The 57,021-nt window shown below is 70.3% G+C and carries 47 protein-coding genes, 1 tRNA gene and 1 pseudogene (1 of these 49 only partly in view); 25 read left to right on the top strand and 24 right to left on the bottom strand.

All coding sequences use genetic code 11. From position 1 onward, the window contains the following. The first annotated feature begins 149 nt into the window (after window positions 1–149). From POF73_RS13035 to POF73_RS13050, 4 genes are all read left to right on the top strand, one after another. Window positions 150–1,958 (top strand): ABC-F family ATP-binding cassette domain-containing protein, encoded by a 1,809-nt coding sequence (locus POF73_RS13035; RefSeq protein ID WP_272114842.1) that lies wholly within the window; start codon window positions 150–152, stop codon window positions 1,956–1,958. Window positions 1,959–2,274: 316 nt separating this feature from the next. Continuing rightward, a complete protein-coding gene (locus POF73_RS13040; protein WP_272114843.1) occupies window positions 2,275–4,080 on the top strand; it encodes an outer membrane protein assembly factor BamB family protein in 1,806 nt (601 codons plus the stop codon). An 84-nt stretch (window positions 4,081–4,164) separates the two neighbouring features. Further along, the gene (locus tag POF73_RS13045; RefSeq protein ID WP_272114844.1) at window positions 4,165–5,970 is read left to right on the top strand and encodes an outer membrane protein assembly factor BamB family protein; all 1,806 of its coding nucleotides are present in this window, start codon (window positions 4,165–4,167) and stop codon (window positions 5,968–5,970) included. Window positions 5,971–6,286: 316 nt separating this feature from the next. Then, window positions 6,287–6,970, top strand: coding sequence for a helix-turn-helix transcriptional regulator (locus POF73_RS13050; protein ID WP_272114845.1), 684 nt, complete (start codon window positions 6,287–6,289; stop codon window positions 6,968–6,970). A gap of 97 nt (window positions 6,971–7,067) precedes the next feature. Here the strand turns inward: POF73_RS13050 and POF73_RS13055 are convergent, their stop codons facing one another. Together POF73_RS13055 and POF73_RS13060 are read right to left on the bottom strand one after the other, a co-directional pair. Beyond that, a complete protein-coding gene (locus tag POF73_RS13055; RefSeq protein ID WP_272114846.1) occupies window positions 7,068–7,400 on the bottom strand; it encodes a hypothetical protein in 333 nt (110 codons plus the stop codon). Window positions 7,401–7,416: 16 nt separating this feature from the next. Beyond that, the gene (locus POF73_RS13060) at window positions 7,417–9,120 is read right to left on the bottom strand and encodes a sodium:solute symporter family protein (RefSeq protein ID WP_272114847.1); all 1,704 of its coding nucleotides are present in this window, start codon (window positions 9,118–9,120) and stop codon (window positions 7,417–7,419) included. Window positions 9,121–9,279: 159 nt separating this feature from the next. Between POF73_RS13060 and galT the strand changes: the two genes are divergently transcribed. The 3 genes from galT to galK all read left to right on the top strand — a co-directional run bounded on the left by galT (window position 9,280) and on the right by galK (window position 12,588). After that, the gene (galT, locus tag POF73_RS13065; RefSeq protein ID WP_272114848.1) at window positions 9,280–10,365 is read left to right on the top strand and encodes a galactose-1-phosphate uridylyltransferase; all 1,086 of its coding nucleotides are present in this window, start codon (window positions 9,280–9,282) and stop codon (window positions 10,363–10,365) included. Further along, on the top strand, window positions 10,362–11,324 hold the full coding sequence (galE, locus tag POF73_RS13070) for a UDP-glucose 4-epimerase GalE (RefSeq protein ID WP_272114849.1): 963 nt from the start codon (window positions 10,362–10,364) through the stop codon (window positions 11,322–11,324). Before galT ends, galE begins: the two co-directional genes overlap by 4 nt. Window positions 11,325–11,424: 100 nt before the next feature. Continuing rightward, window positions 11,425–12,588 (top strand): galactokinase, encoded by a 1,164-nt coding sequence (gene galK / locus POF73_RS13075; protein ID WP_272114850.1) that lies wholly within the window; start codon window positions 11,425–11,427, stop codon window positions 12,586–12,588. 118 nt (window positions 12,589–12,706) lie between these two features. On the opposite strand, the gene POF73_RS13080 is transcribed toward galK, so the two are convergent. After that, window positions 12,707–13,159, bottom strand: coding sequence for a GNAT family N-acetyltransferase (locus POF73_RS13080; protein WP_272115028.1), 453 nt, complete (start codon window positions 13,157–13,159; stop codon window positions 12,707–12,709). Between the two features lie 271 nt (window positions 13,160–13,430). Between POF73_RS13080 and POF73_RS13085 the strand changes: the two genes are divergently transcribed. Beyond that, on the top strand, window positions 13,431–14,204 hold the full coding sequence (locus tag POF73_RS13085) for a LuxR C-terminal-related transcriptional regulator (protein ID WP_272114851.1): 774 nt from the start codon (window positions 13,431–13,433) through the stop codon (window positions 14,202–14,204). Window positions 14,205–14,382: 178 nt separating this feature from the next. Here the strand turns inward: POF73_RS13085 and tamR are convergent, their stop codons facing one another. Further along, window positions 14,383–14,880 carry a MarR family transcriptional regulator TamR gene (gene tamR, locus POF73_RS13090; RefSeq protein ID WP_059196100.1) on the bottom strand — a complete coding sequence of 166 codons (498 nt, stop codon included), beginning with the start codon at window positions 14,878–14,880 and terminating at the stop codon, window positions 14,383–14,385. Window positions 14,881–14,978: 98 nt separating this feature from the next. Here tamR and POF73_RS13095 point away from each other — a divergent pair, with 98 nt between their 5' ends. The 3 genes and pseudogenes from POF73_RS13095 to POF73_RS13105 all read left to right on the top strand — a co-directional run bounded on the left by POF73_RS13095 (window position 14,979) and on the right by POF73_RS13105 (window position 16,148). After that, on the top strand, window positions 14,979–15,788 hold the full coding sequence (locus tag POF73_RS13095) for a trans-aconitate 2-methyltransferase (protein WP_272114853.1): 810 nt from the start codon (window positions 14,979–14,981) through the stop codon (window positions 15,786–15,788). Between the two features lie 29 nt (window positions 15,789–15,817). Beyond that, window positions 15,818–15,910 (top strand): annotated as a pseudogene (locus POF73_RS13100) (glyoxalase); the annotation flags it as partial. 64 nt (window positions 15,911–15,974) lie between these two features. After that, on the top strand, window positions 15,975–16,148 hold the full coding sequence (locus tag POF73_RS13105) for a CsbD family protein (RefSeq protein ID WP_272114854.1): 174 nt from the start codon (window positions 15,975–15,977) through the stop codon (window positions 16,146–16,148). Between the two features lie 82 nt (window positions 16,149–16,230). On the opposite strand, the gene POF73_RS13110 is transcribed toward POF73_RS13105, so the two are convergent. Both POF73_RS13110 and POF73_RS13115 read right to left on the bottom strand, forming a co-directional pair. Then, entirely contained in the window at window positions 16,231–16,908 is a 678-nt protein-coding gene (locus POF73_RS13110) for a TetR/AcrR family transcriptional regulator (RefSeq protein WP_272114855.1), read from the bottom strand. Then, window positions 16,905–17,915, bottom strand: coding sequence for an acyl-CoA desaturase (locus tag POF73_RS13115; protein ID WP_272114856.1), 1,011 nt, complete (start codon window positions 17,913–17,915; stop codon window positions 16,905–16,907). Before POF73_RS13115 ends, POF73_RS13110 begins: the two co-directional genes overlap by 4 nt. A gap of 306 nt (window positions 17,916–18,221) precedes the next feature. Between POF73_RS13115 and ppc the strand changes: the two genes are divergently transcribed. Then, entirely contained in the window at window positions 18,222–20,963 is a 2,742-nt protein-coding gene (ppc, locus tag POF73_RS13120; protein WP_272114857.1) for a phosphoenolpyruvate carboxylase, read from the top strand. Between the two features lie 89 nt (window positions 20,964–21,052). On the opposite strand, the gene POF73_RS13125 is transcribed toward ppc, so the two are convergent. The 7 genes from POF73_RS13125 to POF73_RS13155 all read right to left on the bottom strand — a co-directional run bounded on the left by POF73_RS13125 (window position 21,053) and on the right by POF73_RS13155 (window position 26,697). After that, complete coding sequence (locus POF73_RS13125; RefSeq protein WP_272114858.1) at window positions 21,053–21,727, bottom strand: LPXTG cell wall anchor domain-containing protein; 675 nt, start codon at window positions 21,725–21,727, stop codon at window positions 21,053–21,055. A 148-nt stretch (window positions 21,728–21,875) separates the two neighbouring features. Then, window positions 21,876–22,364, bottom strand: a complete 489-nt coding sequence (locus POF73_RS13130; RefSeq protein WP_272114859.1) for a hypothetical protein — start codon at window positions 22,362–22,364, stop codon at window positions 21,876–21,878. A gap of 64 nt (window positions 22,365–22,428) precedes the next feature. Further along, window positions 22,429–23,031, bottom strand: a complete 603-nt coding sequence (gene pth, locus POF73_RS13135; protein ID WP_272114860.1) for an aminoacyl-tRNA hydrolase — start codon at window positions 23,029–23,031, stop codon at window positions 22,429–22,431. A gap of 192 nt (window positions 23,032–23,223) precedes the next feature. Beyond that, on the bottom strand, window positions 23,224–23,820 hold the full coding sequence (locus POF73_RS13140) for a 50S ribosomal protein L25/general stress protein Ctc (RefSeq protein ID WP_272114861.1): 597 nt from the start codon (window positions 23,818–23,820) through the stop codon (window positions 23,224–23,226). A 173-nt stretch (window positions 23,821–23,993) separates the two neighbouring features. Further along, a complete protein-coding gene (locus tag POF73_RS13145; protein WP_272114862.1) occupies window positions 23,994–24,974 on the bottom strand; it encodes a ribose-phosphate diphosphokinase in 981 nt (326 codons plus the stop codon). 77 nt (window positions 24,975–25,051) lie between these two features. Further along, on the bottom strand, window positions 25,052–26,500 hold the full coding sequence (gene glmU, locus POF73_RS13150) for a bifunctional UDP-N-acetylglucosamine diphosphorylase/glucosamine-1-phosphate N-acetyltransferase GlmU (RefSeq protein ID WP_272114863.1): 1,449 nt from the start codon (window positions 26,498–26,500) through the stop codon (window positions 25,052–25,054). Window positions 26,501–26,625: 125 nt separating this feature from the next. Beyond that, window positions 26,626–26,697, bottom strand: a tRNA-Gln gene (locus POF73_RS13155). A gap of 299 nt (window positions 26,698–26,996) precedes the next feature. On the opposite strand from POF73_RS13155, the gene POF73_RS13160 reads away from it, so the two are divergent. Further along, window positions 26,997–28,331, top strand: coding sequence for a sensor histidine kinase (locus POF73_RS13160; RefSeq protein WP_272114864.1), 1,335 nt, complete (start codon window positions 26,997–26,999; stop codon window positions 28,329–28,331). A gap of 129 nt (window positions 28,332–28,460) precedes the next feature. Here POF73_RS13160 and POF73_RS13165 read toward each other — a convergent pair whose 3' ends face one another. Together POF73_RS13165 and POF73_RS13170 are read right to left on the bottom strand one after the other, a co-directional pair. Beyond that, entirely contained in the window at window positions 28,461–28,955 is a 495-nt protein-coding gene (locus POF73_RS13165; protein ID WP_272114865.1) for an SUKH-3 domain-containing protein, read from the bottom strand. An 86-nt stretch (window positions 28,956–29,041) separates the two neighbouring features. Continuing rightward, window positions 29,042–29,566 carry a YwqJ-related putative deaminase gene (locus POF73_RS13170; protein ID WP_443049507.1) on the bottom strand — a complete coding sequence of 175 codons (525 nt, stop codon included), beginning with the start codon at window positions 29,564–29,566 and terminating at the stop codon, window positions 29,042–29,044. Window positions 29,567–29,874: 308 nt separating this feature from the next. Here POF73_RS13170 and POF73_RS13175 point away from each other — a divergent pair, with 308 nt between their 5' ends. The 3 genes from POF73_RS13175 (at window position 29,875) to POF73_RS13185 (ending at window position 35,248) form a co-directional block, all read left to right on the top strand. After that, window positions 29,875–30,894 carry an SMI1/KNR4 family protein gene (locus POF73_RS13175; protein WP_272114867.1) on the top strand — a complete coding sequence of 340 codons (1,020 nt, stop codon included), beginning with the start codon at window positions 29,875–29,877 and terminating at the stop codon, window positions 30,892–30,894. Between the two features lie 8 nt (window positions 30,895–30,902). After that, window positions 30,903–33,986 (top strand): SUKH-4 family immunity protein, encoded by a 3,084-nt coding sequence (locus tag POF73_RS13180; RefSeq protein ID WP_272114868.1) that lies wholly within the window; start codon window positions 30,903–30,905, stop codon window positions 33,984–33,986. A gap of 263 nt (window positions 33,987–34,249) precedes the next feature. Next, window positions 34,250–35,248 (top strand): DivIVA domain-containing protein, encoded by a 999-nt coding sequence (locus POF73_RS13185; RefSeq protein ID WP_272114869.1) that lies wholly within the window; start codon window positions 34,250–34,252, stop codon window positions 35,246–35,248. Window positions 35,249–35,305: 57 nt separating this feature from the next. Here the strand turns inward: POF73_RS13185 and POF73_RS13190 are convergent, their stop codons facing one another. From POF73_RS13190 to POF73_RS13205, 4 genes are all read right to left on the bottom strand, one after another. Further along, window positions 35,306–36,916: a sodium/solute symporter gene (locus tag POF73_RS13190; protein WP_272114870.1), complete on the bottom strand. Its 1,611-nt coding sequence runs from the start codon at window positions 36,914–36,916 to the stop codon at window positions 35,306–35,308. Next, a complete protein-coding gene (locus POF73_RS13195) occupies window positions 36,913–37,425 on the bottom strand; it encodes a DUF485 domain-containing protein (protein ID WP_272114871.1) in 513 nt (170 codons plus the stop codon). Before POF73_RS13195 ends, POF73_RS13190 begins: the two co-directional genes overlap by 4 nt. Window positions 37,426–37,650: 225 nt before the next feature. Beyond that, a complete protein-coding gene (locus POF73_RS13200; protein ID WP_272114872.1) occupies window positions 37,651–37,911 on the bottom strand; it encodes a hypothetical protein in 261 nt (86 codons plus the stop codon). A 207-nt stretch (window positions 37,912–38,118) separates the two neighbouring features. Continuing rightward, window positions 38,119–38,613, bottom strand: a complete 495-nt coding sequence (locus POF73_RS13205; protein WP_272114873.1) for a GNAT family N-acetyltransferase — start codon at window positions 38,611–38,613, stop codon at window positions 38,119–38,121. A gap of 103 nt (window positions 38,614–38,716) precedes the next feature. Between POF73_RS13205 and POF73_RS13210 the strand changes: the two genes are divergently transcribed. Then, complete coding sequence (locus tag POF73_RS13210; RefSeq protein WP_272114875.1) at window positions 38,717–39,889, top strand: alpha/beta hydrolase family protein; 1,173 nt, start codon at window positions 38,717–38,719, stop codon at window positions 39,887–39,889. On the opposite strand, the gene POF73_RS13215 is transcribed toward POF73_RS13210, so the two are convergent. Further along, entirely contained in the window at window positions 39,870–41,528 is a 1,659-nt protein-coding gene (locus tag POF73_RS13215) for an MFS transporter (RefSeq protein ID WP_272114876.1), read from the bottom strand. The genes POF73_RS13210 and POF73_RS13215 overlap by 20 nt on opposite strands. A 470-nt stretch (window positions 41,529–41,998) precedes the next feature. On the opposite strand from POF73_RS13215, the gene POF73_RS13220 reads away from it, so the two are divergent. Both POF73_RS13220 and POF73_RS13225 read left to right on the top strand, forming a co-directional pair. Further along, entirely contained in the window at window positions 41,999–42,787 is a 789-nt protein-coding gene (locus POF73_RS13220) for an ABC transporter ATP-binding protein (protein ID WP_272114877.1), read from the top strand. Further along, window positions 42,784–45,378 (top strand): ABC transporter permease, encoded by a 2,595-nt coding sequence (locus POF73_RS13225; protein ID WP_272114878.1) that lies wholly within the window; start codon window positions 42,784–42,786, stop codon window positions 45,376–45,378. The genes POF73_RS13220 and POF73_RS13225 overlap by 4 nt, the downstream gene beginning before the upstream one ends. 72 nt (window positions 45,379–45,450) lie before the next feature. On the opposite strand, the gene POF73_RS13230 is transcribed toward POF73_RS13225, so the two are convergent. Beyond that, window positions 45,451–46,899, bottom strand: coding sequence for a DUF2079 domain-containing protein (locus tag POF73_RS13230; RefSeq protein ID WP_272114879.1), 1,449 nt, complete (start codon window positions 46,897–46,899; stop codon window positions 45,451–45,453). Between the two features lie 217 nt (window positions 46,900–47,116). Here POF73_RS13230 and mfd point away from each other — a divergent pair, with 217 nt between their 5' ends. Beyond that, window positions 47,117–50,647, top strand: a complete 3,531-nt coding sequence (mfd, locus tag POF73_RS13235) for a transcription-repair coupling factor (RefSeq protein ID WP_272114880.1) — start codon at window positions 47,117–47,119, stop codon at window positions 50,645–50,647. A gap of 123 nt (window positions 50,648–50,770) precedes the next feature. On the opposite strand, the gene POF73_RS13240 is transcribed toward mfd, so the two are convergent. Beyond that, a complete protein-coding gene (locus tag POF73_RS13240) occupies window positions 50,771–51,181 on the bottom strand; it encodes an SgcJ/EcaC family oxidoreductase (protein WP_272114881.1) in 411 nt (136 codons plus the stop codon). A gap of 52 nt (window positions 51,182–51,233) precedes the next feature. Continuing rightward, window positions 51,234–51,866, bottom strand: a complete 633-nt coding sequence (locus tag POF73_RS13245) for a TetR/AcrR family transcriptional regulator (protein WP_272114883.1) — start codon at window positions 51,864–51,866, stop codon at window positions 51,234–51,236. 137 nt (window positions 51,867–52,003) lie between these two features. Here POF73_RS13245 and POF73_RS13250 point away from each other — a divergent pair, with 137 nt between their 5' ends. Continuing rightward, window positions 52,004–52,888 carry an SCO6745 family protein gene (locus POF73_RS13250; protein WP_272114884.1) on the top strand — a complete coding sequence of 295 codons (885 nt, stop codon included), beginning with the start codon at window positions 52,004–52,006 and terminating at the stop codon, window positions 52,886–52,888. A gap of 262 nt (window positions 52,889–53,150) precedes the next feature. Here the strand turns inward: POF73_RS13250 and POF73_RS13255 are convergent, their stop codons facing one another. Continuing rightward, a complete protein-coding gene (locus tag POF73_RS13255) occupies window positions 53,151–53,333 on the bottom strand; it encodes an Rv0909 family putative TA system antitoxin (protein WP_272114885.1) in 183 nt (60 codons plus the stop codon). 223 nt (window positions 53,334–53,556) lie between these two features. Between POF73_RS13255 and POF73_RS13260 the strand changes: the two genes are divergently transcribed. From POF73_RS13260 to POF73_RS13275, 4 genes are all read left to right on the top strand, one after another. Continuing rightward, entirely contained in the window at window positions 53,557–54,330 is a 774-nt protein-coding gene (locus POF73_RS13260; protein ID WP_272114887.1) for an HNH endonuclease family protein, read from the top strand. Window positions 54,331–54,425: 95 nt separating this feature from the next. After that, window positions 54,426–55,169, top strand: a complete 744-nt coding sequence (locus POF73_RS13265; protein WP_272114888.1) for an N-acetyltransferase — start codon at window positions 54,426–54,428, stop codon at window positions 55,167–55,169. 242 nt (window positions 55,170–55,411) lie between these two features. Then, window positions 55,412–56,095 carry a hypothetical protein gene (locus tag POF73_RS13270; RefSeq protein ID WP_272114889.1) on the top strand — a complete coding sequence of 228 codons (684 nt, stop codon included), beginning with the start codon at window positions 55,412–55,414 and terminating at the stop codon, window positions 56,093–56,095. 38 nt (window positions 56,096–56,133) lie between these two features. Next, window positions 56,134–57,021, top strand: the 5' portion of a protein-coding gene (locus tag POF73_RS13275) for a serine/threonine-protein kinase (RefSeq protein WP_272115029.1). The gene runs 606 nt beyond the window's last position; the window shows 888 of its 1,494 coding nt (coding positions 1–888); it begins with the start codon at window positions 56,134–56,136; the stop codon falls past the right edge of the window.

Below are 57,021 nucleotides of genomic sequence, written 5' to 3' on the forward strand. Positions count from 1 at the left end.
GTGGTGTATTTGAAGAGGCCACGTCAGCCAGGGGATTCCCTGCGCGCGGGTGGGCGCGGGCGAGGGGCCGGGTACGGACGCGGATGGAGGAGGTGTCGGTGCGCCGGACTACCCTGGAGGGTCGATCGATCCCCCTGGGCAGGAGAGAAATGGCCGTCAACCTGGTCAATGTCGAGAACGTCAGCAAGGTGTACGGCACCCGTGCCCTGCTCGACGGTGTCTCGCTCGGCGTCTCCGAGGGCGATCGCATCGGCGTCGTGGGCCGCAACGGCGACGGCAAGACGACCATGATCCGCATGCTGGCCAAGCTGGAGGAGGCCGACACCGGCCGGGTCACCCACTCCGGCGGACTGCGGCTGGGCGTCCTCACCCAGCACGACTCGCTCGACCCCGAGGCGACCGTCCGCCACGAGGTCATCCGGGACCTGGCCGACCACGAGTGGGCCGGCAACGCCAAGATCCGGGACGTGCTGACCGGACTCTTCGGCGGGCTCGACCTGCCGGGGTTCCCGCAGGGCCTCGACACCGTCATCGGCCCGCTCTCCGGCGGCGAGCGGCGCCGTATCGCGCTCGCCAAGCTGCTCATCGACGACCAGGACCTCATCGTCCTCGACGAGCCCACCAACCACCTCGACGTCGAGGGCATCTCCTGGCTCGCCCAGCACCTGCGCGAGCGGCGCTCGGCGCTCGTGTGCGTCACCCACGACCGCTGGTTCCTCGACCAGGTCTGCACGCGCATGTGGGACGTGCAGCGCGGCGCCGTCTACGAGTACGAGGGCGGCTACTCCGACTACGTGTTCGCGCGTGCCGAGCGCGAGCGCATCGCCGCCACCGAAGAGGTCAAGCGGCAGAACCTGGTCCGCAAGGAGCTGGCCTGGCTGCGCCGCGGCGCGCCCGCGCGGACGTCCAAGCCGCGCTTCCGGGTCGAGGCGGCCAACGAGCTCATCAAGGACGTACCGCCGCCCCGGGACACCAGCGAGCTGATGAAGTTCGCCTCGTCCAGGCTCGGCAAGACGGTGTTCGACCTGGAGGACGTCACCGTCCAGGCCGGCCCCAAGGTGCTGCTCAAGCATGTGACCTGGCAGCTCGGGCCGGGCGACCGGATCGGTCTCGTCGGTGTCAACGGCGCGGGCAAGACCTCGCTGCTGCGTGCCATGGCCGAGGCCGCGCGGACCGAGGGCGAGGCGCAGCCGGCCGGTGGGCGGATCGCCGTCGGAAAGACGGTCAAGCTCGCCTACCTGTCGCAGGAGGTCGCCGAGCTCGACCCGAACACGCGGGTCCTGGAAGCCGTCCAGCAGGTGCGCGAGCGCGTCGACCTCGGCAAGGGGCGCGAGATGACGGCCGGGCAGCTGTGCGAGACGTTCGGCTTCAGCAAGGAGAAGCAGTGGACGCCGGTCGGCGACCTGTCCGGCGGTGAGCGCCGCCGCCTCCAGCTCCTGCGCCTCCTGATGGACGAGCCCAACGTCCTCTTCCTCGACGAGCCCACCAACGACCTCGACATCGAGACCCTCACCCAGCTGGAGGACGTCCTCGACGGCTGGCCCGGCTCGATGATCGTCATCTCCCACGACCGGTTCTTCGTCGAGCGCACCACGGACCGCGTCTTCGCCCTGCTCGGCGACGCCGCCCTGCGGATGCTGCCGCGCGGCATCGACGAGTACCTGGAGCGCCGCCACCGCATGGAGGCCCAGGTCGCCGCCACGGCCGCCACCCCGGCCGCCGAGAAGGCCGTACCGGAGCGGAGCGCCGCCGATCTGCGCGCCGCCAAGAAGGAGTTGCAGAAGATCGAGCGACAGCTCGACAAGATTTCCGAACGGGAGACCAAGCTGCACGCCCAGATCGCCGAGCACGCCACCGACTTCGCGAAGGTCGCCGAACTCGACGCCGAACTGCGCGACTTGGCCGGTCAGCGGGACGAAATGGAGCTGCGCTGGCTGGAACTGGCCGAAGACGCGTAGGCGCTCCGCCTGGAGGGCCGCGATGGGAAGTGCCGCGAGGGGGCGTCGGTTGTCTGCGGCGCCGTTGTGGCTGGTCGCGCAGTTCCCCGCGCCCCGGGGGCGCTGTCGAACCGCCCTCGTGAAGGGGGCGTGAAGGCGCATAACGGCGGTATCACGGGCCGGTTCTCCCTTGGGAACAGGGGTGGATGCGGCCCGGTGCGCTGTCGGTGGCGGGTGATAGAAAGGTCCGCCTGAGAACAGTCTGAGAAACGCCGGTGTGGCGGAATCGCGACGGCACAGAACGTGGCACCACACCGGTCTCAAGGGGGAACCGCTCATGAGCCAGCCGCCCAACCAGCCGCCGCAGGGCGGTTTCGGCGCACCGCAGGACCCGCGGCAGGGTGGCTTCGGCGCCCCCCAGCCCGCGCAGCCTCCGCAGCAAGGTGCTCCGCAGACCCCGCCCCCGCCTCAGGGCGCCCCTCAGACACCCCCGCCGCCGCAGGGCCCGCCCCAGGCGCCGCCGCCCCCGCAGGGCCCGCCGGCCGGCGCCCCCCAGCCCGGCTACGGCTACCCGCAACAGCCCGCCCAGCAGGTCCCGTACGCCTCCGGTCCCTACGGCCAGCCGCAGCAGCAGCCCGGGCCGTACGGCTATCCGCAGCAGCCCGGCCAGGGGTACGGCTACCCGGCCCAGCCGCAGTACCCGGGCGCGCCCGGCGCCGGCTCGGGCAACCCGTTCAAGGGCAAGCCCGCCCTCATCATCGGCGCGGCGGTCGCGGCGCTGCTCGTCATCGGCGGCACCGTGTTCGCGGTGACCCGCGGCGGCGACGACGACCCCAAGAACCCGGTCTCCCAGGGCAGCGACGGTCCGAAGGGCTCCGAGTCGCCGAGCGCGTCCGAGGAGAGCGAGGGCGGCGCCGACCCGGAGAACCTCAACGGAGGCCGCCAGCCCGGCGAGGCGAAGATCCTCTGGTACAAGCAGGCGCCCGACGCGCCCAAGTCCGGCGCCGACGCCCCCGGCCTGTGGATCACCGACAAGGCCGCGGTGAAGGCGGCGTACAAGCAGATCTTCGCCTACAACATCACCGACGGCGAAGAGGCCTGGGCGCCCATCAGCTTCCCGCAGAAGATCTGCTCGGTCACCCCGCAGAAGTCGTCCGACAACAAGGTCGTCGTGGCGTACGAGAGCGGCAGCAGCGACCGCGCCAAGTGCAACAAGCTCCAGCAGGTGGACCTCACTACCGGCGCCAAGGGCTGGAGCGGCTCGGTCTCCAACGGCGGGCTGTTCGACAACACCATCAAGATCGAGCTGTCCATCACCGGCAACACACTGATGGTGGGCCGCGCCCAGTCCGGTACCGCGTACGACGTCAACAGCGGCAAGAAGCTGTACGACAAGGAGCGGTACGGCGACAAGTGCTTCCCGGCCGCGTTCGCGGGCGGCGAGAAGCTGATCGCGGTGTCCTCCTGCGACGCCACCGGCACCGACGAGCACGACGAGATCCAGCAGCTCGACCCGGCCACCGGCAAGGCCAAGTGGACCCAGAGGTACGACAAGGGCTGGCAGATCGCCCGCGTCTTCTCCATCGACCCGCTGGTCGTCTACAGCACCAACGAGGACAAGAAGGCCTGGAACATCTCCACCCTCGGCAACGACGGCAAGTTCCGCTCGGAGGTCGGCGTCGACCTGAAGATCGGCACCGAGTGCGGCTGGGCCATCCTCGAACGCAACCTGCGCGGCTGCGCCGGAGTCGCCGCCGACGCCAACACGCTCTACCTGCCCACCGAGGCGACCACCACCGCCAACGAGATCGTCGCGATCGACCTCGCCAACGGCAAGGAGAAGTGGCGGGTGAAGTCCCCGGCGGACGAGCCGATGCTGCCGATCAAGGTCGAGGACGGCAAGCTCATCGCCTACGTCAAGCCCTCCTACGACGCGGGCGGCCAGGTCGTGGCGATCCCGGTGACCGGCAGCAGCCACCAGCCGGCGAAGCTCCTGCAGAACCCGGCGAGCGCCGCGAGCGTCGAGAACGGCTTCTTCTCCCGGACGTACGACTGGGTGGACGGGCGTTTCTACCTCGCCAGCACCCGGCTGACCGGCAACGACGAGTCGAAGGAGAAGCTGATGCTCGCCTTCGGCAAGTAAGGCGGCCTGTTCTCTCCGCTCCTCCCTCCGCTCCTCACCGCCCCCGGCGCGTCCGTCGCTCCCGTCCCCCGAGGTACCCACGCCATGACCCAGCCGCCGCCTCCGCCGCACCAGCCCCCGCCCGGGGGAGGGTTCGGCCCGCCGCAGGACCAGCCGCCCCAGCAGCAGCCGGGCGGCGGCTTCGGCCCTCCCCAGCCGCAGCAGCCGCCCGCGCAGCCACCGGGGCAGCCTCCGCAGCCGCCCGCGTACGGCTACCCGCAGGCGCCCCAGGGAGCCCCGCAGACACCGCCGCCCACACCGCCTGCTTCGCCCGGATACGGCTATCCCGGGCCGCAGCCCGGTGCGTACGGGCAGCCGCAGAACCCATACGGGCAGCCCGGGTACGGCTATCCGCAGCAGACCGTGCCGCTGCACGCCCAGTCCGGCGGGCCGGGCGGGGGCGGGGGCGGGGGAAAGTCCTACACGTGGCTCGTCGTCGTGGCGGCGGCCGTCGTGGCGATCGCGTTGGTCATCGGCGGTGTCGTGATCGCGCGGTCCGGTGACGACGGCGGCAAGGACGACACCGCCGGCTCCAGCGGCGGCACCGGCGGCGGGGGCGACGACAGCGGCGGCGGCAGCACCACGCCCGGCAAGGAGAAGGTCCCCGCCGACCCCAACTCCCGGGTCCTCTTCCAGGTCCCGGCGCCCAAGGTCGCCGACGACACCACCATCAGCGTGTCCGGCTCGTGGCTGACCGACAAGGCGTACGTCAAGAGCGGCGTCTCCGAGATCGTCGGCTACGACCCCGACAAGGGCACCGAGCTGTGGACGATCCCGCTGCCCGGCCCCGTCTGCCGGGCCGCCAAGCACGTCACCGAGGACAACCTGACGGCCGTCGCCTTCGAGCCCGCCAAGCCGACCAAGGCCAAGCCCTCGCACGGCTGCACGCAGGTCGCGGCGATCGACCTCGACGCCGGCAAGAAGCTGTGGACCAAGTCCGCCGAGGTCGACGGCCGGCTGATCCCGTACGACAACATCACCCTCAGCGGCGGCACCGTCGCCGCGGGCGGCACCAGCGGCGGCGCCGCCTTCGACCTGGAGTCCGGCAAGCCGCTCTGGGTACCGAAGGCCAACGACAGCTGCTACGACCTCGGATACGCGGGCGGCCCCAAGATGGTCGCGGTCCGCAAGTGCGGCTCCTACGACCAGCCGCAGCTGAACATCCAGACCATCGACCCGAAGACCGGGAAGGTGATCTCCGAGTACAAGATGGCCGAGGGCGTCGAGTACGCCAGCGTCATCTCCACCGAGCCGCTCGTCGTGGCCGCCGAGGCCGGCCAGTCCGACTCCATCGGTATCTCGGACGTCTTCTCCATCGACAACAAGACCGGCAAGCTGCGCATCCGCATCTCCGTGCCGGGCGACCAGTACGCGGCCCGCTGTTCCGGTGTCACCACCATCGAGGCCTGCACGGGAGTCGTCGTCGGCAACGACCGGCTCTATGTGGAGACCGAGGAGCACCAGGGCGGCGGCGAGTACGGCCGGACCAACGAGATCGTTGCGTTCGACCTGGCCACCGGCAAGCAGACCGGTCAGCGTGCCGACGCGGGCGACCGGTACACGATCACGCCGCTGCGCATGGACGGCGGCAATGTGATCGCGTACAAGCGGCCGCCGTACAACAAGGGCGGGCAGATCGTCAGCATCGACGGTGGCAGCTTCAAGGAGACGAAACTGTTGGAGAACCCGGCGGCGAAAACCGTGCGGGATGTCGAGACGCGGATGCTTCCTGAGTATGCCGAACTCCTGTATTCACAGGGGCGGCTGTACATGTCGGCCCGGTACGCGAGTGAGCTGGGCACGACGTATCAGAAGAAGTACCACGTGATCGCGTTCGGTCGGACGGACTGACGACACCGTCGGTGAGACGGTTGAAAACGGTTGTGTCAGCGGCCCCGCTCCTGGTCAGGAGCGGGGCCGTTCGCGTACCGCTCAACGTCCTCTAATGCGGGGAAAGCCAGAAAATCCGCCGTTCCGGGGCACTTCTCATCGGTAGGGGGAGCGCAATGTCGAACAAGCGTGTAGCTTCCGGGGGCATGAAAGCCGGGGGAGCCGGGAGGGGGCTTCTGTCCGCATGGCCCGTGGGCATCCATAGTGGGGCATCCGGACCGGCGTGGCTGGTCCGGGTATTGATGGGGATCCATTGGGGAGACTGGGGGGTTACTCCATGGGAGTGCGGCTCATGGTGGTCGACGACCACCGATTGCTCGCCGAGGCGCTGGCTTCGGCACTGAAACTGAGGGGGCATCGGGTGCTGGCCGCGGCGGCGCCCGCCGCGGGGGCGGCGGAACTGGTGATCACACGGGCGCCGGAGGTGTGTCTGCTGGGGACGGCCACGCCTGCGGAGCCGGGGATGTTCGATCCGGTGGTGCGGATCAAGCGGGAGCGGCCGCAGGTGGCGGTGCTGGTCCTGGGGCCGGTGCCGAGTCCGCGGGGCATAGCGGCGGCGTTCGCCGCGGGGGCCTCCGGCTATGTGCGGCACGACGAGCGCATCGAGGGTGTCGAGCGGGCGATCATGAAGGCGCGGGCCGGGGAGGCGGCGGTGGCGCCGCAGTTGCTGCAGGGGGCGTTCAGTGAGCTTCTCAATCCGGCCGCGCAGCCCGATGACGAGGGGCAGCGGCTGTTGCAGATGCTCACTCCTCGCGAGGTCGAGGTGCTGGTCCGGGTCGCCGATGGTGAGGACACCCGGCTGATCGCGGCCGGGATGGGGATCGCGCCGTCCACCGCGCGTACCCATGTGCAGCGGGTGCTGATGAAACTGGGCGTGGGCTCACGGCTGGAGGCGGCGGCGTTGGCCGCGCGTACGGGGTTGTTGGACCGGGCGGGGCTGGTTTCGGGCCCGGAGTCGTGACGGGCGCGATACCTGCGGCGGCCCGTTGCTGTGCGGTGGGGGTTCGGGCGGGGTAGGGGGCGGGGGGCGGGCCGATGGACGGCCGCCCCCACCGGCGTCAGTCGTCGTCGCCCGGAACGGCCTCCGGCGGCGGTGGTGCCGTGGGCCTCAGTTTCAGCCAGGCCAGGAAGAAGACGCCGAGGAGCAGCATGCCCAGGCCGGTCCAGAGGTTGATGTTGACGCCCTCGGCCTTTTCGATCGCGGCGTCGTCGTCGGTGAGGCCGGTGATCGTGACGATGACGCCGTAGAGCACGAAGAGGCCGCCGATGATGCGCCGGATGTCGAAGAGGCGGGCGGCCGTCGTGGACCTGCCCTCCAGTTCTGTGACTTCCCGCTGGACGTCCTTCTCGGAGTATCCGGGGTGTTCGGGGCGTTCGGGGTGTTCGGTCATGGTCAGGCTCCGGTCTTCAGAAGGAGAACGGGATGTAGCAGGCGGCCGCCAGCACCACCGCGCCCCAGCCCAGCAGCGCCGGCTTGCGGTACCAGGCCTCGTCGCCCGGCGCCGGGGGCTCGGCCATGCCGGGGGAGCGGGTGCCGTAGACCAGGCCCTGGAGTTCCTCCGTCGGTTTGGGTGCCGTGAACAGGGAGACGGCCACCATGACGACCCCGCCGGCCACGAAGCCCGCGATCGCGGAGACGAAGTTGGCGCCCTGGTCGGAGGGGATGGCGATGATGTCCTGCTTGTAGAAGACGAAGTAGTTGATCATTGCTGCCGTCGTGCCTGCCAGCAGGCCCCAGAAGCCCGATTTCATCGATGCCCGCTTCCAGAACATGCCGATGATGAAGACCACGAACATCGGCACGTTGAAGAAGGAGAACAGGGTCTGGAGGTAGCTCATGATGTTCGAGAAGGAGGAGGCGAGGAACGCCGTGCCGATCGACGCCAGGACTCCGATCGCCGTGATCAGGCGGCCGAAGCGGACGTAGTACCCGTCCTCCCGGTCCGTCACCACGTACTTCGCCCAGATGTCGGTGGTGAACACCGTGTTGAAGGACGACACGTTCGCCGCCATGCCCGCCATGAAGGCGGCGAGGAGACCGGTCACCGCGATGCCGAGCACGCCGTTGGGGAGCAGGCCCTCGATGAGGTAGGGGATGGCGTCGTTGTACTGGTAGCCCGACTTCTCGGTGCCGAAGCCGGGGACCAGGGCCGCGGCCGCCAGGCCCGGGATCATCACCAGGAAGACGATGAAGATCTTCGGGTACGCGGCGATCAGCGGGGTGCGCTGGGCCGCCGAGAGGTTCTTGGCCGACAGCGCCCGCTGGACCTCGGCGAAGTTCGTCGTCCAGTAGCCGAAGGACAGCACGAAGCCGAGGCCCAGGACGATCGTCAGCCAGTTGGCGCCCAGCGGGTTGGCGTCGCCGATGCCCGTGCCGCCCCAGGCGGTGACGAAGTCGTCGCCGTGGGACTTGGTCAGTGTGTCCGTCAGACCGTCCCAGCCGCCCACCTTCTTCAGGGAGAGCACCGTGATCGGGATGAGGGCCGCCAGGATCACGAAGAACTGCAGCACCTCGTTGTAGATCGCCGAGGACAGGCCGCCGAGGGTGATGTAGGCGAGCACGAAGAAGCCGGCGACGACGATCGCCACCCACTGGGGCCAGCCCAGCAGGGCCTCGACCACGATCGCCAGGGCGTACAGGTTGACGCCGGCGATCAGGATCGCGGCGAAGGCGAACAGGATCGAGCTGAGCAGGTGGGCCCACTTGTCGAAGCGGAGGAGCAGGAACTCGGGGACCGAGCGGACCTTGCTGCCGTAGTAGAAGGGCATCATCACCAGGCCCAGGAAGACCATGGCCGGGATGGCGCCGATCCAGTACCAGTGGACGGTGTAGGCACCGTACTGGGCGCTGTTGGCGGCCATGCCGAGGATCTCGGTGGCGGCCAGGTTGGCGGAGATGAACGCCAGGCCGGTGACCCAGGCGGGCAGGGAGCGGCCCGAGAGGAAGAAGTCGAGGGTGGTCTTCACCGAGCGGCGGGCGGCGAATCCGATACCCAGCACGACGACGAAGTAGATGCCCAGGATCGTGTAGTCGAGCCAGTTCGTGGGGAGCCGTAGCTCGGCGGCGAGGAGGGTGGGGGAGTGTGTGGGGGTTTGTGTGGGGGTGTGCATATGTACTCGCTTCGTTTGGCGAACCGATACAGCCCGGAACCTACGCCCCTGCGTTCAGCAATTGAACACGTGGTGTGATGCTCTTTGTTTGATTGTGATGTTGACGGAGGTGGTGGGTTGTGTTTCTCTATGTTTAGTTCTGTTTGATGGGAGCCTGGCGTGAAGAAGACCTCGACCCGACTGGCCGACGGTCGTGAGCTCATCTACTACGACCTGCGCGACGACACGGTGCGGGACGCCGTCGACGGGCGGCCGCTGGACCGGACCGTCACGACGTCCGAGGTCCGTCATGACGAGTTGCTCGGCGACTCGGTCGCCATCGCCTCGCACCGGCAGGGCCGCACGTACCACCCGCCGGCCGACGAGTGCCCGCTGTGCCCCTCCGAAGGCGACCGGCTCAGTGAGATCCCCGAGTCGTCGTACGACGTCGTCGTCTTCGAGAACCGCTTCCCCTCACTCGCCGGTGACTCCGGGCGCTGCGAGGTCGTCTGCTTCACCTCCGACCACAACGCCGCCTTCGCCGACCTGACCGAGGAACAGGCCCGTCTGGTCCTGGAGGCGTGGACGGACCGGACCTCCGAGCTGTCCTCGCTGCCCTCCGTGGAGCAGGTGTTCTGCTTCGAGAACCGCGGCGCCGAGATCGGAGTCACCCTCGGCCACCCGCACGGGCAGATCTACGCCTACCCCTTCACCACCCCCCGCACCGCCCTGATGCTGCGCTCCCTCGCCGCCCACAAGGACGCCACCGGCGGGGAGAACCTCTTCGACACCGTCCTGGAGCGTGAACTCGCCGACCAGCGAGTCGTCCTGGAGAGTGAACACTGGGTGGCCTTCGTGCCGTACGCCGCGCACTGGCCGTACGAGGTCCACCTGTACCCGAAGCGCCGGGTGCCCGATCTGCTCGCCCTCGACGAGGACGCTCGCTCAGAGTTCCCCAAGGTTTATCTGGAACTCTTGAGGCGCTTCGACCGGATCTTCGATGGGGGGGATGGAGGGGAAAGCTCTGTGGGTGAGTCTCCGACGCCGTACATCGCCGCCTGGCATCAGGCGCCGTTCGGCACGCTGGAGGCATTCGAGGGCGTCGTGCGGGAAGACTTCGCGCTCCACCTTGAGCTTTTCACCATCCGCCGCACTTCCGGCAAGCTGAAGTTCCTCGCGGGTTCCGAATCCGGCATGAGCGTGTTCATCAACGACGTGCCGCCGGAGCGCGCGGCCGAGCGACTGCGAGAGGTAGCGAGTTCATGAGTGGGAAGTTTCTGGTCACCGGTGGCGCGGGGTACGTCGGCAGCGTGGTCGCGCAGCACCTGATCGAGGCGGGGGACGAGGTCGTCGTGCTCGACAACCTCTCCACCGGCTTCCGTGAGGGTGTGCCGTCCGGGGCGTCCTTCATCGAGGGCGACATCCGCGACGCCGCCAAGTGGCTGGACTCCTCCTTCGACGCGGTGCTGCACTTCGCCGCGTTCTCGCAGGTCGGCGAGTCGGTCGTGCGGCCCGAGAAGTACTGGGACAACAACGTCGGCGGCACCATGGCGCTGCTCGGCGCCATGCGCGAGGCCGGTGTGCGCAAGCTCGTCTTCTCCTCCACGGCAGCCACCTACGGCGAGCCCAAGGAGGTGCCGATCGTCGAGTCGGCGCCGACGCGGCCCACGAACCCCTACGGCGCCTCCAAGCTCGCCGTCGACCACATGATCACCGGCGAGGCGGCGGCCCACGGCCTCGGTGCCGTGTCCCTGCGCTACTTCAACGTCGCGGGTGCCTACGGCGACTGCGGCGAGCGGCACGACCCCGAGTCGCACCTCATCCCGCTCGTCCTCCAGGTCGCCCAGGGAAGGCGCGACGCGATCTCCGTGTTCGGCGACGACTACCCGACGCCGGACGGCACCTGCGTGCGCGACTACATCCACGTCGCCGACCTGGCCGAGGCCCACCTGCTGGCGCTGAAGGCCGCCGCGCCGGGCGAACACCTCATCTGCAACCTCGGCAACGGCAACGGCTTCTCCGTCCGCGAGGTCATCGAGACCGTCCGGCAGGTCACCGGGCACCCGATCCCCGAGGTCGTGGCCCCGCGCCGGGGCGGCGACCCGGCCGTCCTGGTCGCCTCCGCCGGCACCGCCCGCGAGCGGCTCGGCTGGAACCCGTCCCGCGCGGACCTCGCGGGCATCGTCGCGGATGCGTGGGAGTTCGCGCAGCGGCGCGGCAAGTAAGTTCTACGGCCGGTACGGACGGCCGTAGGTTCCACGGCTGTTCGGCCGGTCAACTCACCGGTCGGGACGGCCGGTTCAGCAGGAAGGTCAGGGTCAGGGGATGAGCGTCGACACGTCGGCCACGGTCGCCGAGCGGTTCGAGGAGCTGTACGGGGCCGCGCCGGAGGGGGTGTGGGCCGCGCCGGGCAGGGTCAACCTGATCGGCGAGCACACCGACTACAACGACGGCTTCGTCATGCCGTTCGCGCTGCCGCACACCGCGGTCGCGGCGGTCTCCCGGCGCGACGACGGCCTGCTGCGGCTGCACTCGGCGGACATCGAGGGCGGCATCGTGGAACTCCGCGTCGACGACCTGGCGCCCGAGTCGGACCGGAACTGGACGGCGTACCCGGCGGGCGTGGTCTGGGCGCTGCGCCAGGCCGGGCACGCGGTGACCGGCGCCGACATCCACCTCGCCTCGACGGTCCCGGCGGGCGCGGGCCTGTCCTCGTCGGCGGCGCTGGAGGTCGTGGTCGCGCTCGCCCTGAGCGACCTGTACGACCTGGGCCTGAAGGGCTGGCAACTGGCCCGACTGTGCCAGCGCGCCGAGAACGTGTACGTCGGCGCCCCGGTCGGGATCATGGACCAGACGGCGTCCGCCTGCTGCCGGGCCGGCCACGCGCTCTTCCTCGACACCCGCGACCTCTCCCAGAAGCAGATCCCCTTCGACCTGGCGGCCGAGGGCATGCGCCTGCTGGTCGTCGACACCCAGGTCAAGCACTCCCACAGCGAGGGCGAGTACGGCAAGCGGCGCGCGGGCTGCGAGAAGGGCGCGGCACTGCTGGGCGTGGACGCGCTCCGCGACATCGCCTACGACGACCTGGACGCGGCCCTCGGCCGGCTCGGCGACGACGAGGAGGTGCGCCGCCTGGTGCGCCATGTCGTCACCGAGGACCAGCGCGTGGAGCGCGTCGTCGCCCTGCTGGAGTCGGGTGAGACACGTGCGATCGGCCCGGTCCTGACCGAGGGGCACGCCTCGCTGCGGGACGACTTCCGCATCTCCTGCCCCGAGCTTGACCTGGTCGTGGACACGGCCCTGGCGGGCGGTGCGCTGGGCGCCCGGATGACGGGCGGCGGCTTCGGCGGCTCGGCGATCGTGCTGGCCGAGGAGGCGGACGTGGAGACCGTCACCAAGGCGGTCGAGGAAGCCTTCGCCGCGGCCGGGTACGCGGCGCCGCGGGTGTTCGGGGCGGTGCCGGCGGCGGGCGCGCGGCGCGTCGGCTGACGCCGAGGAATGCGAGGTCATGGGGCCGAGGGCGGTGCCTTCAGTCCCGTAGACCCATGACCCATGGCCCATGACCCATGGCCCATGGCCCTGACCATGGACCTACGGATCCCGGGGATCAGAGACGTTTGGTCAGTGTGTACTCGGTGATTCCCGGCGGATAGTCCGGAATCACACCCACCACGTCATACCCCTGCCTCTTGTAGAACTCGGGCGCCTGGAAGTCCCAGGTCTCCAGGCGTACGGCCGTGCAGCCCCGCTCGTCGCGGGCGACGCGTTCCGCGTGGGCGAGCAATCGCGAACCGAGACCGGCACCGCGCAGGCGTTCGTCGACCCAGAGGTAGGTGACGTGCAGCCAGCTGGTCCAGGTGTGACCGACCAGTCCGCCGGCCAGGGCGTCTGAGTCGTCCAGCGCCCAGACCTGGAGCGGAAGTTCGCGTTCACCTGGGGTTCCGCGCAGGGCGCGCAGGATCGGGGAGGCCGCCGTATTGGTGTCCCGCAGCCGGCGGCGGAGCAGATCCTGGCGCGATTTATCGACTTCTGTCTCCAGACGAAACATGCGGCTCACCATAAACGCGCTGGACAACCAGTTCTGCAAATTACCTTCCGCTCGTGCCCCCCGGCCGTACCCTGATGAACAGCACCGGTGGGGGCCGGTGCTGATCAGGGGGCGAGACAGGTCGGGTACGACGCCCGAAGTGGGGGTAGCTGTTCATGCACGGCGGCGGCCGTGCGGCCATCCGTGCTTCGGGCGCCGTGCCCGCGACGTTGTTCGTCTCCCGGTGTCGTCCTTTGACGATGGGGTATCCCCTGCTCTTCGAGAGCTTGGGGAAGGGGGTTTCGTGGTTCGCATCCGAGTCCTGGTCGTCGACGACCATCGCATCTTCGCCGAGTCGCTCGCCGCTGCCCTGGCGGCCGAGCCCGACGTCGACGTCTCCGCCGCGGGCAGTGGTCCAGCCGCGTTGCGCAGCCTGGAGCGGGCGGCAGCCGAGGGGCGGCGCTTCGATGTGCTGCTCGTCGACGCCGATCTGGGCGGCAATGTGCCGGGAGTCCGGCCCGCCGTGCCCGTCCAGGAGGTGGGCGAGGACGGGCTGGTCGACGGCATCTCGCTGGTCGCCGGGGTCCGTTCCGGGCAGCCGGCCGTACGGATAGTCGTTCTCGCCGAGAAGGACGATCCGCGCCGGGCGGCGCTCGCCCTGCAGGCCGGGGCGTCCGGGTGGGTGGCCAAGGACTGCTCGCTGTCCCGGCTGCTCACCGTCATCCGCGGGGTCCTGCGCGAGGAGACGCATCTGCCGCCCGCCCTGCTCACGGGGGTGTTGCGGGAGCTGACGGCGGCCCGCAAGCACCGCACCGAGAGCGAGCGGCTGGTGGAGTCGCTGACGCCGCGCGAGCGGGAGGTCCTGCGCTGCATGGTGGCCGGCCTGGGGCGCAAGGCGGTCGCCGAGCGCCTGTATCTCTCCCCGCACACGGTCCGCACCCACATGCAGAACGTCCTCGGCAAGCTCGGAGTCCACTCGACACTGGCCGCGGTCGCGCTGGCGCGGCGGGCCGGGGTGGGCCCCGTCGACCTGGGCCCCACCGGACGGATCATCCCGGAGGAAAGCAGCAGCGCCTGATCAACACCGCCGAGCGGCGACGCCCCAAAGGGGCGCGGGGCGTTGTCAATCTGCGGCTCCGCCGCGCGGGCGCGACCAGCCACGATGGTGCCGCAGCCGACCCACGACCCACCACGGCACGACCGATCACGGCACGACCCACCACGGCACGACCCGCCCGGCTCTCCCAGCGGAGCGTCTAGCCGGGGATGTTGTCGAACGGGGCGGTCAGCTGGCGCAGCAGGCCGGCCAGTTCGCCCCGTTGGGCGCGGGACAGCTCCGCGAGGATCGCGCGCTCCTGGTCGAGCAGGCCGGCGAGCGCCTGGTCGGCGCGGTCGCGGCCCTCGTCGGTCAGCCGGACCAGCACACCGCGCCGGTCGCTGGGGTCGGGGAGGCGCTCCACCAGGCCCTTCTTGGCCAGGCGGTCGATGCGGTTGGTCATCGTGCCGGAGGTGACCAGGGTCTGCGTCAGCAGCTGTCCCGGGGAGAGCTGATACGGCGTTCCCGCGCGCCGGAGCGCGGTCAGCACGTCGAACTCCCAGGGCTCCAGGCTGTGCTCGGAGAAGGCCAGCCGGCGTGCGCGGTCCAGATGCCGGGCCAGTCTGCTGACCCGGCTGAGTACCTCCAGCGGCTCCACGTCGAGGTCCGGGCGCTCCCGGCGCCACGCTGCGACCAGCCGATCGACCTCGTCCTCCATGGCGATCAGTGTAGTGGTTGTGTCGACATGAAGTCTCTTGACGTCAAGATATATGTCGGGGCAGGCTGGAGGGCGAGGAGAGACAGGAGGCCCCGCCAATGTCCACTACCGCCACCCCCACCTGGGACCCGGCCCAGTACCTGCGTCACGCCGGCCACCGCGCCCGCCCCTTCATCGACCTGCTGGCCCGCGTCCCCGACCTTCCCGGCGACCGCCCGCGCATCGCCGACCTCGGCTGCGGCCCCGGCAATGTCACCGCCCTGCTGGCCGAACGCTGGCCCACCGCGCACATCACCGGTCACGACAACTCGGTCGAGATGCTGGACCGGGCACATGTCGAGCACGAGGGCCCGACCGCGGGCGGCGGCCGCCTCGACTTCGCCCCCGCCGACGTACGGACCTGGACGCCGGGGGAGCCGTACGACCTGATCATCAGCAACGCCACGCTCCAGTGGGTGCCGGACCATGTGGAGCGTTTCGGCGCCTGGGTGAAGGGGCTGCGCCCCGGCGGCACCTTCGCCTTCCAGGTCCCCGGAAACTTCGACGCCCCGAGCCACCGCCTGATGCGCACCCTCGCGCCCCGGTACGGCCTGGCCGACACCCTGCGCCATGAGGACGCCGTGCTCACCCCGCAGACCTACCTGGCGCGGCTGGCCGACCTGGGCTGCGTCGCCGACGTCTGGGAGACGACGTACGTCCATCTCCTGACCGGCGAGGATCCGGTGCTGGACTGGGTGAAGGGCACGGGTCTGCGGCCGGTCCTGACCGCGCTCGCCGACGACCCCGCCCGGCGAGAGGCCTTCCTGGCCGAGTACCGGGCCGCCCTGCGTGAGGCCTATCCGGCCGGTGCGCACGGCACGCCGTTCCCGTTCCGCCGGATCTTCGCCGTGGCCCGCAAGGAGGCGTGATGATCAGTGCCGTGGACCATGTCCAGCTCTGGGACGAGAACCTGCCGGGGCACCGGCGTTTCTACTCGTACGACCCCGTGGGCAACCGGCTGGAGTTCCTGGAGCCGCTTGACGCTGTTTGAGCGCGGCGGCGCAGGGTCACCCGCTGAGGGACAGCGACGTCGAACCTTGCGAGGAGCCAGGAACATGGCGAAGGAAGAGAAGGCCAGGGCCAAGAAGGAGCAGGTCAAGGGCAAGGCCAAGGAAGCGATGGGCCGCATGGTCGGCAACGAGCAGATGACCGCCGAAGGCAAGGCCGAGCAGGTGAAGGGCGACGCACGCCAGGCGAAGGAGAAGGGCAAGGACACCTTCCGGCACTGACTTCCGGCACTGATCTCAGGCACTGATCTCAGGCACTGAGCGTGCCAGGCGCCCCGGGCTCGCCGCAGCGGCGCCCGGGGCGTCAGTTCTTTCGGCGCCCTATCAAGTGCGGCTTCGCCTCCAGCCCGTCCAGCCCGTGCCACGCCAGATTCACCAGATGCGCCGCCACCTCGGCCTTCTTCGGGCGGCGCACGTCCAGCCACCACTGGCCGGTCAGGGCGACCATCCCGACCAGGGCCTGCGCGTAGAGCGGGGCCAGCTTGGGGTCGAAGCCGCGGCTCTTGAACTCGCGGCCCAGGATGTCCTCCACCTGGGTGGCGATGTCCGAGATCAGGGAGGCGAAGGACCCCGTCGACTGGGGGATGGGCGAGTCACGGACCAGGATGCGGAAGCCGTCCGTGTACTCCTCGATGTAGTCGAGGAGCGCGAAGGCCGCCTGTTCGCACAGCTCACGCGGGTGCCCGGCGGTCAGCGAGCTGGTCACCATGTCCAGCAGGCGGCGCATCTCGCGGTCCACCACCACCGCGTACAGCCCCTCCTTGCCGCCGAAGTGCTCGTACACCACCGGCTTGGAGACACCCGCCTTCGCGGCGATCTCCTCCACCGACGTGCCCTCGAAGCCCTTCGCGGCGAAAAGGGTGCGACCGATCTCCAGCAGCTGCTGGCGACGCTCCGCACCGGTCATCCGGGTACGGCGCGTCCGCCGCTGCTTCTCATTGCCGGGGGTGCTGCTGGAGTCGGTCGCCACGGCGTCAATCATGCCGCCTTTGCAGGCTCCTTCCGGCGCCGGGAGCCGCCTTCCTCGGTGTTCCGGCGCGAATCGATACGCGAGCGTGACGGCCAGCGCACGTCAGAGGCCCAGCCGAGCATCTCGAACCAGCGGATGATCCGCGCCGAGGAGTCGATCTGCCCGCGCTCCACACCGTGCCGCGCGGAGGTCGGGTCGGCGTGGTGCAGGTTGTGCCAGGACTCGCCGCACGACAGCACCGCCAGCCACCACACGTTGCCCGAACGGTCACGCGACTTGAACGGCCGCTTGCCCACCGCGTGGCAGATCGAGTTGATCGACCACGTGACGTGGTGCAGCAGGGCCACTCGCACCAGTGAGCCCCAGAAGAAGCCGGTGAACGCGCCCCACCAGGACATCGTCACCAGACCGCCGATCACGCCGGGCAGCGCCAGCGACAGCATCGTCCAGTAGATGAAATGGCGGGAGATCGCACGGATCGCCGGGTCCTTGACCAGATCCGGCGCGTACTTGTCCTGCGGCGTCTGCTCCTCGTCGAACATCCAGCCGATGTGCGCCCACCACAGGCCCTTCATCAGGGCCGGGAGGGTCTCGCCGAAACGCCACGGAGAGTGCGGGTCGCCCTCCGCGTCCGAGAACTTGTGATGCTTGCGGTGGTCGGCCACCCAGCGGACGATCGGGCCCTCGACCGCCAGGGAGCCCGCGATCGCCAGCGCGATCCGCAGAGGACGGTTGGCCTTGAAGGAGCCATGGGTGAAGTAGCGGTGGAAGCCGACCGTGATGCCGTGACAGCCCAGGAAGTAGAAGAACACCATCAGGCCGAGGTCGAGCCAGCTCACTCCCCACCCCCAGCCCAGCGGCACCGCTGCGACGAGAGCGAGGAAGGGGACGGTGATGAAGAGGAGGAGCGCGATCTGCTCGATCGACCGCTTCTTCTCGCCACCCAGCGTGGCGGAGGAGATCAGGGTGTCGTCGTTCGCCTGCGGGGCGTCTTCGATCACATCGGGGCTTGTGGTCATGGGCGTCCCCTGTGGGGTCGAGGGTTTTGGCAGGTGCCGGGGTCGCGGGAACTGTTCCCAGGTTCCGTTACGACGGTGCCTACGGTTCCGTAACCTACGGCGTCGTAAGTATGGCAGTGCGTCGCCCGGCAGCAAGAGCCCGAGAGACTGCGCGTCCTTATGGACACCTATCCTTGGAGTCGGTCGGACAGCGCGGTCCGCTCTGATTTCTTCCCGGATGCCAGGAGCCGTATGCGGCACCCGCCGCGCGGCACCGGGGCCGGGTTCCCTCCCAGACGAGCTTCAACACTGCAAGGAGCCGCACCTGTGAGCAGTGCCGACGACCAGACTGAGTCCCAGGAGACCACCAACACCGAGCTGCGAGCCGACATCCGCCGACTGGGTGACCTCCTGGGTGAGGCCCTCGTCCGGCAGGAGGGCCCCGAGCTCCTCGACCTGGTCGAAAAGGTCCGCCGCCTCACCCGGGAGGACGGCGAAGCCGCCGCCGAACTGCTGCGTGGCACCGAACTCGACACCGCGGCCAAGCTGGTCCGCGCCTTCTCCACCTACTTCCACCTGGCCAACGTCACCGAGCAGGTGCACCGTGGCCGCGAGCTGCGCGCCAAGCGCGCCGTCGAGGGCGGCCTCCTCGCCCGTACGGCCGACCGGCTCAAGGACGCCGACCCCGAGCATCTGCGCCAGACGATCCAGCACCTCAACGTGCGCCCCGTCTTCACCGCGCACCCCACCGAGGCCGCCCGCCGTTCGGTCCTCAACAAGCTCCGGCGCATCGCGGCCCTCCTGGAGACCCCGGTCCTCGAAGGCGACCGCCGCCGCCATGACACCCGACTGGCCGAGAACATCGACCTCGTCTGGCAGACCGACGAACTCCGTGTCGTCCGCCCCGAGCCCGCCGACGAGGCCCGCAACGCCATCTACTACCTGGACGAACTGCACGCCGGCGCCGTCGGTGACGTCCTGGAGGACCTGACGGCGGAGCTGGAGCGCGTCGGCCACAAGCTCCCCGACGCCACCCGCCCGCTCACCTTCGGCACCTGGATCGGCGGCGACCGCGACGGCAACCCCAATGTCACCCCCCAGGTGACCTGGGACGTTCTCATCCTCCAGCACGAGCACGGCATCAACGACGCCCTGGAGATGATCGACGAGCTGCGCGGCTTCCTGTCGAACTCCATCCGCTACACGGGTGCCACCGAGGAACTGCTTGAGTCCCTCCGGGCCGACCTGGAGAACCTCCCCGAGATCAGCCCCCGCTACAAGCGCCTGAACGCCGAGGAGCCCTACCGGCTCAAGGCCACCTGCATCCGGCAGAAGCTGGAGAACACCAAGACGCGGCTGGCCAGGAACATCCCGCACGAGGCCGGGCGGGACTACCTCGGCACCGGCGAGCTGCTGCACGACCTGACGCTGATCCAGACCTCGCTGCGCGAGCACCGGGGCGCACTGTTCGCCGACGGCCGCATGAACCGCACCATCCGCACGCTGTCCGCGTTCGGCCTCCAGCTCGCCACCATGGACGTCCGCGAGCACGCCGACGCCCACCACCACGCCCTCGGCCAGCTCTTCGACCGGCTCGGCGAGGAGTCCTGGCGCTACGCCGACATGCCCCGCGACTACCGTGCCAAGCTGCTCGCCAAGGAGCTCCGCTCGCGCAGGCCGCTGGCGCCCACCCCGGCGCCGGTGGACGCGGCCGGTGAGAAGACCCTCGGCGTGTTCCAGACCGTCAAGCGGGCGCTTGAGGTCTTCGGGCCCGAGGTCATCGAGTCGTACATCATCTCGATGTGCCAGGGCGCGGACGACGTCTTCGCCGCGACCGTGCTGGCCCGCGAGGCCGGCCTGATCGACCTGCACGCCGGCTGGGCGAAGATCGGCATCGTGCCGCTCCTGGAGACCACCGACGAGCTCAAGGCCGCCGACACCATCCTGGAGGACATGCTCTCCGACCCGTCGTACCGCAGGCTCGTGGCACTGCGGGGCGATGTGCAGGAGGTCATGCTCGGCTACTCCGACTCCTCCAAGTTCGGCGGCATCACCACCAGCCAGTGGGAGATCCACCGCGCCCAGCGCCGGCTGCGCGACGTCGCCCACCGCTACGGCGTCCGGCTGCGCCTCTTCCACGGCCGCGGCGGCACCGTCGGCCGTGGCGGCGGCCCCTCGCACGACGCGATCCTCGCCCAGCCCTGGGGCACCCTGGAGGGCGAGATCAAGGTCACCGAGCAGGGCGAGGTCATCTCCGACAAGTACCTCGTGCCCTCCCTGGCCAGGGAGAACCTGGAGCTGACCGTCGCGGCCACGCTCCAGGCCTCCGCCCTGCACACCGCACCCCGCCAGTCCGGCGAGGCCCTCGCCCGCTGGGACGCGGCCATGGACGTCGTCAGCGACGCGGCCCACGCCGCGTACCGCAAGCTCGTCGAGGACCCGGACCTGCCGACGTACTTCCTCGCGTCCACGCCGGTGGACCAGCTCGCCGACCTGCACCTGGGCTCGCGGCCCTCCCGCCGCCCCGGCTCGGGTGTCTCGCTCGACGGGCTGCGCGCCATCCCGTGGGTGTTCGGCTGGACCCAGTCGCGGCAGATCGTGCCCGGCTGGTTCGGCGTCGGCTCCGGTCTGAAGGCACTGCGCGAGGCCGGTCTGGACACCGTGCTCGACGAGATGCACGAGCAGTGGCACTTCTTCCGGAACTTCATCTCCAACGTCGAGATGACGCTCGCCAAGACCGACCTGCGGATCGCCGCCCACTACGTCGACACCCTGGTGCCGGACGAGCTCAAGCACGTCTTCGACACCATCCGCGCCGAGCACGAGCTCACCGTCGCCGAGGTCCTGAAGGTCACCGGCGAGAAGGAACTCCTCGACGCGACGCCGGTCCTGAAGCAGACCTTCGCCATCCGCGACGCCTACCTGGACCCCATCTCCTACCTCCAGGTCACCCTGCTCAAGCGCCAGCGTGACGCCGTAGCCGCGGGCACCGAGGCCGACCCGCTCCTGTCCCGCGCCCTGCTCCTCACCGTCAACGGCGTGGCAGCGGGCCTGCGCAACACCGGCTGACCAGGCCCAGAAGGCCCAGAAGGCCCAGAAAAAGAGGGTGCCCCCGTGCTTCGTACGAGCACGGGGGCACCCTTGGTCTCTACCGGCCGTCAGGCCCTGCGACGCCGGAACACCAGGTAGCCACCCGCGCCGACCAGCGCGGCCGCGGCGGCGGACAGCAGGCCCACCGGGGCCCCGTTGCCGGTCTCGGCGAGGTCGCCCTCGGCGTCGCCCTGCGCGGACGGGGACGACGACGGGGCGGCGGCCGGCTCGGACGCCGAGGCGCCCGGCGTCTGCGGCTCGGACTCGTCGTCCGGCGAGGAGGAGGAAGGCGAGGCGGATGGTGTGGCCGTGCTGCCGCCGCCCTCCTCCTCGTCCTCGCAGTCCGTCCAGAACACCTTGTGCTTCGCGGACCCCTTCTCGCCCTCGAAGTTCCAGAACAGCTTGTAGTGCCCGTCGGGCAGCGTCATGTCCGCCGTACGGCCATGACCCTCGCCGTCCAGCGTGATGGCGCCCGACTTCACCGTCTCGCCCTTCACGGCGGCGGTCGGCGCCCATGCCTCGATGTGCCAGGAGACCTGCTGAACGCTGTCGAAACCGAACGCGTCCAGGTAGAACTCGCACACATGCGGCTCGTTCTTGCGCAGTTCCTCGCCAGTGGTGGCGTCGTGGATCTTCACGGTGCCGTTGTCACCGGGAGCGGTGGCGTGGGCGGCGGCCGGAGCGGAGAGCAGCGCGGTCGCGGCGACGGCGGTCAGGGCGCCGACGCGGTGGAGGGTACGCATGAGGCAGTAGTCCATCTTCGAGAAGGAACGGGAAGATGTGGAGGGGGCGGCTCAGCTTCCAGCCGGGACTGACCCCAGGTCAATCACGAAGAGGGAACGAACAGAAATCCACTGGGCACGGCGCCCCCTGACAGACCGCCAGACCCCGTCAGATCACCACAAATGCCGCCGTGAGCAACGCCATCCCCGACCCCGCCAGCACCCACGCCAACCGCGTCCGCCGCAGCCCACCCGCCACGACGACCGACGCCAGCAACAGCGCACCGCCCAGCGGAACCCAGGCGTACAGAATCCCCGCGGGCCCGGACCGTACGACCTCGTCACTGCCCGGCTTGACCACGACCGTGTACGTCTGCCCCTTGCGCACCGCCACGTTGTCCTCGATGACGACCGACTCGCGCGGCTGCGCACCCTCCGAGACCGGTGTGAAGGGACCACTGCACGTGTCTCCGCCGCACCGCGTCACCTCGATCGTGCCGCTCTCCCGGCCCTTGGTGAGCATCACATGGTGCGCGGTGCCCCACGAGGCCCACACGCCCGCGATCAGGATCAGCACGACGACCGTGCCCATCGTCGCGACCCGCCCGAAGCGCAGCGCGGCGGCAGCGCCCTGACTGGAGACAACGGCAGAAGGCATGGCCGCGATCCTTGGCCATGCCCCTGCGCCCGGTCAACTCGGCCCGTTCGACCGGGCGGACAAGTCAGGAGTTGTACGTGCTTTGCGCCCGCTCCAGCCCCTCGATCACCAGACACTCCACCGCGTCCGCCGCACGGTCCACGAAGTAGTCCAGCTCCTTGCGCTCGGCGGAGGAGAAGTCCTTCAGAACGAAGTCCGCGACCTGCATACGGCCCGGAGGCCGTCCGATCCCGAACCGCACCCGGTGATACTCCGAACTCATCACCTTCGTCATCGACTTCAGCCCGTTGTGCCCGTTGTCCCCGCCGCCCAGCTTCAGCCGCAAGGTGCCGTAGTCGATGTCCAACTCGTCATGAACGGCGACGATATTTCCGACCGGCACCTTGTAGAAGTCCCGCAACGCGTTGAGGGGCCCGCCGGACAGATTCATGAACGACATCGGCTTCACCAGGATCACCCGCCGGTTCAACGGCCCCGGCGGCCCGATCCGCCCCTCGACGACCTGAGCCTGGGCCTTCCCCGCCCGCTTGAACTTCCCCCCGATCCGCTCGGCCAGCAGATCCGCCACCATGAACCCCACGTTGTGCCGGTTCATGGCGTACTCGGGCCCCGGATTACCGAGGCCGGCGATCAGCCAGGGGGCACTCGGGTCGGTAGTCACGTCCACGTCTCCTTGCTGTGCTTATCCGGGGGACAACCCCCGGACCCCCGGCAGAAAACCCCGGTTCGTCGAGGATGGCCGGAGTGAACATTGCCAGGCATGCCCGGGTGATACGCCGCCAGCCGCTGCTCCCGTCGGGAACAGCGGCTGACGAACCGATGACAGAGCCGAGGATCACGCCTCTGCCAGACCCGAGGATCAGGCCTCGGCGACTTCCTCGCCCACGGCGGCCTCGCCCTCGGCGGCCTCCTCGGCCTGCGAGGCCAGGACCTGCAGAACGACAGCGTCTTCCTCGACGGCCAGCGTGGTGCCCTTCGGCAGCGTGATGTCCTTGGCGAGGATCGAGGCACCGGCCTCAAGACCCTCCACGGACACGGTGACCGACTCGGGGATGTGCGTGGCCTCGGTCTCGACCGGCAGCGCGTTCAGCACGTGCTCCAGCAGGTTGCCACCGGCGGCCAGCTCGCCCTCGGTGTGCACCGGGATCTCGACCGTGACCTTCTCGCCACGCTTGACCAGCAGCAGGTCGACGTGCTCCAGGAAGCCCTTGATCGCGTCACGCTGGACGGCCTTCGGGATCGCCAGCTCGTTGGACTTGCCGTCGATGTCCAGGGAGATCAGGACGTTCGGCGTACGCAGCGCGAGCAGCAGGTCGTGGCCCGGGAGGGTCAGGTGCAGCGGCTCCGTGCCGTGGCCGTACAGGACACCGGGGACCTTCGAGTCACGACGGATACGGCGGGCGGCACCCTTGCCGAACTCGGTGCGGGTCTCGGCGGAGATCTTGACCTCGGACATGATCACTCCTCGTAGAACTAGATGCGGACGTGGTCACCCGGCCACGAACGGCCTGCTACGAAGAGCGCGTCGATAACGGATCACCGAATCCCGCAGAACAAACGGGAACGGCCTCCCTCGCCGAGCAACTGAAGCAGTCTACTCGGAGGGGGAGGCCGTACCCAAAAGGATCTCTACTGCTCGTCGAACAGGCTCGTCACCGAACCGTCCTCGAACACCTCACGCACCGCGCTCGCGATGGTCGGCGCGATCGACAGCACCGTCAGCTTGTCCAGGTCATGGCTCAGCTCGCCCGGCGTCGGCAGCGTGTTCGTGAACACGAACTCGCTCACCCGGGAGTTCTTCAGCCGGTCCGCCGCCGGACCCGACAGCACACCGTGCGTGGCCGTCACGATGACGTCCTCCGCGCCGTGCGCGAACAGCGCGTCGGCCGCCGCGCAGATCGTGCCACCGGTGTCGATCATGTCGTCCACCAGCACGCACACCCGGCCCTTGACCTCACCCACGACCTCGTGGACGGTCACCTGGTTCGCCACGTCCTTGTCGCGCCGCTTGTGCACGATCGCCAGCGGCGCACCCAGCCGGTCGCACCAACGGTCCGCGACCCGCACGCGTCCCGCGTCCGGGGACACGACGGTCAGCTTGTCCCGGTCCACCTTGCGGCCCACGTAGTCCGCGAGCAGCGGAAGAGCGAAGAGGTGGTCGACCGGACCGTCGAAGAAGCCCTGGATCTGGTCCGTGTGCAGATCCACGGTCAGAATGCGGTCCGCACCCGCCGTCTTCATCAGATCCGCGATCAGACGCGCCGAAATCGGTTCACGCCCACGGTGCTTCTTGTCCTGCCGCGCGTAACCGTAGAACGGCACGATGACGGTGATGGAGCGCGCCGACGCACGCTTCAGCGCGTCGATCATGATCAACTGCTCCATGATCCACTGGTTGATCGGAGCCGTGTGGCTCTGGATCACGAAGCAGTCCGCGCCGCGCGCCGACTCCTGGTAGCGGACGTAGATCTCACCGTTGGCGAAGTCGAAGGCCTTTGTGGGTACGACCCCGACCCCCAACTGCTGGGCGACCTCCTCGGCAAGCTCGGGGTGGGCGCGGCCGGAGAAGAACATCAACTTCTTCTCGCCGGTCGTCTTGATCCCGGTCACAGCACTGTCTCCTCAGAGGTGTCGCAGCTGGGTGTGCACTTATCACGGTACGCCGTGTTTGACGCACCGGTTTCCGGTCAGTCCTCGGTCTCGACCTGCCGAGACGCCGCCTCGGCCGCCTTCGCGGCAGCACTGCCCGGACGCTTACGAGCGACCCAACCCTCGATATTCCGCTGCTGACCACGGGCCACGGCCAGCGAACCGGGCGGTACGTCCTTCGTGATCACGGACCCGGCGGCGGTGTACGCGCCGTCCCCGATGGTGACAGGAGCCACAAGCATGTTGTCCGCACCGGTACGACAGTGCGACCCGACCGTGGTGTGGTGTTTGTCCTGTCCGTCGTAGTTCACGAAGATACTCGCGGCACCGATGTTCGTGAACTCACCGATGGTCGCATCACCGACGTACGAGAGATGCGGGACCTTCGTCCCCTCACCGATCGAGGAGTTCTTGGTCTCGACGTACGTACCGATCTTGCTCTTCGTGCCGAGACGGGTCCCGGGCCGCAGATAGGCGTACGGCCCCACGCTCGCCTGTGCTCCCACGACGGCGCTGTCGGCCACGGTGTTGTCGACCCGCGCCCCGGCGCCGACCTTCGTGTCCTTCAGCCGGCAGTTCGGGCCGACCACCGCGCCCTCACCGAGGTGTGTGGAGCCCTGGAGCTGGGTGCCGGGCTGGACGAGAGCGTCCTGCTCGAAGGTGACCGTCACGTCGACCCAGGTCGTCGCCGGGTCGACCACCGTGACACCGGCGAGCATCGCGCGGGTCAGCAGCCGGTCGTTCAGGATCCGCCGGGCCTCGGCCAGCTGCACCCGGTTGTTGATCCCGGCGATCTCGCGGTAGTCACCGGCGATGGACGCGCCGACGCGGTGACCGGCCTCGCGCAGGATGCCCAGGACGTCGGTCAGGTACTCCTCGTGCTGGGCGTTGTCCGTGCGGACCTTGCCCAGCGCGTCCGCGAGCAACTGCCCGTCGAACGCGAACACACCCGAGTTGATCTCCCGGATCTCCCGCTGCGCGTCCGTCGCGTCCTTGTGCTCGACGATCTCGGTCACGGCACCGGTCGCACCGTCGCGCACGATCCGGCCGTAACCGGTCGCGTCCGGGACCTCGGCGGTCAGCACGGTGACGGCGTTGCCGTCGGCGGAGTGGGTGGCGGCGAGGCGGGTGAGGGTCTCGCCGGTGAGGAGGGGGGTGTCGCCGCAGACGACGACCACGGTGCCGTCGATTCCACCGCCGAGCTCCTCAAGGGCCATCCGTACGGCGTGCCCGGTGCCGTTCTGCTCGGCCTGTACAGCGGTGCGTACGCCGGGGTCGATCTCACCGAGGTGCGCGACGACCTGCTCCCGCGCATGCCCCACGACCACGACCAGGTTCTCGGGGTGCAACTCGCCCGCGGCGGCGAGCACATGACCGACGAGGCTGCGTCCGCAGATCTCGTGCAGAACCTTGGGTGTGGCCGACTTCATACGGGTGCCCTCACCCGCTGCGAGAACGACGACGGCTGCCGGGCGAATGGCGCTCACGGGATGCCCTTCGGCTGTGGAGGGGGTGGGGTGACATCCGCAGGATACCGGGGCGTTTTGTGGGGGACATGAGAGCGGGTCCCGACTGAGCTGTTGGCAGTCGGGACCCGCACCTTGAGTACTTGCTCCCCCGCCAGGACTCGAACCCGGACAGATGGCACCAAAAGCCACAGTGCTGCCAATTACACCACGGGGGATGAAACTCGACTGAACCGGACGTAGGGCCAGGTCGCCGAGTCGGCACCCAACACTATGCCGTACCGGGCGCCTTCCGTGCGACGGTACAGGTCGGCGCTCGCCGCGGCCCCGCCGCCCGCGCCGCCGCGCCGCCCTCTCTCGCGGTGCCTCGAAGTCGGCGTCCGGGGGCGAACGGTGTGCGATTCGGCAGTTCGAGGGATATCGGGCGGTTTCGCTTACGCTCGGTCACGGAGTGTGGTGTAGGCCAGTCGTCGAAACTCGCCGGAAAAGCGGTGCCGGGCGCCCGTAGGCTGGAGTCATGACCACGACGGGGGAAGACCGCGCCGGGGCTCCGCCGGAGGGGGCGGGACCGTGGTGGTGGGGCAGGTTGCGCAGTGCGGTGCTGGACGTGAGTCTGGCCGTCGTGTCCGCGCTGGAGTGCGGGGTCGAGGGGGTTCGTTTCGCGAAGGACGCCGGGATACCCGTGGCCGCGGGCGTGGTGTTCGGGGTGCTGGCGGGGTCCGTGCTGGTGCTGCGGCGTCGGTGGCCGATAGCCGTCGTACTGGTGTCGATCGCGGTGATGCCGGCCCAGATGGGCTTCCTGATGGGCATCGTCGGTCTGTACACCCTGGCCGCGTCCGAACTGCCCCGGCGGATCATCGGCTCGCTCGCCGGGATGTCGTTCGTCGGCACACTGATCGTGACGTTCGTCTGGGCTCGGCAGGGCATGGCGCGGGGGAGTCTGACCTTCGGGGACTGGGTGATCCCGTTCGCGTCGATCACCACCGCCCTCGGCGTGACCGCGCCGCCGCTGCTGCTCGGGCTGTATGTGGGGGCCCGGCGCCGGCTGATGGAGAGTCTTCGGGAGCGGGCCGACAGCCTTGAGCGGGAGCTTCAGCTGCTCGCCGAGCGGGCGGAGGAGCGGGCCGAGTGGGCGCGCAACGAGGAGCGGACCCGGATCGCGCGGGAGATGCATGACGTCGTCGCGCATCGGGTGAGTCTGATGGTCGTGCACGCCGCCGCGCTGCAGGCCGTGGCCCGCAAGGACCCCGAGAAGGCGGTGAAGAACGCCGCGCTGGTGGGGGACATGGGGCGGCAGGCGCTGACCGAGTTGCGGGAGATGCTCGGGGTGCTGCGGAGCGGGGGTGCGCGGGCGGACCGGGCCCACGGGGCCGTCGTACCGCTTGCCGCTGTGGGGGCGGCTGCCGCCGCCGCGGCCGACCGGGGATGGGGTGCCCAGGACGACGTGACCGGTGAGGGGCCCTGTCTGTCCGAGTTGGACGAGCTGATCGGGCAGTCGGCCGCCGCGGGGATGGTGGTGGATCTGTCCGTGGAGGGGGAGTCGCGGTCCTATGCGCGGGAGGTCGAGCAGACGGCGTTCCGGGTGGTGCAGGAGGCGCTGACGAACGTCCACAAGCATGCGGCGGGGGCGAAGACGCATGTGCGGCTGGCGCACCGGATGTCGGAGATCGCCATGCAGGTGGAGAACGAACCGCCGCCCGAGGTGTCGTCGGAGTCGTCGGCACGGCTGCCGTCGGGCGGCAACGGCCTGGTGGGGATGAAGGAGCGCGTCGTGGCGCTCGGCGGGGTGTTCGTGTCCGGGCCGACGGATGCGGGGGGCTTTCGGGTGTCGGCGGTGATTCCGGCGGCCTAGCCGCGGATGCCGGCCGTGTCTGTCCCGCGGGCTGCGTTTGTCCCAGGGGCTGTGTCCCACCGGCTACGCGTGTCCCCCGGCCCGTGGCTGTCCGACGGGAGATGCCCCCCTTGGTGCCGTTCCGGGGAGTCAGCCCGCTGTGAGGCGTACCGGCTCTATCCCCGCGACCAGGCCGGCGAGGGCTTGGTCGATGTCCGGGCCGAGGTACCAGTCGCCGGTGTGGTCGAGCGTGTAGACGCGGCCTTCGGTGTCGATGGCGAGGAGGGCCTGGGTGTCGGTCTCGGCGCCGAGGGGGCAGACCTCGGTGTCGAGGGCGCGGCCGAGGTCGCCGAGGGTGCGGGCCATGTGGAGGCCGTGCAGAGGGTCGAAGTGGACGGTCGCGGGGGCGACCTGGCGGCCGGGTCCGGTGGGGCTGATGCGCAGGCCCCCGAATTCGGCCCAGGCCTCGACGGCGGCGGGGAAGACGGCGTGGCGGTGGCCGGCGGGCGAGGCGTGCTCACGCAGGGCGTCGGCCCAGAATTCGGCCTGCTTGATGTCCCAGCGTCCCGGTTGCCAGCCGGCGGCACGCAGGGCGGCGTCGACGGGGACGGGGAAGCGCGTCGAGGAGGTGCGGTCGGTGTGCATCTGCCCTTCGATCGTCGAGTGGGCCGGGGTGTGCGGCAGCGGTGGGCCGCCCGGCGGAGTGCGGTGGTGCGGGTGGGTGGGGGAGGTCAGCCGTCCGCCGGTGTCGGGTCGACGATACGGACGCCGAAGTGGGCGCTGAGGGCGGTGCAGGCGCGGCAGGGTGCGGCGAAGCTGCCGTGGAGAGGGTCGCCGTCCTCACGGATGCGGCGGGCGGTGAGCTTGGCCTGTTTGAGGGCTTTGCGGGCTTCGCCGTTGGTCATGGGTTTGCGGGCGGCACGTTTGCTGCGGGTGGCGTCGGCCGTGGCGATGTGGCGTGAGATGAGGATGGTCTCGGCGCAGCGGCCGGTGAAGCGGTCGCGTTCGCCGCTGGTGAGGGTGTCGAGGAAGTCCTGGACGAGGTGGTGCAGTTCCGGCGGCTGGTCGCCGCGGGCGGCGGTGCCGGTGAGGGTGGCGCCGCGGACCGAGAGGGCGGCGGCGACGGTGGGGAGTATGCCGTCACGGCGGTGGCGGAGGGCGGGCGCGTGGGGTGTCTCGGTGGCGCTCCAGCCGATTCGGGGGTCGCCGGACCTCGCGGCGTCGGTGCCGGTCTGCGTGGTGTTCATGATCGTCATCCCCTCCCGAGCATCCCCCGGGCATGCTCTCGGAGGTCACAGAGTGCCAAATGCCGTGGCGGGTGCGGAAGCTGGGGCGGCGCGACACGCCCGGGTTTGGGCGGGCTGTCACGGCGGGGTGACGGCTGGTCACGGAAGCGGAGGGGGGCATGACCGGCGCCGGTGACCCGTGTCGTCGTACCGCATAGGCTGTCGGCACCGCTTTCCATGCGGTGACGTGTGGACGCAGACGAGACAGTGGATACGGGGCGTTGTGACCGTGTGTGGTCATGGCGGGCCGTATCAGAACGCCGCAGGGGGCAACCGTCATGACGACAGGTCGGCTCGGGCTGGGGGCACCTCCCGGCCGCCAGGCCGCGGGACAAGCCGTGCCGCCGAACGCGGCCTACGCCGGGCAGGTCGTGCATTTCCCGGATCCGGTACGTGCGTCCCGTCACCCGAGAGGAGTACACGTCGACGAGCGTGGTTACCCCGATTTCTCGCCGTACGCGCGTGCGGCGGCGGAGATCGCGGAGCCGCCGGAGGGCTTCGGCGTCGACGAGTTGCGGCTGACGGACTACGTCTCGGCGAACGCGGCGCTGGCCGCGTCGGGGCACGACCTGTGGGACACGGTGCCGGCGGTGGCGACACCGCACGGCTGGACGTGGCATCACGCGGTGGGTTCGCGGCGGCTGGAGCTCGTTCCGGTCGAGGTGAAGGCGCTGCTGCGGCACCACGGCGGGATCGCGACGTCGGTGGTGGACCAGAACAAGCGCGGGACGCGGCCGTTGCAGGACACGCGGCCCGCGCACTTCCGGTTGCCGAAGTCGGGTGTGGCGGTGACGGAGTCGCAGGTGCTGGGGGTCGAGGAGGACCTCGGGTACCGGCTGCCGGGTGCGTATCGGTCGTTTCTGAAGGCGGCCGGCGGGTGTGCCCCGGTGGGGACGGCACTGGATCCGGAGCTGGGCCTGCTGGTCGACCAGCCGCTGTTCACGGTGCGGGACGAGGCGGCGATAAATGACCTGGTCTACGTCAACAAGTGCCTGCGGGACCATCTGACCAAGGACTTCCTGGGCGTCGGGTTCGTGCAGGGCGGGTTGCTGGCCGTGAAGGTGAAGGGCGACCGGATCGGTTCGGTGTGGTTCTGCGCGTACGACGATGCACGGGACGTGGATCCGGCCTGGCCGGCGGCCGAGCGGGTGGAGCGGTTGCTGCTGCCGTGCGGTGAGGACTTCGACGCGTTTCTGTCCCGGCTGGCGGGTTCTCCGCCGGAGTTGGAGACGGTGGCGAATCTGATGGTGGACGGCGGGTTCGCGCGTGCGGTGCCGGTGGCTTCGGTGGGGGAGTGAGCTTCGCGATGGTGACGTTCGCACAGGCGCAGGAGCGCGCGGAAGAGTGGATCAACGGGGAAGTGCCGTCGTACCAGCATCGTGAGGTGCGGGTACGGGAGTTCGAGCTCGGGTTCGTGGTGTGGGCCGAGGACCGTTCGGACGGGCCGCGTTCGGACGGGGGTGACCAGCGGCTGGTGATCGCCCGGGACAGCGGGGAGGCCACGCTCTGGCCGTCGCTGCCGGTGGGTGAGGTGATTCGCCGGTACGAGGAGGAGTACGGCCGTGCAGGCGCGGCGGCGGAACCGGCACCGGCCGCTCCGGCCCGGGTGGACCTGAACCAGACGTCGTTCCTGCTGACGCCGCCGGAGTGGTTGCAGGAGGCGGCGGACAAGTTGGGGATCCCGGATCAGCGGGATGGGAGTGACTCGGGTGCCGGTGCCGGTGCTGACGACGGGGTCAGGAACGGGAGTGGCTCGCGGTCCGGGGATTTGCGGGCTGGGGCTGACCGTTCTGACACGTCTGACAGTGGTGCGGGTACGGGTGCGGGTGCCTCCGGCGGTATGGCCGGTGGTGTGCCTGCAGCGCCGAGTGCGCCTGTGGCACCGGGTGTGCCTGATGGGGCGACTCCGTGGGCCGGGACCGACACCAGTGTCGATATCGGCGAGGACCGTTCCGTCCCGTTGCCGGAGACGGTGTTCGCGCCGCCGCTGAGCGAGGACGACATGACGCCGCCGGATGCGCAGACCGCGCTGATGTCGGGCGGCAGCCGGCTTCCGCGGACGGCGGTCGAGCCGGCACTCGACGAGCCGAACCCGCCGGGTGCGATGCCGCCCCCTCCGTCGGTGCCGGGTGGGTCGGCTTATGGCTATCCGCAGGGTGCGGGTGGGCCGGGTACGCCGTCGGGGGCGCCCGCGCCGGGTGCTACGCCGCCGCCTCCGGCTGGGCCGGGTGCGCCGTCCTACGGTTACCCGCAGGGCGGGCCTGCCGGCCCGCAGAGCGGGCCTGCCGATGGGGCGGGGGTGCCGCAGGCTCCGGGGACTCCGGGGGCTCCCGGTACGCCGGGGCGGTCGCTCGCGCCGGACGCCGGGGACATCGCCGATGCCGCGACGAGCAAGGCGGCGCCTCCTCCACGCGCGCGGGGCGGGGCTACGCCTCCTCCGCCGCCGGGTGCTCCGGGGGTGCCGGGGGCGCGGGCGGGGGGTACGCCTCCTCCTCCGCCGTCTGCTCCGGGCACACCCGCTGCTCCGGGTGCGCCTGCCGCTCCGGGGACTCCGGGTGCGCCTGCCGCTCCGGGGACTCCGGGTGCGCCGGGTGCGCCTGCGGGTGGGTACGTTCCGACTCAGCTCGTGTCGGCGCTGGGGCCCGATGGACCTGAGGGTGCCGCCGGTCCGGGGGCGCCGCAGCCGCCCGGTCCTCCTGGTGCCCCTGGAGCGCCGGGTGCGCCGAACCCGCCCGGTGTGCCGAACTCGCCCGGTGTGCACCATGCCGCCACCGTGTTCGCCGACCCGAACCAGATGGGCGGCCCTCCGCCGCCTCCGGGCGCCCCTGGCATGCCCGGTGCTCCGGGTGCGCCGAACCCGCCTGGCGTCCCCAACCCGCCCGGCCCTCCGGGTGCACCCGGCATGCCGGGCGTTCCGCAGCCTCCTGGCCCCCCGGGTGCTCCGGGTGCGCCCGGCGCTCCTGGTGCTCCTGGTGCTCCGCAGCCTCCCGGCACGCCCGGTGGACCCGGTGCTCAGGGCGGCGTTCACCACGCGGAGACGGTGCTGGCCGCGCCCCCGGTGGGCGGCCCCGGCGTGCCTCCGCCGCCACCGGCGCCGGGTGGTCCCGGTGCCCCTGGCGCGCCCGGCGTTGTGGGTGGGCCTGGCGCGCCCGGCATGCCCAATGCCCCCGGCGGACCTGCGGCTCCCGGCGTCCCAGGCGCCCCCGGCGCATCTGCCGCTCCTGGCGCCCCTGCCGCTCCCGGCATGCCCGGCGCCCCCGGCATGTCCCCGGGCTCCCCGCAGCCCCCGATGCCGCCCGGTGCCGTACCGCCGGCTCCCGGCCGGCCCGGTCCGGGGCAACCGGGGCAGTCCGGTCCGGGGCAAGCCGGATCCGGTCAGCCCCCGGCCTACGGCTACCCCCAGCAGGCCCCGGCCCAGCCCACCGTCGGCCCCGGCTACCAGGCCGTCCTGCGCTACCGCGCCCAGGACGGCTCGGAGCAGCAGCTGATCCGGCGTTCCGCGCCGGGGACGCCGCACCCGGAGTGGCAGATCTTCCACGAGCTGCGGGGCATGAACGTGCCGCCGGACCAGGTGCTGGAGCTGCACACGGAGTTGGAGTCGTGCGAGCTGCCGGGTGCGTACTGTGCGCGGATGATCCGGGAGCAGTGGCCGCAGGCGAGGATCACCTCCATCGCGCCGTACGGCACGGATCACGCGAGCCGCCAGCAGGGCATGCAGCAACTGATCGCTCACCAGGGCGAGTTGCACCAGGTGGCCGACGGGCCCGCCCGCCCGGCACCCGTGCGTGCCCCGCTTCCGCAGGTGCAGGCGGCGCCGCCGATTCCGCCGGAGGGCGTCGCGCAGGAGCTGGCGGGGGCGTTCGGACCCGGCATCTTCCGGTTCGAGCAGGCGGCCGTGTCGCGGCAGGGCGTGCCGCCCGTCGTGGCACACAGCCTGGTCGTCGGCGGTCTGCCGATGGACCTGGGTCCGTTCTTCTGGGCGCAGGCCCAGCCGGGGCGGCCCGTTCCGACGCTGGCGGAGCTGGCACAGGAGCGCGGGGTGCAGCCGGCGTCGGACGCGGGCTCGTACCTCGTCATGGGCAGCGACTTCGGCAGGGCCCTGTGCGTGCAGTACGGCACGGCGAACATCGTCGCCGTGCCGGTGGAGGCGGGCCCGGGCGGTGCTCCCGTACCGCCGCAGTTCGTGAACACCGGTCTGCCCGAGTTCCAGCGCAGCCTGGCGCTGCTCGGCCGGATGTGGCGGCTGCGCTTCGGTCTGAACCAGGAGCAGGCGGGCCGCTGGACCGTCGACTTCCAGGCTCAGCTCGCCGCCCTCGACCCGGCGGCGCTCGGTTCGCCCGAGAGCTGGTGGTCGGTGCTGCTGGAGCAGATGTGGGACGGGCTGCTGTGACCCCGCGGCCCAGCTGCTTGTCGTGATGTGACATCACCCGGCTGCCGCTGACAGCGGCGTGCGGGGGTGAAAGGGCCGGCTCTCGGTTGTGCGACCGAGGCCGGCCCTTTCGTATGCGCCCGTACGCGCTTTTTCTCGGGGCTTCAATGCCTCCGCCCGTGTCCCATGCGCGGAGTGTCGCGTTATGAACGGTTCCGCCCGATACATCAAGATGTGCGCTAAATCATCATTTTCACATCCGTACCGCGGAGAGGGGCTCCAGGATGAGCGGCGCACCGGTCTCGGTCTACGACTTCGTGGTCGTACGAGGACGCGGCTACCGTCCCGAACAGGTCGACGCCTTCGTCGACGCCCTGTTCCACGACCGCGACGCCGCCTGGGAGCGGGCCGCCCGGCTCACCGTGCTCGCCAAGGAGATGGAGGCGCAGGCGGCGGAGCTGCGGGAGACGGTGGCGGAGCTGACGCCGCAGACGTACGAGACGCTGGGGGATCGGGCGCGGCAGCTCTTCGCGTTGGTGCAGGAGGAGGCCGAGGCCGTGCGGGAGGCGGCGCGGGAGGATGCGCGGCACACGGTCGAGGAGGCCCAGTCGTACGCGGACGAGGTGCGGGACGCGGCCCAGGCCTACGCCGACACCCTGAGTGCCTCGGCCGACGAATGGGCCCGGCAGCGGTTGCTCGCGGCACGCGGCGAGGCGGGCGAGATCCGGATCACCGCCAAGCGTGCCCTGAAGGAGCGGCGCGGGGAGGTGCTCGGCCCGTTGCGCCAGGTACGGCACCGCACCGACGGGCTGCTCACCGGGCAGGCCAAGGAACAGGCCGAGCGGTGGGCCGAGGTGGAGCGGGAGGCCGAGGCACGGTTGGCCGCGCTGAACGTGTCGGAGGCGGAGGGCGTCGCGCGCGCCGAGGCCTCGCTGGCGGAGGCGAAACAGGTGCTAGTGGAGGCGGAGGCCTCGGCGAAGCGGTTGCAGGCGGAGGCGCAGACGCACGCGACGGAGCTGGTCGAGGTGGCCCGGCGGCGGGCGGTCGAGATCGACCGCGAGACGGAGCAGGTGCTGCGCGAGCACGGGGAGAAGTGGGACGAGGTCCGCACGCACATGGACCAGATGCGCAACAGCCTGACCCTGCTGACGCGCCAGGTGGCCCTTGAGGGCGAGCTGGCAGCCGAGCTGGAGAGCGGTGGCGACGCCGACAGCGCCCCCGAGACCGACACCGAGACCGACACCGAGACCGACACCGAGATGCAGGCCACGAAGGGTGAGTGACCCGACCGGGCCACTCACCCCGGCCCCGGGCCTCCTTGCGCCCGGTCGCCCCGCCTCTCAGTTCCCCCTGCGCACCGCCCCCGCCAGAATCCACCCCTCCACGGACTCGTACTGCCGCCGTTGCTCGTCCGCCTTCCCCCGGCCCGACACGATCGTCCCCAGCCAGCCGAGCAGGAACCCGGCCGGCACCGACACCAGCCCGGGTGTCGTGAACGGGAACCAGTTGAAGTCGGCGTCGGGGAAGGCCGAGACCGGTGAGCCGGACACCAGGTTGGTCCCCGGCATCAGCACGAGCACCACCGCCGAGCCGCCGATCAGCGTCCACAGCAGCCCGGTCCGGGTGTACCGGCGCCAGAAGAGGCTGTAGATGAGAGCCGGGGCGATGGCGGAGGCGCCCAGCGTAAAGGACAGGGTCACCAGTGGCTGCAGGCTGCGGTGCTGGACCATCGTCGCCAGCAGGATCGCCGGGACGCCGACCGCCAGCGCCGACAGCCGTGCCAGCGCCATCTCACGGTGTCCGGACAGCTCCCGTACCCGCGCGGCGAACAGATCATGGGCGAGGGAGTTCGCGCAGGCGAGGATCATGCCCGCGACCGAGGCCAGTACGGTCAGGAAGATCGCCGTCGTGACCGCCGTGAACAGGAGGCTCTCCGCGGTCGAGATGTCCGCGCCGAACGCGGCCCGCGACCCCAGCAGATACGCCGTGTTGCCCTGCGAGTCCGCCGCGGCGATCACCTCCCGCCCGATCAGCGCGGTCGCGCCGAAGCCGACCACCGTGATCACCAGCACGAACAGCGCCACGCTCGACACCGCCCACGACATGGACCTGCGCACCTGACGCGCCCCGGTCGCCGAGTACATGCGCATCGTGATGTGCGGCAGCACCGCGCCACCGAGGACGACCGCGAGCTGGGATGTGATCATGTCGACCCGGGGATACGGACTGCCCGCGAACTGCAGCCCCGACTGCAGGAACGCCGAACCGACCCCGCTCTGCTCCGCCGCCGCGTCGAACAACGCGCCCGGGTCCCAGTCGAACCGCCGCAGCATCATCAGGGCGACCACGGCGCCCGACCCGAGCAGCATCACCATCTTCAGGATTTGGATGAGGGCCGTGCCCTTCATCCCGCCGATCGCCGCGTAGCTGATCATCAGCACGCCCAGCCCGATGACGCAGCCCGTCTTGAGGGCGTCGCTGGAGAACCCCAGGATGAACGCCAGCAATTGCCCGGTCCCCGCCAACTGCACCAGCATCAGCGGCACCAGCGCGGCCAGCGTCACCGTGCACGCCGCGACGCGCACACCCCGCCCCGGCATACGGCGCGCCAGCGCGTCGCCCATCGTGAACCGGCCCGCGTTACGCAGGGGTTCGGCCAGCAGGAACATCAGCAGCATCAGCGACAGAACTGTGCTCAGCGCCAGCACGATGCCGTCGTAGCCGCACAGTGCGACCACTCCGGTCGTGCCCAGCACGGTCGCCGCGCTGATGTAGTCGCCCGCGATCGCCAGGCCGTTGCGCATGGGGGACAGCGAGCTGTAGCCCGTGTAGAACTCGTCCAGGTCGTCCCGGTCCGGGCCCGTCATCACACACAGCAGCAGTGTGATCGTGGCCACCGCGCTGAACGCGACCAGCGACATCGACTGGGCGTTTCCACTGAAGTCAGTCATCGCCCCGTCCCCCTCTTCCCGGCCTCACGCTTGGCGTCCACCTCTGCCTCCTTGCGGATGCGGTCCGCGAGGGGGTCGACGTAGCGGCCGGCCGTGTACTCGTACAGCCATATCGCCAGGCAGGTGACCGGCAGTTGGAGCAGCGCGAGCAGCAGTCCGGCAGGCAGCCCGTCGGCGAGCGTGCTCGTCATGAACCCGGGCGCGAAGGCGGACAGGATCAGGAACAGGGTGAAGTACCCGAGCGCGGTGAGCGTGGCCACGCGTCGCTGCCACCGGTAGGCGGTACGCAGGATCCGCAGATCGCTGTGGTGCCCGAGGGGCGGGTGGTCCGGGGTTCGGTGGCGTGGGGGCGCGGGTGGTTCCGGCGGTATGGGGGGTCGCCAGGGGTACGTGGCGGATGCCGAGGACGTCTGGGGCCGTGAGGGGTGCGACGGTGTGGGGGTCGACGAGTACTGGTCCTGCGGGCGGTACGGGTTGCGCGGGTCGTAGGGGTCGTACGGGGAGGACATCCCGGTTCTCCTTGCGCGGTTCGGGTCCGGTGCGGCGGACCGCAGGGAGGTGGGGGGCGGGCGAGCCACGCACGTTACTTGGGAGTACCGGGAGCGCGCGAGGGTTTCACCAAACTGATCGGTCGGTATGCGCTTACTACGGCATACGCTGCTTGACCTGGAGGGTTACCCCGGTTAACTCGGACTTATGAACCGGCTGTTGCGCTACGAGAGGCGACAGCGGCACTACTTGAGGTGAACCAGCGCCACACTCCCGGGCACTTCGCCCCCACAGTCCAGCCTCCCCCCGAACGCCAGCCGCCGGTCCGTCCGCCGGCGCACCGTCCGCCCCGCCACGACCACGAACTCCACGCCGACCCGCCCTCCGACCGGCACCCACACCCGCGTGCCCGCCACCGGCAGCACGGACCACCCCGCCCCCATCGCCTCCGCCGCGACGGTCACATACCGCCCCGAGTCACCGAAGTTGTAGACGTCGACGGTCATGCGCGTACGGCGGCCGAGGCGGAGAGGGAAGGCGTCGTTTGCTTCGAGGCCCCTTCGACCTCGCGCGTTCCTTCGGCTTGCGGGCCCCTTCGGCCTCGTGGGCCTCTTCGGCCTCGTGGGCCTCTTCGGCCTCGTGGGCCTCTTCGGCCTCGTGGGCCTCTTCGGCCTCGCGGCCTCCTTCGGCCTTGCGGACCGCTTCCCGCCCGGTCAGTGCCCGAGAGGCGAGCGGAGATAGCGGATCCCGGGTCGTCCGCCGACGGTGGTGTCCTCCACGGCGGTGAAGGCGTTGCGCTCCAGGACCGTCCGGGAGGCGAGGTTGTCCAAGGTGGTGACCGCGACCAGGGACGTCAGCCCATACGCCGTAGCGGCCACCCGGCACACCTCGGCGACCGCCGCCGTGGCGACGCCCTTGCCCGCCGCTTGTTCGCCGATCCGGTACCCCAACTCGGCGGATGCGTAGGCCACATCCATCAGGTTGACCCGCCCGACCAGGCTGCCGTCGCCGTCCAGTACGACATGGAAGTGGCAGATCCCGGCGTCCTGTTCGGCCAGCAACGCCTCGTGCCGGGCGGCGAACCCGGCAGGGGTGAAGTAGGCGTCCCCGCGATCCGGGATGGAGCGGGTGAAGTACTCGCGGTTCTCCCGCTCGAAGGCCAGCAGGGCGTCCGCGTGGTCGGCGCGTAGGCGCTCCAGGGTCGGCATGGCGGTCAGGGTATGTCCGTACGACCGGGGTCGCACGGGCGTTTCCGGGGAGGCGACCCCAGGATGACGCCACGCCAGCGGCCCTCGGCCTACTGTCCACGGCATGAACAGATCACGCCTCTTAGCGGTCGCGGCGTCCGCGGCGGTCCTCGCGCTCGGACCGGCTCTGACCCTCCCGGCAGTCGGCGCGGGCACCGCCTATGCCACACCGGCCTCCTCTTCCCCCGCTCCCTCCGCCGCCGTATCGGCCCAACTGCCCCGCCCCACCGGCCCGCACGCCGTGGGCCGCACCACCCTCCACCTCGTCGACTCCGGCCGGCCGGACCCCTGGGTGCCCTCCGCCGGTGCCCGTCAGCTGATGGTGTCCATGTACTACCCCGCCCGCCCGGGCACAGGCGGGCGGACTGCTCCTTACATGACCCTCGAAGAGGCCCGGCACCTGCTGAAGTTGAGGGTGCCGGACGCCACCGTCCCGCCCGAGACAATCTCCGGTGTCCGTACCTGGGCGCACAGTGATGCCCGCCCCGCCCACGGCAGGTTCCCGCTCGTCGTGCTCTCGCCCGGGTTCACGCTCCCGCGTGCCACCCTCAGCGGTCTCGCCGAGGATCTGGCCAGCCGGGGGTATGTGGTCGCGCTGGTCGACCATCCGTACGAGAACGCCGGTACGACCCTGCCCGACGGGCACACGCTGCCGTGCGCCATCTGCGACGAGTTCCCCGAGGTCGGCCAGGCCGTCGTCGAGAGCCGTGCCAAGGACGTCTCCTTCGTGGTGGACAAGCTGACTGGCCGTCATCCGGCCTGGCGCTACGCACGCGTGATCGACACCGAGCGCATCGGTATGGCCGGTCATTCCATCGGCGGCGCCTCCGCGGCCACGACGATGGCGGCCGACCCGCGGGTGCGAGCCGGGGTGAACATGGACGGCGGCTTCCAGACCGAGAACCCCGCCTCCGGCCTCGACGGACGCCCCTTCTTGATGGTCGGGCAGCAGGAGAGGACCCTCGACGACGACTGGAACCAGGCCTGGGCGCAACTGGACGGCTGGAAGCGCTGGCTGACCTTCGTCGGAGCCGACCACGGCTCCTTCACCGACGTACCGCTTCTCGCGGACCTGGTCGGCATCCCGGACACCGCCCCACTGCCCTACCTGCGTTCGCAGGCCCTCACGCGCGCGTACGTCGCCGCGTTCTTCGACCTGCACCTCAAGGGCGTCCCGCAGCCCCTGCTCGACGGGCCGTCGCCGGCCAACCCCGAGGTCAGCGTTCGTCTTCCCTGAGGACGTCTTCCCGAAGCCCCTCTTTCCGAGGCCCGTCTGCTTTGACGTCCTCTTCGACGTCCTCCCTGAGCACCGGGAACCGCCTCGGCGCCAGCAGCAACAGCACCAGGAAGGCCAGCGCCGCCGCGCACGACGCGCCCAGATACACGGCGTGCACCGCGTCGGCGATGGCACGCCGCGTGGCCTCCGGTGCCGTACCGCCGGAATCCAGTGCCCGCGTCACCGAGTCCAGGTCGCTCGCGCCGCCGAGCCGCGCCGCCAGCACGCCGTTCGCCACCGCGCCGAAGACGGCCGCGCCCACGGTCTGCCCCGTCTGACGGCAGAACAGCACCGACGCCGTCGTCGTCCCCCGCTCCGACCAGCCCACCGTCGACTGCACGCCCACGATCAGCGGCAGTTGGAACAGCCCCAGCGCCGCCCCCAGCAACAGCATCAGCAGCGTCGGCTGCCAGGCCGCCCCGGGATACGGCAGAAGGGGAAACGCCAGCAGGATCAGCGACGCCGACCCGACGCCCAGCATCGCGGTGTTCCGGAACCCGATCCTTCGGTACACGTGCTGACTGAGCGCGGCCGACACCGGCCAGCTCAACGTCCAGACGGACAGCACGAATCCGGCCGCCACCGGGGCCAGGCCGAGCACCGACTGGGCGTACGTGGGGAGGAAGACCGTGGGCGCCACCATCAGCAGACCCAGTGCGCCCAGCGCCAGGTTCACCGCCGCGATCGTCCGGCGGCGCCACACCCAGCCGGGGATGATGGGGTCGGCCGCCCGGCGCTCCACGACCACCACGACCGCCGCGAGCGCAAGTCCCGTACCGAACAGGGCGATCGACTGCCCCGACAGCCACGGCCACGCCACCCCGCCCTGCACCAGCGCCGTCAGCAGCACGCCCCCGCAGGCGAACACCGCCAGCGCGCCCGCCCAGTCGACACGCGCACGCGTACCCGTCGTATCTGAGGTGTCCGCGGTGTCCGGGGCCCTGTCGGCTTCCCTGCCCGCCGAGTCCCGGTCCACGTTCCTGTCCGCGCCCGTGGCCCGTCGCGGCTCGTGCAGATGACGCACGATCAGCCACAACGCCACCGCCCCGATCGGCAGGTTGATGAGGAAGATCCAGCGCCAGTCGGCGTACGCCGCCAGGATCCCGCCCAGCCCCGGGCCGGCGACCGCCGACACCGCCCACACCGTGGACAACTTGGCCTGGATCTTCGGGCGTTCCTTGAGCGGGTACAGATCGGCGGCCAGGGTCTGGACGGTGCCCTGAAGAGCACCGCCGCCCAGCCCCTGAACGATCCGGAACGCGATCAGCGCCGCCATGTTCCAGGCCACCGCGCACAGCAGCGAGCCCAGCAGGAACAGCGCCGCACCCGCGATCAGCACCGGCTTGCGGCCGAAGGTGTCGGAGAGCTTGCCGTAGACGGGGAGGGTCACGGTCACGGCCAGCAGGTAGCCGGAGAAGAGCCAGGAGAAGACGGAGAAGCCGCCCAGGTCACCGACGATCTGCGGTACGGCCGTGGAGACGATGGTGGAGTCGAGTGCCGCCAGCGCCATCGCGAGCATCAGGGCCGCGACAACGGCTGCTCGCTTCTCTGATCCGGTGCGCTGTGCGGTGTCGCGTATCGCGGGTGTCGTACTGCCCACCGGGTTCCTTCCCCTTCGGTTTCCCGTGTCGGGTTTCCGTGTTGATTTCCCGTATTGGTTTCCCCGTGCATCTATCTGCCGCGAACAGCTTCCCACTTGACCCTCACGTCGCGGGAGGGTGGAGCCTGGATGCGTCCGACGGGGGAGACAACCCCTAGAAGTCCTCCACCGGTGGGAGGACAGCCCCTAGGGGTACCTCCGTACTAGGGCTCGGGGCGGCTTCGTACCGGCGGAGGATGAGACATGACCCGGCTCGTCCATAGCCTGGCTGTACGCCGCTGGGGGGCGGCTGACCGAACCCACGGGGGTGGGGTTTTCCCCAGCACAAGACGGGGCTGAGCACCAGCGCGCCGGACCCGTTCCCGCCGCGAGACTGACCGTCGTATCAGTTCTCGTGGTTCACCCGCTGCACGACGGATCCACCTGTTGAACCACCTGTTTCATTCATTGACCGACATAGGAGACATACCGTGACATCGGCTGTGACCATTCCCAGGCACGGGGGCACTGGAGGGCGTACGGCCGTTGCCGCGCGGGCGCGGCAGGTCGTCAAGGCGTACGGGTCGGGGGAGACCCGAGTCGTCGCTCTCGACCATGTCGACGTGGACATCGCGTGTGGGCAGTTCACCGCGATCATGGGCCCCTCGGGGTCCGGCAAGTCCACGCTGATGCACTGCCTCGCCGGGCTCGACACCGTCACCAGCGGTCAGATCTATCTCGACGAGACCGAGATCACCGGCCTGAAGGACAAGAAGCTCACGCAGCTGCGCCGGGACCGGATCGGCTTCATCTTCCAGGCGTTCAACCTGCTGCCGACGCTCAACGCCCTGGAGAACATCACGCTGCCCATGGACATCGCCGGCCGCAAGCCCGACAAGCAGTGGCTCGCGCGCGTGGTCGACACAGTTGGACTTTCCGACCGACTCAAGCACCGGCCCACCCAGCTCTCCGGAGGCCAGCAGCAGCGCGTCGCCGTCGCCCGTGCCCTGGCCGCCCGACCGGAGATCATCTTCGGTGACGAGCCGACCGGAAACCTCGACTCGCGCGCGGGGGCCGAGGTGCTGAGCTTCCTGCGCAGGTCGGTGGACGAGCTCGGGCAGACCATCGTGATGGTCACGCACGACCCCGTCGCCGCCTCGTACGCGGACCGTGTGCTGTACCTCGCCGACGGCCGCATCGTCGACGAGATGTACAAGCCGACCGCCGACGCCGTCCTGGACCGCATGAAGGACTTCGACGCGCGGGGGCGTACGTCATGACCGTCCTGAAGACCTCGATGCGCAACTTCTTCGCGCACAAGGGGCGGATGGCCCTGTCGGCCGTGGCCGTGCTGCTGTCGGTGGCCTTCGTCTGCGGCACCCTCGTGTTCACGGACACGATGAACACCACCTTCGACAAGCTCTTCGCCGTCACCTCCTCCGACGTCACCGTCAGCCCGAAGGACGCCGAGGATGAGGACGACGGCGCCGGTACGGGCCGGCCGGTCTCGCTGCCCGCCTCCACCGTCGAGCAGGTCGCGGCCGTCGACGGCGTCAAGAAGGCGGAGGGCGCGGTCGGTTCGACGAACGTCACGGTCGTCAACTCCGAGAACAAGAACATGGGTTCCTCCAACGGCGCGCCCACCTTCGCCGGCAACTGGACCCGGAACGACCTGAAGTCCATGGAGATCGCCTCCGGGCACGCCCCGCGCGGGCCCACCGAGGTCATGGTCGACGCGGACACCGCCGACAAGCACGACCTCAAGCTCGGCGACGAACTGCGCACCATCGCCGCCACCGGCGACATCCGCGCGCGGATCGTCGGCATCGCCTCCTGGAAGGTGACCAACCCGGGAGCGGCCGTCGTCTACTTCGACACCGAGACCGCCCAGCGCACCCTGCTCGGCGCCACCGGCCGCTTCACCCAGGTCGCCGTCACGGCGGCGGCCGGCGTGAGCGACGCGCAGCTGAAGCGGAACGTCGCCGAGGCACTGGACGGCGCGTCCAGCGGGGCGTCCAACGGGGCCTACAAGGTCCAGACGGCCAAGGAGACCGCCGACGAGAACCGCAAGGACGTCGGCGAGTTCATGGACATCATCAAGTACGCCATGCTCGGCTTCGCCGGGATCGCGTTCCTGGTCGGCATCTTCCTGATCATCAACACCTTCTCGATGCTGGTCGCCCAGCGCACCCGCGAGATCGGCCTGATGCGGGCGATCGGCTCCTCGCGACGCCAGGTCAACCGTTCCGTGCTGGTGGAAGCACTGCTGCTCGGCTTCGTCGGATCGGTGCTGGGCGTGGGCGCCGGTGTCGGTATCGCCGTCGGCCTGATGAAGCTGATGTCGATGGCCGGCATGAACCTCTCCACCGACGACCTCACGGTGAAGGTGACGACCCCGGTGGTCGGCCTGGTCCTCGGCGTAGTGGTGACGGTGCTGGCGGCCTACCTGCCCGCCCGCCGTGCCGGCAAGGTCTCCCCGATGGCCGCCCTGCGCGACGCCGGAACACCGGCGGACGGCAAGGCCGGCTGGACCCGGGGCCTCATCGGACTCGTCCTGACGGGCGCCGGCGCCTTCGCCCTCTACACGGCCGCCACGGCCGACAAGGCGAGCGACGGCGCGCTGATGCTGGGCGGCGGCGTGGTGCTGTCCCTGATCGGCTTCGTGGTCATCGGCCCGCTGCTCGCGGGCGGCGTGGTCCGGGTGATCAGCGCGGTCCTGCTGCGGGCCTTCGGCCCGGTCGGACGCATGGCCGAACGCAACGCCCTGCGCAACCCGCGCCGTACCGGCGCCACGGGCGCCGCCCTGATGATCGGCCTCGCACTGGTGGCCTGTCTGTCGGTGGTCGGCTCCTCGATGGTCGCCTCGGCGACGAGCGAGCTGGACAAGTCGGTGGGTGCGGACTTCATCGTCATGCGCGGCCAGCAGATGATCGTCCCGGGCGCCGAGAAGGCGATGCGGCAGACGCCGGGCCTGGAGCACGTCACCCGCTCCAAGGAGGTCCACGCCACGCTGACCTCACCGGACGGCAAGACCGACGACACGGGGCTCACAGCGGCCGACCCGACGTACGCCGAGGACCTTCGCCGCACGACCACGGAGGGCACCCTGTCCGCCGCCTACGGCAAGGACGCCATGTCGGTCGGCTCCGACTACGCCACCAAGCACGGCGTGCACGTCGGCGACACCGTCACCGTCGCCTTCAAGGGCGGCGAGACGGCGAAACTGAAGGTCGCGGCCATCACGGACGACGACACCTCCTTCGACCAGGGCGCGCGCTACATCAGCATCGAGACGCTGCAGAAGTACCTCCCCGCCGACCGGATCCCGCAGAGCCAGATGCTGCTCGGCAAGGCGAAGGAAGGCCAGGAGGAGGCGGCGTACGCGGCCCTGAAGAAGTCGCTGCACGACTATCCGCAGTACCCGGTCCGCGACCAGACCGACTACAAGCAGGAGCTCAAGGACCAGATGGGCCAGCTCCTGAACATGATCTACGGCCTGCTGGCCCTGGCGATCATCGTGGCGGTCCTGGGCGTCGTGAACACCCTGGCCCTGTCGGTGGTCGAGCGGACGAGGGAGATCGGCCTGATGCGCGCGATCGGCCTCTCCCGCCGCCAGCTGCGCCGCATGATCCGCATGGAGTCGGTGGTGATCGCCCTGTTCGGCGCCCTGCTCGGCCTGGGTCTGGGCATGGGCTGGGGCGCGACGGCCCAGCGGCTCCTGGCCCTGGAGGGCCTGAACGTCCTGGACATCCCGTGGCCGACGATCATCGGGGTCTTCATCGGCTCGGCGTTCGTGGGACTGTTCGCGGCGCTGGTCCCGGCGTTCAGGGCGGGCCGGATGAACGTACTGAACGCGATAGCCACCGAATAGCCACCGCACACGGGGGTTGCGGGGGACGGGCCCGGTCCGGAGGCATTGCCTTGCGGACCGGGCCCAAGGCCGTCACCGCCGCTTGAGGAGTACGACTCCCTGGACGTTGCCCTCGACGGTGTACCGGGCCTCGGGGTGGAGGGAGGCGACGTAGGCCTCGACGTCGCGGTAGCGCCTGCGGGAGTTGTCGAGGGCGATGAAGTCGGGGTTAATGCCGCGCGTAGTGCTGATCCAGAAGACGCGGCAACGTGAGGTGAGCCGGCTGATCGGCGCGATGTTCGCCTCGACGGAGGCGCCGTCCGGAATCTCGGCCAGCAGCCGCTCGATCGCCGTCACGCGCGCGGGCTTGCGATAGATCTCGCTCTCGCTCAGGGAGGCCAGCGGCAGCGAGGTCGTGAGCGCGAGGGAGGCCGCGGCGACGGCGGCGGGCAGGTGCCGGGCGTAGGAACGCAGCCACGCGCGTGTGCTGTCGCGGGAGCCGTCGAGGGCATCGACGAGAGCGAGGGTCACGACGGGCATCAGGACGGCGCTGTAGTGCCAGTCGATGCCCCAGTACTGCGGATAGGAGGAGACGAAACGCCAGCCGATGGTCGGCAGGGCGACGAGGAGGAGCGGGGACCGCAGGGCGAGCAGTCCGGTGGTGGGTATCAGCAGCCACCCGACCGTGCGGAGCTTGGTGTCGAGCCCGTCGAGCGGCCCGCCGCCCCCCGACTCGTTGACCTTGTTCCAGTAGTCGTAGGTGCCGGCGCTGTTGAAGCTCGGTATGACCAGCAGCAGGGTGACGGCGACGGCCACCACGCCGAAGACGGCGACGCCGGTCGCGTAGCGGGCGGCGCGCGGGGAGTCACCGCGTGCGCGCAGGGCGACGACCACGGCGATGGCGGCGAGCGTCATCCCCAGGTCCTCCTTCACGAGGACGAGGGGCAGCGCCCAGAGCAGAGCCGCACGCCAACGCCGGGCGAGCAGCGCCTCAAGGCTGAAGGCGATGAGCGGGACGGCGAAACAGATCTCGTGGAAGTCGAAGTCGACGGCCTGCTGCAACCCCCAGGACAGCCCGTACGCGACACCGAGCGCCAGCCCACGCGCCCGCCCGAGCAGCCGGGCGGCGGCACGGGCGACCGGGACCGCGGACAGGGCGAAGAGCGCGGCCTGCGCGACGAGGAGGGTGACGGGTGAGGGGAAGATCCGGTACAGGGGCGCGAGGAGGACGGTGACAGGGCTGAAGTGATCGCCCAGGATGTTGAACCCGGGGCCCTTGAGATCGGCGATGGGCGCCTGCAGATGCGCGTACGCCCGGATGACCTGCTCGAAGATGCCGAGATCCCACGACTTCTGGCCCAGATGCCGGTAGCGCCCCACGGAGACGATCGCGTACCCGACGAACAGCGCCGCGGCCAGCAGCCATGGATCACGCCGGCCACCGTCGGACCGCTCTTTCCCCGAGGAGCGGGACGTGTTCTGCACCGGTATGTGGGGCTCCGTGGAGGTGTCCTTGGTCGTGGACGTGGCGGAGGTGGGCATGAGGGGACCTTACGCGGTGTACATGCGTGGCCTTGACCCGCAGGGGGGCACGGCGTCCCCGACCCGGGACGCCGCCCGTGCAGACGCCGTACAGCAGAGATCCGGCGTTATCCACAGGCCCCGCGTCCGCCCGCGCAGCGACGTACGCTGGAAGACCCCGGCCCGTTACCCGCGTCGGGCCCTTCGTGTTGCCCACCCCGGACGGAAGCGCCCCCGAATGAGCCTGCACGGTCTGCTCGACGCCGTAGTCAAGGACACCGCCCTCGCGGAAGCGATCACGGCGGCCGCAGACGGCAACCGCATGCACGTCGACCTGGTCGGCCCCCCGGCGGCCCGCCCGTTCACGATCGCCGTCCTGGCCCGCGAGACCGACCGCCCGCTCCTCGCGGTGACGGCGACGGGCCGGGAGGCCGAGGACCTGGCGGCAGCCCTGCGCTCCCTCCTCCCTTCGGAGGGCGTCGTGGAGTACCCCTCCTGGGAGACACTTCCGCACGAGCGCCTCAGCCCCCGCAGCGACACCGTCGGCCGCCGCCTCGCGGTGCTCCGCCGACTCGCCCACCCCCGTACGGACGACCCCGAGACGGGCCCGGTCTCGGTCGTCGTGGCACCCGTCCGTTCGGTCCTCCAGCCCCAGGTCAAGGGCCTCGGCGACCTCGAACCGGTGGCCCTGAGGACCGGCCAGACCGCCGACCTCAACGCGATCGTGGAGGCCCTCGCGGCCGCCGCGTACGCGCGCGTGGAGCTCGTCGAGAAGCGCGGCGAGTTCGCCGTACGAGGCGGCATCCTGGACGTGTTCCCGCCCACCGAGGAACACCCCCTGCGCATCGAGTTCTGGGGCGACGACGTCGAGGAGATCCGCTACTTCAAGGTCGCCGACCAGCGCTCCCTCGAAGTCGCCGAACACGGCCTGTGGGCCCCGCCCTGCCGCGAGCTCCTCCTCACCGATGACGTACGCACACGCGCGCGTGCCCTCGCCGAGCAGCACCCGGAGCTGGGCGAACTGCTCGGCAAGATCGCCGAGGGCATCGCGGTCGAGGGCATGGAGTCCCTGGCGCCGGTCCTGGTCGACGACATGGAGCTGCTGCTCGACGTCCTGCCCAAGGGCGCCATGGCCGTCGTATGCGATCCGGAACGGGTACGCACGCGTGCCGCCGATCTCGTGGCGACGAGTCAGGAGTTCCTCCAGGCGTCCTGGGCCGCCACGGCCGGCGGCGGCGAGGCGCCCATCGACGTCGGCGCGGCCTCCCTGTGGTCCATCGCGGACGTACGCGACCGCGCGCGCGAGCTGGACATGATGTGGTGGTCGGTGTCGCCGTTCGCGGCCGACGACGAGCTCGACGCTGACACCCTGAAGCTCGGCATGCACGCGCCCGAGTCCTACCGGGGCGACACCGCGAAGGCGCTCGCCGACACCAAGGGCTGGCTCGCCGACGGCTGGCGCACGGTCTTCGTGACCGAGGCCCACGGCCCGGCGGCCCGCACGGTCGAGGTGCTCGGCGGCGAGGGCGTCGCGGCGCGCCTGGAGGCGGACCTGGAGAAGATCTCCCCGTCGGTCGTCCATGTGGCCTGCGGATCCATCGACTACGGCTTCGTGGACCCGGTGCTCAAGCTGGCCGTGCTGACCGAGACCGACCTGTCCGGGCAGAAGGCGGCCGGCAAGGACGGCGCCCGCATGCCGGCCCGGCGCCGCAAGACCATCGACCCGCTCTCCCTGGAGACGGGCGACTACATCGTCCACGAGCAGCACGGCGTGGGCCGCTACATCGAGATGGTGCAGCGGACCGTGCAGGGCGCCACGCGCGAGTACCTCGTCGTCGAGTACGCCCCCGCCAAGCGCGGCCAGCCCGGCGACCGGCTCTACATCCCCACCGACCAGCTGGAGCAGATCACCAAGTACGTCGGCGGCGAGGCACCCACGCTGCACCGCCTGGGCGGCGCCGACTGGACGAAGACGAAGGCGCGGGCCAAGAAGGCCGTCAAGGAGATCGCCGCCGACCTGATCAAGCTCTACAGCGCGCGTATGGCGGCGCCCGGGCACGCCTTCGGCGGGGACACCCCCTGGCAGCGCGAGCTGGAGGACGCCTTCCCGTACGCCGAGACGCCCGACCAGCTGACCACCATCGCCGAGGTCAAGGAGGACATGGAGAAGTCGGTCCCGATGGACCGCCTGATCTGCGGCGACGTCGGCTACGGCAAGACGGAGATCGCGGTCCGTGCCGCCTTCAAGGCCGTCCAGGACGGCAAGCAGGTGGCCGTACTGGTCCCCACCACCCTGCTGGTGCAGCAGCACTTCGGGACGTTCTCCGAGCGCTACTCGCAGTTCCCGGTCAACGTGCGCGCCCTGTCCCGCTTCCAGACCGACACCGAGGCGAAGGCCGCCCTGGAGGGCCTGCGCGACGGCTCGGTCGACATCGTCATCGGCACGCACCGGCTGTTCTCGTCCGAGACCAAGTTCAAGGACCTGGGCCTGGTCATCGTGGACGAGGAGCAGCGCTTCGGCGTCGAGCACAAGGAGCAGCTGAAGAAGCTGCGTGCGAACGTCGACGTGCTGACGATGTCCGCGACCCCGATCCCCAGGACCCTGGAAATGGCGGTCACGGGCATCCGCGAGATGTCGACGATCACCACTCCGCCCGAGGAGCGCCACCCGGTCCTGACCTTCGTCGGCCCGTACGAGGAGAAGCAGATCGGCGCCGCGATCCGCCGCGAACTGCTGCGCGAGGGCCAGGTCTTCTACATCCACAACCGGGTCGAGTCCATCGACCGTGCGGCCGCCCGCCTGCGCGAGATCGTCCCCGAGGCGCGTATCGCCACGGCTCACGGCCAGATGTCGGAGCAGGCCCTGGAGCAGGTCGTCGTCGACTTCTGGGAGAAGAAGTTCGACGTCCTGGTGTCGACCACGATCGTCGAGTCCGGCATCGACATCTCCAACGCCAACACCCTGATCGTGGAGCGCGGCGACAACTTCGGCCTGTCCCAGCTGCACCAGCTGCGCGGCCGGGTGGGGCGGGGAAGGGAGCGCGGATACGCCTACTTCCTGTACCCCCCGGAGAAGCCGCTCACCGAGACCGCCCACGAGCGCCTCGCCACCATCGCCCAGCACACGGAGATGGGCGCGGGCATGTACGTCGCCATGAAGGACCTGGAGATCCGAGGCGCCGGCAATCTGCTGGGCGGCGAGCAGTCCGGTCACATCGCGGGCGTCGGCTTCGACCTGTACGTCCGGATGGTCGGCGAGGCGGTCGCGGACTACCGCGCCTCGCTGGAGGGCGGGGTCGAGGAGGAGCCGCCCCTTGAGGTCAAGATCGAGCTCCCGGTCGACGCCCATGTCCCGCACGACTACGCGCCGGGCGAGCGGCTCAGGCTGCAGGCCTACCGCTCCATCGCCTCCGCCAACACGGAGGAGGACATCAGGGCCGTACGAGAGGAACTCGCCGACCGCTACGGCAAGTTGCCCGAGCCGGTGGAGAACCTCCTCCTGGTGGCGGGGCTGCGGATGCTGGCACGCGCGTGTGGCGTCGGCGAGATCGTCCTGCAGGGCAACAACATCCGCTTCGCACCGGTGGAGTTGCGCGAGTCCCAGGAGCTGAGGGTCAAGCGGCTGTACCCGGGCACCGTCATCAAGCCGGCGGTGCATCAGGTGCTGGTGCCGCGTCCCAAGACGGCGAAGGTGGGCGGGAAGCCCTTGGTCGGGCGGGAGTTGCTCGGGTGGGTCGGGGAGTTCCTGGCGTCGATTCTGGGGTCGTGAGGCCGGAGGGTTCCGCGGGTCCTGCGGGGCGTGTCGTAGCGGCGGGTTCTGTGCTGCCGGCGGTTCCTGCGGGCCTGCGGATCCTGCAGCCTCTGTGGTGCCGGCCGTTTTCCGGTCGGCCTTCTAGTCGGCCTGCACCGCGGTGTTCTGGCAGGCGTGCAGCAGCCACCGTCCGTCGTCCTGCCTGGTCATGACGTACAGCGGTGCGCCCTCGGTGTCGCCCTGCGGGGAGTGGTAGACCTGCCGGACCTTGACGGCCGCCACGTCGGGCCGCAGGAACTGCGTGTGCACCACCTCGTAGGTGACCTCGCCGTCCCAGGTCGCGGTGGGCAGTACGGCGCGGGTGAACTCGGCGATCGCGTCGAGGCCGACGAGGACCTTGCCGTGGCCGGTGGTCCAGAGGGCGTCGGGGTGGAAGAGGGCGAGGAAGCCCTCGGGGTCCTTGGCACGCTGGGTGCGTTCGACGGTGGCGACGACGTCCTCGATGGCCTTCAAGTCCGTCTGTCCGGTGGTGCTTTCGGCTTCGGTGTTCATGCGGATCACTCTGGGACCTCAAGTGGACTTGAGGTCAAGCCCTGTCTCGGGGCTACCTCCGGAACAGCGTCGCCGCCAGCGCCCGGAACACCTCCTCGGGGTCCTTGTCGCCGACGGGGCCGTCGAGGTTGTGGCTGAGGAGCAGTGTGGCGAAGCCGTGGGCCAGGGACCAGGCGGCGACGCCGGCCAGGCGGGTGTCGATGCCGAGGCCCTCGGGCTGTACTGCGGAGACGGCGCCGCGCAGTGCGTCTCCGGCGAGGGCGCGGGCCGTGGTCAGTTCGAGGTCGTCGGCGCGTAGCAGCTCGGGCGTGAACATCACCTGGAAGTGGGCGGGGTGTTCACGTGCGAAGCGGACGTAGCGGACGCCCGCGTCCTTGAGGTCCCCGGCTTCCTGGAGCGTGCCCGAGAGCAGGCCGAACCCTTCGGCGGCGATCGCCGTGAGCAGTCCGGTGCGGTCCTTGAAGTGATGCGCCGGCGCCGCGTGCGAGACGCCTGCGCGGCGGGCGAGGTCGCGGAGGCTGAGTGCGGAGGGGCCGTCGGCGGCGATGACCTCCAGGGCAGCGCTGAGGATGGCGCGGCGCAGGTCGCCGTGGTGGTAGGGGCGGCCGGGGGACGGCTTCTGTCGGGTGGAGGGCTTCTGTGCGGCGGACGGCTGCTGGGCGGGCGGTTGTTGTGCGGGGGCCATGGTCATCAGCGTACGCGGAATCTAGGCATTGACAAGTTCTGCCCCGTCGGGCAATCTTGTCGGTGTCAAGTTATGGGACTCGGAGCTCGGGCTCCGGTCTCGGGGATCTCGCGATGTCGAACTGGGGGAGTTGCGTCATGGTGAAGCGCGAAGGTGGTCTGGATTCGGGGCGCGTACGTCAGCTCTGGCACCTGCTGGAGCCACTGCATGCGGTGCTGTACTACGCGCCGGAGGTCTTCGAGGAGGCGGCCGCGCTCGGTTACGGCACCGAGGAGCGGTGGCCGAGCTACTTCCCTTACCGGGCCGCGCCGTTGGGAGCGGTCGGTGCCGAACAGGTCGCGTCGGCCTTCTACAGCTTCAGCCCGCGCATGGTCGCCGAGCACATCGACCCCGCGTGGAAGATCGCGAGCCCCGAGGCCCTGTTGAGGGCGAGGGTGCGGGGCCTGGACCGTGCCTACCACGCGATACTCGGCGACCGGGTGGACAGTCCCGAGTTGGCGGAAGCCGCAGCCCTCGCCCGCCGCGCCGCCGAGGCGGCCGACACCGCGGGCCGGCCACTCGCCGCGGCCAACTCCGCCCTGGACTGGCCGCAGGCCCCTCACCTCCAGCTCTGGCATGCGGCGACAGTCCTGCGTGAACACCGCGGCGACGGCCACATAGCGGCCTTGCAGGTGGCCGGCCTCGACCCCGTCGAATCGCTCGTCTCCTTCGCCGCGATAGGCGCCGCATCCGTCGAACGCTTCGAGAGCCGAGGCTGGAACCCCGAGGAATGGACGGCCGCCCGTGCCCGCCTCGTCGCCCGAGGTCTGGTCGACGACACCGACGGTACGGCGACGGAGGCGGGCCGCGAACTGCGCCGCACTGTCGAGGAGCACACCGACCGACTCGCAGCCGCGCCCTGGCAGGCCCTGACGCTTGAGGAGATCGACCGCCTGGTGGAACTGCTGGGCGAGTTCTGGGTGGCGGTGCTGTCCTCCGGTCTGCTGCCGTCGGAGACGACGCTGGGGATCGGAAAGGTGTGAGGAGGCGGGCCGTACGCCGGGTCGAGCCGCCGCCGATTGCGGCAACAACTTCCCTACGCAGCAGAGCAGTTGGCCACTGATGGCTGATGGCTGATGGCTGATGGCTGACGGCCGATGGCTGGCGACTGATGGTTGACGGCCGCGGCCGCACGAAGCCGCCCGCAAGAGGTGGACCTCCGCGGACGGCCTCCGTTCTCAAGGTGGTTCAGCGAGGCTCGGCCGTGACCCGATGTCGGTCGTGCTCCTCCGTGGGTCTCCGGTCCTACGGCTGATCGGGCCTGTCGCGGTCCATGCCGAGTTCGCGCTCCATCCGCTGCTGCGCGTCGTCGACCTGGCTCTCGTACTTGTTGCCCGTCTTCTCGTTGACCTTGCGTTCCGCGGCGTCGGACATATCCCTGGCCTTGCCCTGCGCCTGGCGGTTCTTGAACCTGTCGAAGATGCCCATGCAGAGCTCCTTCCGCTCCTCCCGGAGGTGATTCCCCACCGACGATACGCCCGAGTTAGGAGGTATGCGCGATTAGATCCGTGGTGGTCTGTACCGCCGGTCCGTACCTCCGGTCTGAACCTCTTGAATGCCGCCGTGCGCCGGGTCGCTACCGTGTTCGCGACGGCGTACGAGGGAAGACCGCCTGTGCGGGGCGGTACGGGCAGCAGGGGAGGGGCGCACGGTGAGGCGTCTGAGGGGTGGGGCGGCGAGCGCCGCGGCGATGCTCGGCATGGTGCTGGTACTGGCGGGCTGCGAGAACGTCGACCTGCCGGTGGACGACGAGTCCTCCGGCTCCGGGGTCCCGGGCGCCGGCTCCGGCCGCGCGGTGAGCCCGCTCGACAACCCCGACGGCACGAAACCGGGGCTGGCACCGCTCACCTCGGATGCCGACCGGGCCGAGGGACGGGCCCTCATCGAGAAGGTGGCGACGAAGGGACGCGGCCCCAAGACGGGTTACGACCGGGACGAGTTCGGCTACGCGTGGATGGACTCGGCCCCGGGCGGCATCCCGTTCGCCCGTAACGGCTGCGACACCCGCAACGACCTCCTGAAGCGCGACGGCGAGGACATTCGTTTCCGCTCCGGCTCGGACTGCGTGGTGGCCTCCATGACCCTGGACGACCCGTACACCGGCCGGACGATCGACTGGACCAAGCCCCGCGCCACGACCGTGCAGATCGACCACGTCATGCCGCTGTCGTACGACTGGCAGATGGGAGCCTCCCGCTGGCCGAAGGGCAAGCGCCAGGACATCGCCAACGACCCCCTCAACCTCATACCCGTCGACGGTCCGACCAACAGCTCCAAGGGTGACTCCGGCCCCGCGTCCTGGCTCCCCCCGAACAAGAAGATCCGCTGCTCGTACGCGGTGCGCTTCGCCCAGGTGTCACTGAAGTACGAACTGCCGGTGACGACTGCCGACAAGGAGACGATGCTCAGCCAATGCGGCGCGTGACGGGTGCCCCCCGGGGCGTGCCGGGCTGTCCGGCTGGTGGGCGGCGCGTAGAAAACGGCTTTCCGGCGCAGTCGCCCGCGCTTACGGTGACGTGCATGGAGTTGAAGGTGTCGAGTCTCGCCGAACGTCCCGAGATGCTGGAGCGGGTCGACGACATGGCGAACACATGGCCGGAGTTCGTGGTTCAGGACCTGGTGGGCAATGCCCACTACGGCCGGATCGCCCGTGAACTCCCGGAGTACGTGCTGTTCGCCGAGGACGAGACGGGCGAGGTCGTCGCCCATGCCTACAGTGTGCCGTTCGCCCTCGCGGCCGAGGGGCGCGGACGGCTGCCCGCCCGGGGCTGGGACGAGGTGCTGGTGTGGGCCTTCGCCGACCTGCGCGCCGGAGTCCGCCCCGACACGGTCAGCGCCATCTCCGTCGTCATCGCCCCGCACGCCCAGGGCGCCGGCCTGTCCGCCCGCATGCTGTCCGCGATGCGCGACAACGCCCGAGCCCACGGGTTCAGCGAGGTCGTCGCCCCGGTCCGCCCCAGCGCCAAGCACCTCGAACCGCACACCCCCATCGAGGAGTACGCCCACCGTGTACGCCCCGACGGCCTCCTCCACGACCCGTGGTTGCGTGTCCACGCCCGCGCCGGCGCCACCATCGACTCCATCGCCCCGGCCTCCATGACCGTCGCCGGCTCACTGGACCAGTGGCGCAACTGGACCGGTCTGCCCTTCGACACCCCGGGCGACATCGAGGTCCCCGGCGCGCTGGTACCGGTGCGGTGTGAGCCGGAGCGGGGCTACGCGGTGTACGTCGAGCCCAACGTGTGGATGCGGCACCCGCTGTGAGCCGGCCCCGCGGCGTACGTCGGCCTGAGGGACGGGACCGGCACGCCCGCTGATCCGGAGGCGGGGCCTCCGCGACCTGGGGTGTCGTGCGGAGTGATCAGCACGACAACGGTTCGGTACAACCGGTGACCGTATGTCGGTGTCGACCTATACGCTCGAACCGACAATCGCACGAACGAGGTTGCCGCGCACCGGGCAGGGGCGGCCGATCTCGTCGCTCACTTCAGGCATCAGGAGCAGCCATGCAAGGCCACGGCTATACGCAGCCGGTGAAGCAGCCGCCGCCGACGGGGTTGCTGGTCTTCCTGCGCGTGCTCTTCGTCGTGCTCTCGGTGTGCAGCTTCGGCCTGTTGACGTGGGCGATGATGCTCCGCCTGGCCATCGTGACCCGAAAGCCGCTCGACTGGGGCCTGTTCGCGGCGTCGATCGTGGTGGAGTTCCTCGGCTTCTACCTGATGGGTTCCGAGCCCGGCGACGAGATCCACACCGCCGGCGGCTGGACGGGCTTCGCGCTCCTCCTGGGCGGCATCGTGCTCTCGGTCTCGTACTACCTCTCCGCGGACATACGCCACTTCCACCAGCTCAGCTTCCCCGGCTACCCCGCGCAGCGGGGCCCGGCCCCGGCCTACGGCTATCCGCAGGCCCAGTCGCCGTACACCGCCACGACCGTGCCGCAGTCGCCACCGATACCCCACACGCCGATACCGCAGACGCCGATGTCCCACACGCCGGCGCCGCAGAGCCCGGTACCGCCGTCGACGGCACCGCGCGACGCCGCCCCCCACACCCCCGTACCGCCGCCCCCGGCCCCGCAGCGTCCCGCGCCCGCGCGTATCGACCAGGTGCGTGCCGAGCTCGACGAGCTCAGTGACTATCTGCGCCAGCACGACGGCCGGCAGGACGGCAACCACGAGGGCGGAAGGTGACCGTGGCGACAGGACGTGTTGTCGCCGGCCGCTATGAACTGTCCACGCTCATCGGACAGGGCGGCATGGGACAGGTCTGGACGGCGTACGACCAGCGCCTAGACCGGCGCGTGGCGGTGAAGCTGCTGCGCCCTGACAAGGTGGCCGGGCAGGAGGCGGACGAGCTGCGCCGCCGCTTCGTGCGCGAGTGCCGGGTGACCGCGCAGGTCGACCACCCCGGACTCGTCACGGTGCACGACGCGGGCAGCGAGGCCGAGGAACTGTTCCTCGTCATGCAGTACGTCGACGGTGTCGACCTCTCCGCTCATCTCGCCGAGCGCAACCCGTACCCCTGGCAGTGGGCGGTCGCGGTCGCCGCGCAACTGTGCGCCGTACTCAGCGCCGTGCACGCCGTGCCGATCGTCCACCGCGACCTCAAGCCGCGCAACGTGATGGTGAAGCAGGACGGCACGGTCACCGTCCTCGACCTGGGCGTCGCCTCCGTCATGGACGCCGACACCACCCGCCTCACCCACACCGGCACCCCCATCGGCTCGCCCGCCTACATGGCCCCCGAGCAGGCGATGGGCGGCGCCGTCGGCCCGTACACCGACCTGTACGCACTCGGCGTGCTGCTGCACGAACTCCTCAGCGGGGACGTGCCCTTCTCGGGCTCGACGGCGCTCGGTGTGCTGCACCGGCACCTGTACGAGCCCCCGCTGCCCGTGCGCCGGATCCGCCCCGAGGTCCCCGAGGCACTCGAAGCCCTGGTCCTGCGCCTGCTCGCGAAGGACCCGCAGCACCGCCCCGCCTCCGCCCAGGAGGTCTACGAGGACCTGGCGCTCCTCCTGCCCGCGCGCGGGACGCCCACCGGAGCGCCCCTCGACCCCACCCGCCCCTTCCTGCGCCCCCACGCCCCCTGGCCGGACCGCGCCCGCACCCCCGCG

Origin of the sequence: Streptomyces sp. HD (assembly GCF_028369295.1) — a bacterium.
Classification (GTDB): Bacteria; Actinomycetota; Actinomycetes; order Streptomycetales; family Streptomycetaceae; genus Streptomyces.

Excerpts from the sequence above, each read along its gene's own strand:
- POF73_RS13190 (WP_272114870.1), bottom strand. The coding sequence starts at position 36,916 with ATGACTGACTTCAGTGGAAACGCCCAGTCGATGTCGCTGGTCGCGTTC.
- POF73_RS13240 (WP_272114881.1), bottom strand. The coding sequence starts at position 51,181 with ATGAACACCGAAGCCGAAAGCACCACCGGACAGACGGACTTGAAGGCC.
- POF73_RS13195 (WP_272114871.1), bottom strand. The coding sequence starts at position 37,425 with ATGTCCTCCCCGTACGACCCCTACGACCCGCGCAACCCGTACCGCCCG.
- POF73_RS13270 (WP_272114889.1), top strand. The coding sequence starts at position 55,412 with ATGCAAGGCCACGGCTATACGCAGCCGGTGAAGCAGCCGCCGCCGACG.
- mfd (WP_272114880.1), top strand. The coding sequence starts at position 47,117 with ATGAGCCTGCACGGTCTGCTCGACGCCGTAGTCAAGGACACCGCCCTC.
- POF73_RS13255 (WP_272114885.1), bottom strand. The coding sequence starts at position 53,333 with ATGGGCATCTTCGACAGGTTCAAGAACCGCCAGGCGCAGGGCAAGGCC.
- POF73_RS13095 (WP_272114853.1), top strand. The coding sequence starts at position 14,979 with ATGTCCACTACCGCCACCCCCACCTGGGACCCGGCCCAGTACCTGCGT.
- POF73_RS13225 (WP_272114878.1), top strand. The coding sequence starts at position 42,784 with ATGACCGTCCTGAAGACCTCGATGCGCAACTTCTTCGCGCACAAGGGG.
- POF73_RS13055 (WP_272114846.1), bottom strand. The coding sequence starts at position 7,400 with ATGACCGAACACCCCGAACGCCCCGAACACCCCGGATACTCCGAGAAG.
- POF73_RS13200 (WP_272114872.1), bottom strand. The coding sequence starts at position 37,911 with ATGACCGTCGACGTCTACAACTTCGGTGACTCGGGGCGGTATGTGACC.
- POF73_RS13250 (WP_272114884.1), top strand. The coding sequence starts at position 52,004 with ATGGTGAAGCGCGAAGGTGGTCTGGATTCGGGGCGCGTACGTCAGCTC.
- POF73_RS13105 (WP_272114854.1), top strand. The coding sequence starts at position 15,975 with ATGGCGAAGGAAGAGAAGGCCAGGGCCAAGAAGGAGCAGGTCAAGGGC.
- POF73_RS13045 (WP_272114844.1), top strand. The coding sequence starts at position 4,165 with ATGACCCAGCCGCCGCCTCCGCCGCACCAGCCCCCGCCCGGGGGAGGG.
- POF73_RS13050 (WP_272114845.1), top strand. The coding sequence starts at position 6,287 with ATGGGAGTGCGGCTCATGGTGGTCGACGACCACCGATTGCTCGCCGAG.
- tamR (WP_059196100.1), bottom strand. The coding sequence starts at position 14,880 with ATGGAGGACGAGGTCGATCGGCTGGTCGCAGCGTGGCGCCGGGAGCGC.
- POF73_RS13115 (WP_272114856.1), bottom strand. The coding sequence starts at position 17,915 with ATGACCACAAGCCCCGATGTGATCGAAGACGCCCCGCAGGCGAACGAC.
- POF73_RS13080 (WP_272115028.1), bottom strand. The coding sequence starts at position 13,159 with ATGGTGAGCCGCATGTTTCGTCTGGAGACAGAAGTCGATAAATCGCGC.
- POF73_RS13245 (WP_272114883.1), bottom strand. The coding sequence starts at position 51,866 with ATGGCCCCCGCACAACAACCGCCCGCCCAGCAGCCGTCCGCCGCACAG.
- POF73_RS13210 (WP_272114875.1), top strand. The coding sequence starts at position 38,717 with ATGAACAGATCACGCCTCTTAGCGGTCGCGGCGTCCGCGGCGGTCCTC.
- POF73_RS13265 (WP_272114888.1), top strand. The coding sequence starts at position 54,426 with ATGGAGTTGAAGGTGTCGAGTCTCGCCGAACGTCCCGAGATGCTGGAG.
- POF73_RS13180 (WP_272114868.1), top strand. The coding sequence starts at position 30,903 with ATGGTGACGTTCGCACAGGCGCAGGAGCGCGCGGAAGAGTGGATCAAC.
- POF73_RS13230 (WP_272114879.1), bottom strand. The coding sequence starts at position 46,899 with ATGCCCACCTCCGCCACGTCCACGACCAAGGACACCTCCACGGAGCCC.
- POF73_RS13060 (WP_272114847.1), bottom strand. The coding sequence starts at position 9,120 with ATGCACACCCCCACACAAACCCCCACACACTCCCCCACCCTCCTCGCC.
- POF73_RS13170 (WP_443049507.1), bottom strand. The coding sequence starts at position 29,566 with ATGACGATCATGAACACCACGCAGACCGGCACCGACGCCGCGAGGTCC.
- POF73_RS13125 (WP_272114858.1), bottom strand. The coding sequence starts at position 21,727 with ATGCGTACCCTCCACCGCGTCGGCGCCCTGACCGCCGTCGCCGCGACC.
- POF73_RS13140 (WP_272114861.1), bottom strand. The coding sequence starts at position 23,820 with ATGTCCGAGGTCAAGATCTCCGCCGAGACCCGCACCGAGTTCGGCAAG.
- POF73_RS13175 (WP_272114867.1), top strand. The coding sequence starts at position 29,875 with ATGACGACAGGTCGGCTCGGGCTGGGGGCACCTCCCGGCCGCCAGGCC.
- POF73_RS13035 (WP_272114842.1), top strand. The coding sequence starts at position 150 with ATGGCCGTCAACCTGGTCAATGTCGAGAACGTCAGCAAGGTGTACGGC.
- POF73_RS13130 (WP_272114859.1), bottom strand. The coding sequence starts at position 22,364 with ATGCCTTCTGCCGTTGTCTCCAGTCAGGGCGCTGCCGCCGCGCTGCGC.
- POF73_RS13185 (WP_272114869.1), top strand. The coding sequence starts at position 34,250 with ATGAGCGGCGCACCGGTCTCGGTCTACGACTTCGTGGTCGTACGAGGA.
- POF73_RS13110 (WP_272114855.1), bottom strand. The coding sequence starts at position 16,908 with ATGATTGACGCCGTGGCGACCGACTCCAGCAGCACCCCCGGCAATGAG.
- POF73_RS13040 (WP_272114843.1), top strand. The coding sequence starts at position 2,275 with ATGAGCCAGCCGCCCAACCAGCCGCCGCAGGGCGGTTTCGGCGCACCG.
- galE (WP_272114849.1), top strand. The coding sequence starts at position 10,362 with ATGAGTGGGAAGTTTCTGGTCACCGGTGGCGCGGGGTACGTCGGCAGC.
- galK (WP_272114850.1), top strand. The coding sequence starts at position 11,425 with ATGAGCGTCGACACGTCGGCCACGGTCGCCGAGCGGTTCGAGGAGCTG.
- POF73_RS13160 (WP_272114864.1), top strand. The coding sequence starts at position 26,997 with ATGACCACGACGGGGGAAGACCGCGCCGGGGCTCCGCCGGAGGGGGCG.
- POF73_RS13205 (WP_272114873.1), bottom strand. The coding sequence starts at position 38,613 with ATGCCGACCCTGGAGCGCCTACGCGCCGACCACGCGGACGCCCTGCTG.
- POF73_RS13165 (WP_272114865.1), bottom strand. The coding sequence starts at position 28,955 with ATGCACACCGACCGCACCTCCTCGACGCGCTTCCCCGTCCCCGTCGAC.